This window comes from Pandoraea sp. E26 (assembly GCF_000681415.1).
In the GTDB taxonomy this organism is placed as follows: Bacteria; Pseudomonadota; Gammaproteobacteria; order Burkholderiales; family Burkholderiaceae; genus Pandoraea; species Pandoraea pnomenusa.
In genome coordinates, this window is sequence record NZ_AYXJ01000013.1 from 1 (window position 1) to 57,671 (window position 57,671).

Here is a 57,671-nt window from a genome sequence, read left to right on the forward strand (position 1 = left end):
CGGCGGGCACCGCCAATGCCGCTGCCGGTGGCAAGGCCACCATGGGGCGCGCCACGGCCCGTTGACGCCGGGGCGATCGGCCCGGTCAGGACACGGCGTTAATCTGGATGTGGTAAATGCCCCAGGGACACAAGGCGAACCGCTCCTTGAGCGGCTTGCCCGCGAGCGCCGGAATGTCCGCGGGCTCGTAGACCGCCCAGAGCGGGCCGAGGCCGCCAAGCGCTAGCGGTTTGTCGTCCAGATGCGTCGCCAGCAGGAACCGATACTCGGCCAGTTGCTCCAGCGTGCTCGCCACCACGTAACCATCGATGGCGCGCAAAAGCACCTGCGTCAATGGATGACCGGGCACGCCCACCACTGAGAGCACATCGGTCAGGCGCGGGCCACGCAGCGTGTGCGGCTTCGCGTCGTACTCGAGTGTCGGCCGGATCGTCTGCGCGGGAAGGCGCGCCAGCATCCCGAAGTCGAACGCGAACGCGCCGTCGAACTTCACGAGTTGCTTGTGAAACAGCTGATCCAGCGCGGGATCGACCGGGCCGCGATTGCGGTGGTCGATGGCGCCGCTGATCGTGACGAGGGGTGTCGACGCGGGTGCGCCTGACTGGGCGGATGCCCGGCCCGGCCTGGCCAGCGCGGGCGCCGAGGCGCCGAGCGCCACGGCGCCGGCCAGAAAGTCTCTTTTTTTCATGACGTTGGCGAAAACGGTGGATCATCGTGCGCGCGGCATCGAGCGCCGCGCGCGAAGTCGCACGAGCGTACCACCGATGCCGCGCATCCGGCCAATGTCCAGCGTGTCCGCGATCTTGCGGGGACCTCAGCCAGCCGCCGACTCGAACGTGAAATGCACGCGACCGTCGCGAATGGGCAGGATGTCCGGGCGGTCCTCCCCCACTTCAGCGTCGAGCCGGTCGTTGAGCCGGGCGTTCATCGCCATGAGCAACGCGCCGTTGGCGCGCGAGTCGAGCGCGAGGTTGTTCGACTCTGTCGGATCGGCGTGAAGATCGTAGAGTTCGACGTCATTGTTCGCGAAAAGCGCCTCAAGCGATGTCGGTCGGTTGAACTGCGTCGGAGAGAAGTAGCGCGAGAACCGGTAACGCCCGTCGAACACGCTGCGAATCATGCCCCGATGCCGGAAGTCGGGCTGCCGGGCGATCACGCGACGATGAATTTCCTCGATGGGCATGCCCTTCGTGCGCAAGGTCGCATACTCCTGCGCGACCCACTCGCTGTCATAGAACAGCAGCATGGCGTAGTTGAACAAGGCGTCAGTACGAACGGCATCCACTGCGTGCCGCTCGGGACGCCGCAGCAGGGGCGTGAGATCGTGCCCTCTTACGGCGTCGCCCGCGACGCGCGCAATACCGGCCGCGTCGAGGCCGGTCAGGCCGAGCAGCGTCGGGGTGATGTCCACATGCGAGCTGAGGGCCGCGCATTGCTTGCCGCCCGGATAGGCCGGATGACGAATCACGAGCGGCACGTGGTTCTGCTCACGATATGTCGTCGGCCCCTTGCCGACGAGCTTGTGCGCGCCCACGTGGTCGCCATGGTCCGCGCTCATCACGACGATGGTGTTCTTGTCCAGCCCCAGCTCCCGCAACGTGTCGAGCAGCGTCACCACATGCGTGTCGCAGTCGCGAATGCAGTTGAAGTAATAGTCCTGATACACCTGCAAGCGCGCATCGTCGAGCGGATAGTCGCCGACGAGCACGCCTTCGGACGCGTTGTAGACGCCATGTGCCGCCGGTCGTCCCGGCGCATCGTAGGCCTGCTTGCGGGTGGAGGCGAGCGGCACGTTCCAGTGCGTTTCGTAGAGGCGGTCTTTCGGGGGACGCGCGTTGCCAAGCGTGGGACGGCTGTCGTTCTGCGCATTCACGCCGACCGGATCGGTGTTCAGGAACATGGCGTCGTGCGGATTGACCAGATTGACCGCCATGAACCACGGCTTCGACTCACCGGCGAGCTGAGCGCCACGCCCGCGCAGCCACGATACGGCCGACGACGTCGTCAGCCCATCGTAGGTGTAGCCACCGCGCACGCGTCCGATCAGATCGCCCACGCCAAAGTAATCGTCGAAGCCGTAGGCCTTGATGAGGTCGTGGTATTCCTGCGTCGGCGTGTCGTACGGCGTGTGATTGTGGTGCAGCTTGCCGCTCAGGTGCCATTTGCCAAGATAGGCGGCGTGGTAACCCACGTCGCGCATCATGTGCCCGATCGTGCGGATGTCGGTCGACATGTCCGGTTGCCACGGTATGCCGCAATTGTCGAACACGCGCGTGTGCTGGATGTGCTGCCCCGTGTATACGGTAGAGCGCGAAGGCGAGCAGACACACGCCGCGATCTGATGATTCACGAACGTCACCCCCTCGCGGCGCAGGCGCTCGCGCCCGGGCACCGGGAATGGCCACTTGTCGAAGTGGCGCTCCTGATCCGTGAGAATGAACAGGATGTTGTAGCCCTTGGGCGCCACGGACGGCGCCTCCTGCGCCATGACGTAGCCGTCGTCGTGCGCCCCGCCCGGCGGGCGCGGTCCGTCGGGCGCGGATTTGGCCGCCGCGAGCACTGGCGACGCCAACCCGGCCGAGGCGACGGCCGCACCGGCCTGCTTCAGAAAATGGCGCCGCGATGGGCGACTGCCGGAAAGCGCATCATGGGCCGTCGGCGTGCCTGTTGCCGCACTGGCGGGCGCATCGTCCGACGGATTTCCGGACTCGCCCGGCGTCGATGGGGACTTCCTGAGGGTCATGTGTCTCGCTCCTGAAGGGCGCCCGCGTCGTGTGTCGCGCGGGCTACCGGGATGGGAGTCTCATTATTTGGCTGGACTCGTCACACACCGATGAAAAGTCGCGGTACATTCATTACCAAAATGACATCAATATGTGGCTCGGCCGACCGCCCGCGGCCGCTCCTTACCGCTTCTCGCCAACATGATCGACACCCCCCAAGCGTTGCAGACCGACCGTTCGCACCCTGCCCGCGCAATCCCGGCAGCGCTTCGCAAGCTGCGCATCCGGGATCTGGAAACATTGCGCTGGCTGGGACGAACCCGCAGCTTCGCACGCACCGCCGAAGCCGCCGCCATTACCCAACCCGCGCTCTCCAAATGGCTGCGCGAAATCGAGCAGGCGCTCGGAGTGGCGCTGTTCGAGCGCACCACGCGACGCGTAACCCCGACCGCCTATGGCGATGCACTGCTCGAGCGTGCCGAGCGCATGCTGACAGATCTCGCCGGCGTCGCCCCCGCCCTGGAGGCCTTGCGTGACGGTCTGGCACACCCGGTCAACGTGGGGATTCTGCCGGGCATGGCCAGCGTGCTGATGCCGCAGACGCTCGCCCGGATCGCGCACACTGGCCCGGCCCTGCGCGTCAATCTGTTCGAAGAGACACTCGATCGGCTGCTGCCGCGCGCACGCTGGCACGAAATCGATCTTCTCGTGTGCCGCCTCGACGAGACGGCCATGAACGCGGGTTTCGGCGTCGTTGCGCTCTATGACGACGAAGTCCGTGTCTACGGCGCGAAACACCATCCCCTTGCCGCCAGCACGACACCGAGCTGGGCCGACGCCGCCCGCTACCCGTGGATCGTCCCGCCGCCGGGCACCCCGATGCGGCGCGCCATCGACACCGAATTCGCCCATCAAGGATTGCCGATGCCGAACGTGGTGATGGAATCCGTATCGCTCATGACCAATGCCAGCACCGCGCAAGCCATGCCGTGCCTGTTCCTCGCCTCGACGCTGGGCGTCGCGCGATCACCGCTGCGCGCCGCGCTGCACGACTTCGGACTTCGCTTCGCGCATGTCGCCCCCACAGTAGGCGTGTTGCACGACCCCGCGCCCAATGCGGCGGCACTCACGCTCATCGATCATCTGCGCCATGTCGCCCAAATGCTCTCACCACCAGCATCACGCTCAACATGAATGAAATTGAAGTTAGTTCAAAATAAGAACATTTTCATTCATGAATCGAAGTCTCTATGATCGTCGGCAGGCATTCATTCCAATGGCGACAACGGTCAAGAGAGCACATGGCAAAGACACACAATCTGGGATATCCGCGCATCGGCGCGAAACGCGAACTGAAGTTTGGTCAGGAGGCGTATTGGAAGGGCCAATCGTCACGCGACGAACTCAAGGCGCTTGGCGCGTCGCTGCGCCTGCGCCACTGGCAGGACCAGGCGGCGCTCGATCTGGTGCCGGTCGGCGACTTTGCCTTTTACGACCAGGTGCTCGACATGAGCTTCACGCTGGGCAACCTGCCCGAGCGCGTGCAGGGCTTTCATGGCGATGCACTGGACAATTACTTCCGCGTGGCGCGCGGGCGTTCCGCCCTGGGTACGGATGCGCACGCGCATTGCTGTGGTGGCGTGACCGCCGGCGAAATGACCAAGTGGTTCGATACGAATTATCACTACATCGTGCCGGAATTCACCGCCGCCACGACCTTCGCCCTCGACGCGTCGCGACTCGTCGAGCAAGTTGCTGAAGCTCGCGCCGCCGGCGTGAGGGCGAAGCCCGTGATCATTGGCCCGGTCACGTATCTGTGGCTCGGCAAGGCCAAGGACGACAGCGACAAGCTGGCTTTGCTGCCGCGGCTGCTCCCGGTGTACGCGGCGCTGCTCGAGACATTGGCCGCGCAGGGCGTGGAATGGGTCCAGATCGACGAACCGATTCTCGTCACTGAACTGAGCCCAGAATGGCGCACGGCGTTCGAGACGACGTATGCCGCGCTTGCCGACGCACCGGTCAAGCGCCTGCTGGCCACGTACTTCGGTGAGCTTCAGGACAATCTCCCGCTCGCCTGCCGCCTGCCCGTCGATGGTCTGCACCTGGATGCCGTGAACGCGCGGGGCGAAGTCGACGCTGTTGTCGCCGCCTTGCCCGCACACAGCATCGTGTCGCTGGGCGTGGTCAATGGCCGCAACATCTGGAAGGCGGACCTCGCCGCCACCCTCGACTGGCTCGAGCCGCTCGCGAGCCGATTGGGCGGGCGCCTGTGGATTGCGCCGTCGTGCTCGCTGCTCCATGTGCCCGTCGACCTGGACAGCGAGGAGAAGCTCGACGCGGACATCAAGTCGTGGCTCGCATTCGCCCGGCAGAAGCTGGCCGAAGTCGACGTGCTCGCGCGCGCCATCAATTCAGGGCGCGACGCGGTGGCCGCCGAACTTGCCGCCAACGCCGCAGCCATCGCGAGCCGCCGCGCTTCGCCGCGCGTGCACAACCCCGAGGTGAAGACGGCGGTGGCGAAGATCGAGGCTTCGCTGGGACGCCGCCTGAAGCCGTATGCCGAGCGCGCCCCGAAGCAGGCGGCCAGGCTGAAGCTGCCGCTCTACCCGACCACGACCATCGGTTCGTTCCCGCAAACAGCGGAAATCCGTACCGCCCGCAGCCGCTTCAAGGCGGGCGAGCTGGATCAGGCCGGCTACATCGCGGCGATGCAGGCCGAGATCGCGCGCAGCGTGCGCGAGCAGGAGGCACTGGGGCTGGACGTGCTTGTGCACGGCGAAGCCGAGCGCAACGACATGGTGGAGTACTTCGGCGAGCAACTGGAGGGCTACGCGTTCAGCCAGTTCGGGTGGGTGCAGTCGTACGGTTCGCGCTGTGTGAAACCGCCCATCATGTTCGGTGACATTCGCCGTCCCAAGGCGATGACCGTGGAGTGGATCCGGTACGCCCAGTCGCTCACCGACAAACCGATGAAGGGCATGCTGACCGGCCCCGTCACGATTCTGAACTGGTCCTTCGTGCGCGACGACCAGCCTCGGTCGGTCTCGTGCTTCCAGCTCGCCCTGGCGATTCGCGAGGAGGTGCTCGATCTCGAACGCGCCGGTGTGCGCGTGATCCAGATCGACGAAGCCGCCCTGCGCGAAGGCCTGCCGCTGCGGCGCGCCCAGTGGCAGGCGTATCTGGACTGGGCGGTGGAATCGTTCCGCATCACCGCCAACGGGGTGCGTGACGACACGCAGATCCACACGCACATGTGCTATTCGGAGTTCAACGACATCATCGCGGCAATCGCCGCGATGGACGCCGACGTGATCACCATCGAAACGTCGCGCTCGGACATGGAGTTGCTCGACGCGTTCGACTCGTTCCAGTACCCGAACGAGATCGGGCCGGGCGTGTACGACATCCACTCGCCGAACATCCCGTCCCAGGCGCAAATCGTGGCGCTCATGAAGAAGGCGGCCGAGCGCATTCCCGCCACGCGACTCTGGGTCAATCCGGACTGCGGGCTGAAAACGCGCCAATGGTCAGAAGTGGTCCCGGCGCTGCAAAACATGGTGGCGGCGGCAAGGACGCTGCGCGCGCAATAGGCAACAAACGCGGTGCCCGGCACCCCTCGCGCACCGCGACTTTCTCTGCCCCGGGTCGAAGGGCCGGCCATTGCCGGCCTTTCAACGTTCCAACATCCCCAAGGACAACGCTTTCGAGCCGCCACGGCCAGCCCATGCGCCGCCCACGGACGCCATCGGACCCCGGCCGACCGGATCGCAACGCGATTGTCGCGCCACCGAGGCTGCGCTCCCACATGAAATATCTTTGCTAAGTCATTGTTTAAAGGTGAGTTTTCATGGCATAGTCGCGCGAGTGCACGCAGACGAAAACTAAGTTTCTCCTAAGTTTCGCGCGCTATCGTGCGCCCGTACCGTCGTGTCAGGCGGGCAAGGATTGCGCGTGCGCCGCTGGGGCCACGCGGTGGAGCCTTCGGAAAACATGCGGATATTGCTCGTAGAAGACGACGCCATGATCGGCGAGGCCATGATGCAGGCGCTCAAGGACGCCTCGTACGCGGCCGATTGGTGCCGTGACGGCGATGCCGCCCTCGCTGCGCTCGCCGCGCACACGTACGACCTCATGCTGCTCGACCTGGGTCTGCCGGGGCGTGACGGCTGGGAAGTCCTGCGCGCGCATCGCGGTGCGGGCGGACGCACGCCGATCATCGTGGTGACCGCGCGCGACGGTGCGGAAGACATCATTCAGGGTCTCGATCTCGGCGCCGACGACTTCGTCGTGAAGCCGTTCGAAGTCGGCGAACTGCTCGCGCGCATGCGGGCCGTGATCCGGCGCCAGGCAGGGGTCGCCGTGCCGGTGCTGACCAACGGCGCCCTCGCCCTCGATCCCGCGACGCATCAGGCCACTTACGGCGACATCAGCTGCACGCTCTCGGCAAAGGAATACGCGCTGCTGCACGCGCTCATGCTTCGCCCCGGCACGATTCTCTCTCGCGACGCGCTCGAGCACCGTCTGTACGGCTGGGGCGAGGAGATCGAGAGCAACATGATCGACTTTCTCATTCATTCGATTCGCAAGAAACTGGGATCGGACGTGATCCGCAACATCCGCGGCGCGGGCTGGCTGGTGCCCAAGGCATGATGCGCTCGCTGCAGTCGCGCCTGGTGGTCACGCTCTCGGCCTGCGCGCTGGTGTTGGCGATCGTCGCGGGCTTCGTTTCCTACGCTGCGGCCTTTCGCGAAGCCTATCGCTTCCAGGACGACCAACTGCTGCAACTCGCCGCGCTGGTCGACACCCGCAACCTCGCCGGCGCCGATCACGCCGTGCATGGCCTGCCGATTCAGGACCACGATTACCGCCTGACCGTACAACGGCTCGGGGGCACCTTTCCGGTCACGCTGGCCGACGGTTTCCACACCGTCAACACCGGCGGGCACACGTGGCGCGCGTTCGTGCGTACCGTCGAACCCGACTTGCGCATCGTCGTCGCCCAACCGACCGAGGGCCGCAACGAGATCGCCCGCAACAGCGGCCTGCGCACGGCCTTGCCCTTCATCGTCTTCGTGCCACTGCTGATTCTGGCCATCGTGTGGACGGTGCGCCGTGCATGGCGCCCCGTGCAACGGCTGGCGGCCGAGGTCGACACCCGGCGGGACACGGACCTGCGGGCGCTAGCCACGCAAGGCGCGCCGACCGAAATCGAGCCGTTCATCGTATCCATCAACCGACTGCTGGCACGTCTGGCCAAGGCGCTCGACGAGCAGCGCCGGTTCGTGGCGGACGCCGCGCACGAACTGCGCTCGCCGATCACGGCGCTGGTCATCCAGTCGGAGAACCTCGACCGGGCGCTCGCGCCCACGAGCATCGACGCCGAGACCCGCAACCGCCTGACCAAGCTCAAGAGCGGCTTGCAGCGCACCCGCACCCTGCTCGAGCAGTTGCTGACGCTCGCCCGCGCGCAAAGCGCGCCGACGGCGCCCGCCGCGCCGCTCGCGCTGCTGCCGGCCGTGCACGAGGCGCTGGAAGACGTGTTCGTGCTGGCCGACCGCAAGCAGATCGCCCTGAATCTCGTCGGCCCGACGCTCGGCGTGCCGGGCCGGCCGAACCTGCGCGTCGTAGGCGTCAAACGCGACATCGTGACATTGCTGGGCAATCTCGTCGGCAATGCCGTGCGATATACCCCGGCGGGCGGTACCGTCTCGGTTCGGTTGTCATCCTCCGGCCCTGACGTCGTCATCGACGTCATCGACTCGGGGCCCGGCATCGATGCCGACAAGCGCGAGCGCGTCTTCGACGCCTTTTACCGGGCGACCGACCAGCGCGAATCGCGCGAGCATGGCGGAGAAGGCACGGGCCTGGGTCTGGCCATCGTGCGCGCGATCGTCGACCGCCTCGGCGGTCATATGCAGCTGAAAGACGCGAGCCCGACACCGCCACGCGGGCTTCACGTTCGCGTGAGTCTGCCCAATCCGGATATTTCGCAACCGCCAAGTCGTTGATTGCCGCAAGACACCGTTAAACTGCCGTACCCCATTCATCAAGACCGGAAGCCTCGTATTCATGTCCATACGTTCTCAACGTGACGCCGGGTTGGAACCCTGGCCGATCTCCCCCACCGCCCTGCTCTGGCTGCTTGCCGTGTTCGCGTTGGTCTGGTTCGGTGTGCTGAACCTGCGCCACCTGGTCCCCAGCGACGAAGGCCGATACGCCGAGATGGCTCGCGAAATGCTCGCCACGGGCGACTGGGTCACGCCGCGTTACAACGGCTATCTGTACTTCGAGAAGCCGCCGCTGCAGACCTGGATGAACGCGCTCACGTTCATGATCTTCGGCCTCGGCGACTGGCAGGCCCGCCTGTGGACGGCGCTGACCGGCTTCGGCGGCGTGCTGCTCGTGGGCTACACCGGCCGTCGCATTTTCGGCGCACGCGCGGGATTCTTCGCCGCACTCACGCTCGCCAGCGCCCCGCTGTGGGCGCTGCTCGGCCATTTCAACGTGCTGGACATGGGCCTGTCGTTCATGATGGCGCTCGTGCTGTGCTCGCTGCTGCTTGCCCAGCGGCCCGGCCTGACCGACACGCAAACCCGCAACTGGATGTGGCTGTGCTGGCTCGCCATGGGGCTGTCGATCCTCAGCAAGGGGTTGATCGGCGTGGTGCTGCCCGGGGCGGTGCTGGTGATCTACACGTTGATCTCGCGCGACTGGGCGTTATGGAAGCGGCTGCACATCGCGAGCGGCCTGATCGTGATGCTGGCCGTCACGGTGCCGTGGTTCGCCGCGGTAATGGCACGCAATCCGTCGTTCTTCGACTTCTTCTTCATCAACGAACACTTCAACCGCTTCCTCAAGCCGGATCACCATCGTCCCGGCGCGCTCTGGTATTTCGTACCGGTGCTGATCGTGGGCTTCCTGCCCTGGCTGTCGATGATTCCGCGCACGATCTCCGCTTCCCGTGCGGTACCCCGTCAGGCCAACGGCTTCCGACCGGTGTTGATGATCACCGTGTGGACCGTCTTCATCTTCTGCTTCTTCTCGATCTCGCACTCGAAGCTCATCTCGTATGTGCTGCCGATCGCGCCGTCCATCGCCTTGCTGTTCGGGCTGGGGCTTGCCGGCATGTCGCGCGAATCGCTTCGCAAGCATCTGATCGTGTCCGCCGTGCTGTTCGTGGCAACGATCGTGACTTGCCTCGTTTTCCTGTCCCATCATTCGGACAGCCGCAACCCGGTCGAAGCGTATCGTCAGTTCTCGTATTACCTGTACGCGGCAAGTTTCGTGGGGCTGATCGGTCTGGGCGTCACGCGCTGGCTCAGCTCCCGTAGCGCCAAGCAGGCGTTGATCGCCTTCGCCGGCACGTGGCTGGCGTTCACGATGATCGGGGGAACGGGTCACGAAGCGTTCGGGCGCGGCAGCTCGGGCATCGACCTCGTACCCGCCGTGCGCGCGGAAATGGAGCGACTCGGGCCGGACACGCCGTTCTATTCGGTGGGCACGCTCGACCACACCATGCCGTACTACCTGCGCCACACGATGATCATGGTGGCCGTGCAGGACGAACTCGAATTCGGCATATCTCAGGCGCCGGACAGCTGGATTCCGACGCTCAACAAGTTTGCCGAGGTCTGGATGTCAGCGCCCAAGGCGCTCGCGCTGGTCGATCCGGAGAAGTTCACTGTCCTCGAGACGCTGGGACTGCCGATGAAGGTCATCGCCCGCGACAATCGCCGGGCCATCATCGAGAAGCCGATGCCCGCCGACGCGCCGGCACCGGGTGTTGCACCGGCAGCCAACTGAGCCTCACGAGCCCGATGGCAGGGCCAATGAAAAATGGCCGGGAGCGATCTTCGCCCCGGCCATTTTTCTTTTCCTTTCAATAAGCTAGCGAACTTACTTCGCCTTCTTCTTCACGCCGACCGGCTTGGCCGGACCGACCGACACGCCGGCCTCGGCGGTCAGCATCAGGAACGTGAACGTCTCTTCCAGGTACAGACGAACCGTCGTGGCCGTGTGGTCCAGGTAGCCGATCGACACGTCCTGACCGATGTGCATCTCGTAGTCGCCGCCGCGCGTGGAGACGATGCAGCCGCCATCGATGGCCGGCGCCCAGATGATCTCGCCGCTCACGATATGGCCGATGTGCTCCAGAATCGGGTACCCCTGATCGTTGGCCTCGGCCACGGCCGTGTAGGCATCCGCGCCGAGCAGCACGCTGTACGGGCCGTCCACGCCTTCCAGACGCAGTTGCTCGAGCGCCTTGGCGATCACCGTCGGATAGTCCGCGATATTGTCCGGCAGCGGCAGCACCGGGTTCGACGTGCCTTCGCGCACGCCCGTGATTCGGGCAGCCGGATAGCCGTCGAAAATCGCGCGATCCTCGGCATACGCCAGCTTGATGGCGGCGTCCTTGGCTGGTTGCCAATCCGAGTCGTTCGCGCCGCGCTCGACGTCGTCGATCGCTTCGCGCGAGAGTTCGAACGGCACTCGCAGTGCCACGAGCGGCATCACTTCGCGCTGACGCGCGCCCACGCCGTCGAGCGGCGCGTCGATGGCCGTCTGATGGCCGGTGCCCACGCCGGCGAGCGACAGGCCACCGGGACCCTTGACGTCGACGACACGGCGGCCGGCGACGGTACGCTTGAACGTGCGTGCCACCTCTTCTTCGATCTGCGCCCATGCGGCGCTCGAAATGGGGGCCAGTTCGCGATGCAGGTTATTCATGCCTGAGATACTCCTTTAAGCGATCCGATTTGCAGTGAGCCGTCCGCCGGCGCGGGGCTCGGTGAAATGAGAGACGACACCGTCACATCGACCACGGGTGTGGACGTCGACGGCGTGTCGATGAGGGTGCGGATGGATTCCGGTCCGGCTTCCGCCAGCGGCGCCTCGCGCTCGGCGAGCGCTTCGAGCATCGGCACCGAGGGGACGAAGAACAGACCGCCGGTCACGGCGTTGCTGAAGTCGAGCAATCGGTCGTAGTTACCCGGCGGACGGCCCACGAACATGTTTTCCAGCATCTGTTCGATGGGCCGGGGCGAGCGCGCGTAACCGATGAAATACGTGCCGAACTCAGCGGATCCGGGACGACCGAACGGCATGTTGTCGCGCAGGATCTTGATCTCCTTGCCGTCTTCTTCCAGCGTGGTGAGCGCGCTGTGGGACCAGCTTGGCTTGACCCCGTCGTCGAGCTCCACGTCGCTGAGCTTGGTGCGGCCGATGATGCGTTCCTGCGCCTCGACCGGCAGCGCGTTCCAGCCGGCCATGTCGTGCAAATACTTCTGCACCAGCACGTAGCTGCCGCCCGCGAATTCGGGATCTTCGTCGCCCATCACCGTGAACTCGAGCGCCTCCTGGCCCTCCGGGTTCTCCGTGCCGTCGACGAAGCCAATCATGGCGCGCATGTCGAAATAGCGGAAACCGTGCACCTCGTCGACCACCGTGACGGCATCGCCCAGCTTGTTCAGCAAGAGCGTGGCGAGTTCGAAGCACAGATCCATCTGCTCGGCACGGATGTGCAGCAGCAGGTCGCCGGGCGTGGCCGGCGCGTGGCGTTTGCCGGCGCCGAACTCGCGAAACGGATGGAGCTCGGCAGGACGCGGATCGCCGAACAGGCGCCCCCAGGCGTTGTCGCTGAAGCCGACGACACACGAGAGGTTGCCGGACGGCACGCGCTTGCCGACGGCGCGGACATAGGCGCCCACATCGGCGCACCAGCCGCGCACGTTCGCATGGGCGGCAGGATCGTCGCGCACGGTGGCCACGAGAAAGATTGCGCTACGGGTGACGGTGCCGGAAACCGGCTGTGGTTCCGGAGGGGAAGTCGGACGTTCGGTCATTGCGTTCCTGCGTGGGGCTTGAGTTCGTGACGCCGGTTGCCGCAACCTCGGATCGAACGGCGACCTTAGGCTATCGGTTGGCGACTTTCAGTACGTCAACTTTATCACGCAACAGACCGTAATACGCCACCGCTGTCGATACAACGTGGCGTAAAGCCTTATGCGACAAGGCTTTGCGCCAGTACGCGGCAATTCTGTCAATTTCGCCATTTTCGCGCCATTTTGGCGTTGGGGCGTCGCCCATACCATGGCAGCGTTCCGTTCCGGCACCGGTGCGGCGCCGCATCGCGCGCGCCGGTCGGCCCTTGTCCTTACGCTTGCGACTGCGCCCGAGCGCGATTGAATCATGTGGATTGTCAACGTTGCGCTCAAACGGCCATACACGTTCATCGTGATGGCCATTCTGATTCTGCTCGCCACCCCACTCGCGCTCATGCGCACCCCGGTCGACGTGCTGCCGGAGATCAATATCCCGGTGATCAGTGTCATCTGGACCTATAACGGCCTGTCCGCGCAGGACATCGCCGATCGGATGATCTCCGGCAACGAACGCGGACTCACGACCACCGTCAACAACATCGAGCACATCGAATCGCAGTCGCTGCCCGGCATCGGAATCATCAAGATCTTTCTGCAACCGACCGCCAATTTCCAGACTGCCCTCGCTCAGGTCGTGGCCGTCGAGCAGGCGCAGGTCAAGCAAATGCCCCCCGGCGCGACACCGCCGCTCATCATCAGTTACTCGGCGTCGTCCATCCCGGTGATGCAGCTTGGCCTGTCGAGCCCCAGCCTGTCGGAGCCCGCGCTCAACGACACGGCCCTGAACTTCCTGCGCCCCCAACTGGTGACGATTCCCGGCGCCGCGGTGCCGTACCCCTACGGCGGCAAGACCCGCCTGATCTCGGTCGACATCGACTCGCGGGCCCTGCTCGCCAAGGGTCTGACGGCGCAGGACGTGGTGGCCGCCGTCAATGCGCAGAACCTGATCCTGCCCACCGGCACGGCCAAGATCGGCCCGCGCGAGTACACCGTCGACATGAACGGCTCTCCGCCAACCGTTGAAGGGCTGAACAACATTCCGGTGCGCACGGTCAACGGCGCGACGACCTACCTGCGCGAAGTTGCCCACGTCCGCACCGGTTTCTCGCCGCAGACCAACATCGTTCGCCAGAACGGCCAGCGCGGCGTGCTGATCTCCGTGATGAAGACGGGCGACGCCTCGACGCTCTCGGTGGTCGACTCGCTCAAGGCCCTGTTGCCCGAAGCACGCGCGGCCTTGCCGGAAGATCTGCACATCTCCGCATTGTTCGATCAGTCGGTCTTCGTGAAGGCCGCCGTGCAGGGCGTGATCCACGAAGCGCTGATTGCCGCCGCGCTCACCGCGGCCATGATCCTGCTGTTTCTCGGCAACTGGCGCAGCACGTGCATCATCGCGATCTCGATTCCGCTGTCGATCCTCTCCTCTTTGCTGGCGCTGCATGCCCTCGGGCAGACCATCAACATCATGACGCTGGGCGGGCTGGCGCTGGCCGTCGGGATTCTCGTGGATGACGCGACCGTCACCATCGAGAATATCGAGCGCCACCTGCACATGGGCACGCCGTTGCACGAGGCCATTCTCGAAGGGGCGGGTGAAATCGCCGTGCCGGCGCTCGTCTCGACACTCTGTATCTGCATCGTGTTCGTGCCGATGTTCTTCCTCACGGGTGTGGCCCGATACCTGTTCGTGCCGCTTGCCGAGGCAGTGGTGTTCGCCATGCTCGCGTCGTACATCCTGTCGCGCACGCTGGTGCCCACACTGGCCATGCTGCTCATGGGGCACGCGCATCAGGCCGATCCGAATGCCCGGCCCGGCGCCTTCCGACGCCTGCATCAGCGCTTCGACGCCGCCTTCGAGCGCATGCGCGGGGCCTACATCTCGGTGCTCTCGACCCTGCTCGTGCGCCGCCGGGTGTTCGCCACGAGCTTCCTGGCATTCTGCGTGCTCTCGATGGGGCTGGTGTTCGTGCTCGGATCGGACTTCTTCCCGTCGGTCGATGCCGGCAACATCCGCATGCACATGCGCGCACCGACGGGTACCCGCATCGAGGAAACGGCGCGGCTGGCCGACGAGGTCGAGAAAGTCGTTCGGGAAATCGTTCCGGCCAACGAGCTGGAGACGATTCTGGACAACCTCGGCCTGCCGTACAGCGGGATCAACCTGTCGTACAGCAACGCCGGCACCATCGGCACGCTCGACGGCGAGATCCAGATCGCGCTCAGGCCCGGCCACCAGCCCAGCGCGACCTACATCGACAAGTTGCGCGCGATCCTGCCGCAACGCTTCCCCGGCGTGGAGTTCTTCTTTCAACCCGCCGACGTCGTCACGCAGATTCTCAACTTCGGCCTGCCCGCGGCCATCGACATCCAGATCAGCGGCAACCAGCAACTGGCGAACTTCGGGGTTGCAACGAAGTTGCTCAAGCAGGTCCGTCTGGTACCCGGCACGGTCGACACGCACATCCAGCAACGGATCAACGCGCCGGCGCTGCACCTGGACATGGACCGCACCCGCTTGCAGCAACTTAACCTGAATGCCAATGCCGTGGCCCAGAACGTGCTGATCTCGCTCTCGGGCAGCTCGCAGACGTCGCCGGGCTTCTGGTTCAACCACCAGAACGGCGTGGAGTACAGCCTTTCGGTGCAATCGCCACAGTACCGCATCAGTTCCATCGACGACCTGCTGCGCCTGCCGGTCGCGGGCACGGGCAACAACGGCCAGCCCCAGTTGCTCGCCAACTTCGTTCAAGTCCGGCCGCAAGAGCGATTTGCCGTGGTTAGCCACTACAACATCCGGCCGGTCATCGACATTTTCGTGAGCGTGGAAGGCCGCGATCTCGGGAGCGTGGCGCGCGACATCGACAAGCTGGTGGTCCAGGCGCGCAAGGATCTGCCGCGCGGCAGCCAGATCGTGGTGCGCGGTCAGGTCAGCACCATGCAAAGTTCGTATTTCGGGCTGGGCGTGGGCGTGGCGATGGCCATCGTGCTCGTGTATCTGCTGATCGTGGTGAATTTCCAGTCGTGGGTCGATCCGCTCATCATCGTGAGCGCCCTGCCCGCCGCCCTCGCCGGCATCGTCTGGATGCTCTTTCTCACGGGCACGCGACTCTCCGTGCCCGCGCTCACGGGGGCCATCATGACGATGGGCGTAGCCACGGCCAACAGCATTCTCGTGGTCGCCTTCGCGCGGCAACGGATGGAGGCCGGCATGGCGCCGCTCAAAGCCGCGCTGGAGGCTGGCGCGAGCCGGATCCGACCGGTGCTGATGACGGCGCTGGCCATGATCATCGGCATGGTGCCGATGGCGCTTGGGCTGGGCGAAGGCGCCGAACAGAATGCCCCGCTGGGCCGGGCCGTGATCGGCGGCCTGCTGTTCGCCACGATCTCCACACTGTGCTTCGTGCCGCTGGTCTTTGCGGGCGTGCACACCCGACTCGTTCGGCGCAGGGCGCGGCGAGCGGTACAAGGCCAGCGCACCGAGACCGGCGGTTCGGGCAGGCCCGCGAGAGACGCCGGCGATGGCGACGATGGCGACGATGGCGCCACCTGAGCCCAGATCGCACAACGACCGACACCTCGCCTACCAGATGACAAAGCATTGACGGGTTGAACGACATGACCGAGAAACATCACGCCGAACTGGCCATTCCGGAGCACGACCCCGCCGACGGCAGGCAGATTCCGCCGCGCCAGGGTGAATTCCGCCGCGCGAAAATCGTGCTGATTGTCGTGGCGTTGCTGCTTGCGGCGGGTGCCGCGCGCACCATCGTCGCCAACGTGCTCCAGCGACGGGCCGTGGCCAGCGCCACGCTGGAAAACGCCAGGCAGTACGTGAGCGTTGTCACGCCGCATGCCAGCGCCGCGAGCGAGACCGTGCTGCCCGCCACGCTGCGCGGCGCCGTCGAGTCGCCGATTTACGCCCGGGCGACCGGCTATCTGCTGCACCGCTATGTCGACATTGGCGCGCGCGTGAAGTCGGGGCAGTTGCTGGCCGACCTCGACACACCGGAAATCGACCAGGAGCTCGCTCAGGCCATCGCCCAGCGCAACCAGATCAACGCCAGCCTGGGGCTCGCGAAATCATCGCTCGAGCGGTGGCAGCAACTGCGCCAGCGCGATGCCGTCTCCCAGCAGGAACTCGACGAGCGTCAGAGCGCCTACACGCAAGGAATGGCGAATCTCGCCGCGGCCGACGCCAACGTCAAACGGCTGCAGCAGCTGGAATCGTTCAAGCGGATCGTGGCCCCGTTCGATGGCGTGATCACGCAGCGCAACGTCGACGTCGGCGATCTCATCGATGCCGGCAGCGGCAACAGCCGCGCGCTGTTCTCGCTGGCACAGACGGACCCGCTGCGGGTCTACGTCCAGGTGCCGCAGGCCTATGCGCAAGGCGTGGCGGTCGGCCAGCCTGTGGTGGTCACGCAGGCCGAACTGCCCGGCCGGCATTTCCACGGCACGATCACCCACGTTTCCGGAGCCATCGACGTGGCGACGCGCTCGCTGCAAATCGAAGCGGCGCTGCCCAACCCCGACGGCGAATTGCGCCCGGGCGCCTACGTGCAACTGGCGTTGCCCAATACCACGCAGGCGCATCTGAGCGTGCCCGCCAATGCGTTGCTGTTTCGCGCGGAAGGCCCGCGCGTGGCGGTCGTGGACGATCGGGGCATCGTGCATCTGAACAAGATCGTGATTGCGCGGGACCTCGGACAGACGCTGGAACTCGCCGACGGCGTATCGGCTACTGATCGCGTCATTGTCAACCCGAGCGACTCGATCGACGACGGCGACCACGTGATGGCCAAGGCGCTGGCCGTCAAGGCGCCGACCGGTGGCCGGGCGTCGGGCACGTCTCAGGGAGACAAATCGTGACCCTCGGCACGCACCGCGCCAAGCGGCCGGGACATTCGAGACGATTGGCCTGCCTTCGGTCATGCGCATCGGTGTTCGCCGCCGCGGCGGCGCTCGCGGGGTGTGCGGTCGGTCCCGACTACCATCGGCCCGACGTTGCCGCCCCGCCCGGCTGGAAGACCGACGGATTCTGGCGACTCGCGCAGCCATCGCACGCACCGTTGCAGCCCGACTGGTGGAAGGCGTTCGACGAACCCGCGCTCGACGCGCTCGAGACGCAGGCGCTTTCGCGCAACCAGACGCTCGCCGCCGCCGTGGCGCACTACGACCAGGCGCAGGCCGCGCTGGCGGGTGTCTCCGCCCAGCGTCTCCCCGAGATCGACGCATCTGTCGGACTGGCGCGACAGCGCATTTCGGCAAACCGTCCGCTCACGAGTTATTCGTCGACAAGCATGTCGACGGTGCAGAACAACGTGCAGATCGGCCTTGGCGTGTCATACGATACCGATCTCTTCGGGCGAATCCGCCGTCAGGTCGAGGGCGCGCGGGCGAGCGCCGAACAGGCGGGCGATGATCTCGCCAATGCCAGGTTGGTCCTCACGACGCAACTGGCGAGTGCCTATTTCCAGTTGCGCGGGCTCGATGCCGAGATCCGCGTGCTCGACGAATCGGTGGCGCTACAACAGCGCGCGCTCGATTACGTGGGCGCGCAGCACGATCTGGGGGCGGTCTCGGGACTGGACGTTCTCCAGCAAAAATCGCAGCTCGACGCAACGCGCGTGCAGGCCAGGTTGCTTCATCAGCAGCGCGACCAGTACGAGCACGCGATTGCCGCGCTCGTCGGCGTGCCCGCCCCTGCCTTCTCCGTGCCGGCGGGGGCGCTGCCCGCGTCGCTGCCGCCGATTCCGCTCGGCGTGCCGAGCGACGTGCTGCAGCGGCGCCCGGACGTGGCCTCCGCCGAGCGCAGCATGGCCGCCGCGAACGCGCAGATCGGCGTGGCAAAAGCGGCGTTCTTCCCCAGCCTGACGCTCAATCCGGGCATCGGCTGGCAAAGCACGGAGTTCGCCAACCTCCTCTCGGCGCCAAGTCTGCTCTGGACGCTGGGGACGATGGCCACGCAGGCGATCTTCGATAGCGGACGCCGTCAGGCGGGGGTCGATTACGCCAGCGCGGGCTACCGCGCCGTTGAGGCGAACTACCGCCAGACGGTACTCACCGCCTTCGAGCAAGTGCAGGACGGCGTGAGCGGGCTGTCGGTGCTCGACGCCGCCGCACATGAATCGCGGGCCGCGGTGGTCGACGCCCAGCGGCTGCTGAGTCTGGCCAACGATCGCTATTCGGGCGGCCTCACCGCCTATCTGAGCGTGATCACGGCGCAACAGGCGCTGCTCGCGAGCGAGCGTCAGGACGTCCAGATTCGCGTGCAGCAATGGGTGCTGTCGGTGGCGCTTATCAAGGCGCTGGGCGGCGGATGGCAACCTTCGGACGCATCCTCTGACTCGTATAATGCGCAAAGATGAGGTGACGAAATGAAAGTACTGATCGTTGAAGACGAACACAAGGTCGTGGACTACCTGCGCACGGGGCTGACCGAGCAAGGGTGGGTGGTCGATGTGGCGCTCGATGGCGAGGAAGGCACGCATCTGGCACTCGAGTTCGACTACGACGTGATCGTGCTCGACGTCATGCTCCCCAAGCGCGACGGCTTCGCCGTGCTCGGCTCGCTGCGCGAGCGAAAGTCCACGCCTGTCATCATGCTCACGGCACGCGATCATGTGAACGATCGCGTGCGCGGCCTGCGCGAAGGCGCGGACGACTATCTCACCAAGCCGTTCTCTTTCATCGAACTGGTGGAGCGGCTCCACGCACTGGCACGCCGCACGCGTGTACAGGAGTCGACGCTGATCTCGGTCGGGGACCTCTATGTCGACCTGATCGGCCGGCGCGCCTCGCGCGAGGGCCAGCGGCTCGATCTCACGGCCAAGGAATTCCAGTTGCTTTCGGTCCTGGCACGGCGTCAGGGCGACATCCTGTCGAAGACGGCCATCACGGAACTGGTCTGGGACGTGAACTTCGACAGCCACACGAACGTGGTGGAAACCGCGATCAAGCGCTTGCGCGCCAAGCTCGACGGCCCGTTTCAGACGAAACTGCTGCACACGGTTCGCGGCATGGGCTACGTGCTGGAGGTGCGCGAGGCCTGAGCGCCACGCGCCCGGATACGCCCAACGCATCGCGCCTCATGGTGAAACACTCGATCTCGCGCCGCCTCGCCGCCATGTTCGCCGTGGTCGCGCTGTCGGTGTTCGCGTTGGTGGGCGCCGCCCTCGACGTGATGCTGCGCGTCCAGCTCGAGCGGCACCTGCGCGAGTCGCTCGACGACCGGGCCCAGATCGCCCATATCATCGTCTATCACGGCAGCACGCCCGAGAAGTGGCAGTTGGTACGAGAGAAGCTGAGCGACATGACGCCGCGCGACGGCACCACCACTTATGCCGTGACGAGCGATGACCCGAATTACACCTATGGCACGCCGGTGATCGGGATGTTCGTCAAGCGACTGTCGAACGGCTACGTGCGGCTGCGGCCGGACGAGGGGGACGACGACATGCTGACCACGCGCGAAATTCTGCCGCCGTATGGCACTCGCCCCGCCGTCACACTACAGGTGGCCGCCAGCTATTCGCCCAATGAGCGCACGCTGCGCGCCTTCGGGCTGGGGCTGGCCGCGCTGTCGGCACTCGGCAGCCTGGCGGTGCTGATCCTCAGCTATTCGGTCACGAGACTCGGGCTCGCGCCACTGACCCGGCTCACGCGCGAGGCTTCCGAAATCCGCCCAGACAACCGGTCACAGCGACTCGACACGCGCTCACTGCCGGTGGAGCTCAACGACCTCGCCCACTCGTTCAACGGCGCGCTGGCCCGCCTCGACAGCGCATACGAGCGTCTGGAATCGTTCAACGCCGACGTGGCGCACGAACTGCGCACGCCAGTCACCATCCTGATCGGCCAGACCGAAGTCGCGCTCACGCGCGAGCGGCCGGTCGAGGACCTTCGCGTGCTGCTGCAATCCAACCTGGAAGAGCTCGGGCGCATGCGCACCATCATCAACGACATGCTCTTCCTGTCGCGCGCCGACCAGGGCGAGCGAGCCACGGGCCTCACCGGGCTGTCGCTGGCGAGCGAAGCTGCCCATACGCTGGAGTTTCTCGAAATTCCGCTGGAAGAAGCCCGGGTCACCGCGCGCTTGCACGGCGCGGCGTTTGCCCAGGTCAACAAGGCGCTGTTCGGACGTGCGCTGGCCAATCTGGTCATGAACGCCGTCGAACACTGCGCGCCCGGCGCCAATATCGACGTCCACATCACGCCGCTCGCCGCCGGAACCGAGGATGCCGGTCAGGTGCGCATCGAGGTGGTCAACCCCGGGGCGCCCATCCCCCGCGAGGTGCTTCGACACCTGTTCGATCGCTTCTTCCGGGCGGAGCCGTCGCGCACGAACAGCCGCGAGAACCACGGTCTGGGGTTGGCGATCGTCAAGGCAATCGCGGAGATGCATGGCGGCACCGTCTGGGCGCGCAGCGCCGACGGTCTCAATACCTTCGGGTTTTCGATCGCCACGGGGCGCGGGACGGGAAGGCCCGCCGGCGATCTCCCCCTTTTCTCCCAGGGGCATGAGAGCGCGGGCGTGCCAGCGCCCGTTGCGCGTCAAACGCCGTGAGATCTTCGGCCGCCCACGGTGTCGGCGTGCGATCCGGTGTGCGCTGGGCACCGTAGATCCGGTGCGCGGCGAGCCAGGCATCGGACAGAAACGCGTCGAGAAATGCGGGATTGTCGTGAGGGTGCGCCATGTCCGCATCGCGGGCGGCGGCGAGCAAGGCGGCGTAGGTGCCATCGTCGAACTTCAAGGCAGACCGTGCCATGGCGATCTCCGGGAGGCCAGCTTTACCAGGGGGCGTCGTCTCGCCGGCTCACCTGATTGGCGATGCCGGCGACGCGGCCGTGACAGCAGCGGCACTCGCCCATGCCGTCGGGGGGGCTCGCGGGGAGCGCTCAGGGCTTCGGCGCGGATGCCGGAACCGGCGGCACCCACTTGCGCTTGGCGTCCGGAGCTTGCGTGACGGCCAGGGCAACGGCCTCGGTGTAGTTCACTGTCACGGTATCGCCCACTTTCACCCCTTCCAGCAGCTTGGGATCTTCAACGGCGACATCCACGGTGCGCGAGGGACCGCGCACCGTGATGACGTTCGCGTTGCGGTCGATCTTCTGAACGGTGGCCACGACCGTCAGGTTGCGCGCGGCGTCAGCGCCCGGTCGCTGCCCCGGTGCCGCGCGATCAGCGCCTTCGGTCAGCACGCGGCTGCGAATCCCGTCGTTGCCGGGCGTGACGGAGATGGCCACGGAGCGCCGATACGCCACGACAACCTTGTCGCCCTTGCGCATCTGCTCGAAGTTCTTCACGTCCGGGCCGACGATGAAGGTCACCGGCTTGCCACGGTCGTCCGCGACCTGAATGGTGCGCTTCCTGGTATCGACGCCGAGCAGCGTGGTACGGAACTCGACGATGCCGCCCGCGACGATTGGCGCGGGACGCGCAGGCTCCTGTGCGTGCGCCAACGTTCCCAACGACAACAGACCAGCAAGAATCATGGTTTGCGTGAGCTTCATGGAATGTCCTTTTGTTATCAATGCATGCGATTCCGCATTTCTGATTGCATTTTAATTAATTGTCCAAAATAAAACATCCGTCCGATCGCCCGTCAAAACAATCGCGATGTTTCCATCGGATAGTAACAAAATATTTCAAATCCGCGATGCAATTTTAAGCTGCATGCCAAATGCCAGTATTGCCTGCCGCGCCCGGGTCACCATGAAAATCTCGCCTGCAAATCAGGCAAATTCATGATTTTCAAAACATAAAAATATCATTACTTGATGCAAATCAAACTTCTTCCACTCCAAAAGGGAAATTTTTTCTTGGCCCTTCAGATGCCAGACACAATTTGTTACAGAATCACCTTTGGCATTCAAGAAATCCTTGGCTCTTTCGGATGATTGAAAATTTCCATAAAATTTGTCATCCAAATTACTTTTCATTCCGATACCGCTTGCTCCGCTGCCCCGTCTCGAAGGCCAGGCGGGAATTTTTTCCGGAAAGCGCCGGGGGAGATTCCTGCGATGCCGCTTGTACCGACGACAGCGAGAACGTTATCCTTGCGACATGAACCGTCGCATCCTCATCGCGCCCGAAGATGTTGAACTCACTGCCATGCGCGCCCAGGGCGCGGGTGGCCAGAATGTCAACAAGGTCTCCAGCGCCATTCACCTTCGCTTCGACGTAATGCGCTCGTCCCTGCCCGACGACGTCAAGTCACGTCTGCTTTCCCGACTCGATCAACGCATCACGCAGGAAGGCGTCATCGTCATCAAGGCCCAGCAGCACCGCTCGCAGGAACTGAACCGGGCCGACGCGCTCGCGCGTCTCCAGGCACTGGTCGACGCGGCGGCCGTGCCGCCGCGACGCCGCGTCCCTACCCGCCCCACGCTCGCCAGTCAGGTGCGCCGTCGCGATGCCAAGCAGGTGCGCTCGCGCGTGAAAGCGTCGCGAGGCAAGATTCACGCGAGTCACGACTAAAGATCATCATAGTTAGCTTTTATCGAAAAAAGATAATAACCACTATCTTTTCGATAGCAGCCAGCAAGATTGATGCTAATATAAAGCATCATTTTCTGGATAATGCTAATTATCATGAGCTTTATCGAACCGTTGATTGCGGCCCGAAAGGCGGCTGCGCTCACACAGGCGGAGTTGGCCGATCTGGCGGGACTGTCACGCATGACCGTGCAAAAAGTGGAGTCCGGCGCCCTCGACCCCCGCGTGTCCACCGTTCTGGAGATGGCGCGCGCGCTCGGCCTCGAGCCCATGCTCGTGCCTGCCACCCTGCGGCATGAAGTCGAGGCCTTTCTGCGCTCCGGCGGCAAATATCTCGCCCAACCGAGCGGCGTGTCCGCCCCGCCCTCCATCGTCGAGACGCTCGCCGGCTGACCCGAGGCCCCGCATCGGACTTCCCGCCTATGAACATCAAATATCTGCGCGCCTACCTGTACATGCCCGACGGCACACGTCGCGCGATCGGATATCTGTCGCAATACGGCGACATCCTGCGCATGTCGTTCGATGAGGACTACATTGCCGATGCTCAGCGGCCAGTGCTCTCGCTCGCCTATCGCGGTGCCAATGAAACCGCCACGCGAGAGATTCTGGCGTCACCGCATGATGCCCGTCTCGTGCGTACCGACGGCCGCTGGCCTGTCTACTTCGAGAATTTGTTGCCCGAAGGACACAATCGGGAACGGCTCGCCGCCGAGCGCCGTTGCCCGCCTGATGACGAATTCGAATTGTTGGCGGCCGCCGGCCACGATCTGATGGGGGCGTTCGAAGTCGAGCCGGTCCCGGAACGCGAAGGCGTGCCCGACGTCGTCCATCGGTGGCACACGGCGCTCGGCCTCGAAATGGTGGAACCCGGCTTCGTGGACACGCCGGTGGAAGATGCCGCGTCGCTGCCCGGCGTCGTGACGAAGTTCTCGGCGATTCGCGACGGACGGCGCTATGTCGTGAAGCGCCACGGTCGCGCGGGATCGGTCATTCTCAAGTTGCCGACGACACGCCACCCCGATCTCGTGGAGAACGAATACACGGGCTATCAGCTCTGCGAAGCCCTGGGACTGGACTGCGCCAAGGCCGAGATCGTCTCTCGGCGCGACGCGGAGTTACCGGAGCAAGTGCCGTTCGAACACATCCTCGCCGTGCCGCGTTTCGACCGTCTGGCCGACGGACGGCGCGTGCACATGGAAGAGTTCGCCCAAGTGCTGCAATACCCGCCGCGAAGCAAATACGGGCGTGGCCTGAACGTCGACTACACGACGATGCTGCGGGTGCTGGACCAGTTGTCCGCACAACCCGTTCGCGATGTGCGAGAGTTCCTGCGACGCCTGATCGCCTTCATTCTGATCGGCAACACCGATGCCCACCTCAAGAACTGGGCGTTGACGTATCCCGACGCCCATACACCGCAATTGGCCCCCGTCTACGATCCCGTGTGCGTTGCTGCCTTCTTCCATGACGTGCCCGAGTCGCACTACGGCGTGAACCGGGCCATCGACAAGACCTTGCGGGCATTCGACTGGACCGCGCTCGACGGTCTGCTCAGAGGCGCCGGCCTGCTTCGCGTGAGCCGGCTGACGGCAATCGCGCGCGAAACGGTGCGCGACGCCCAGGAAAGATGGCCGGCACTGCTGGAGAACGCACCTCCAGCCGTACGCGCGACGGTGCTTGAGCGCCTGAATGGCGGCGTCGCCCTGACTGCCTGAGCTGGCCGACGTTTGCCGAGCACAACAGATCCAAAAAATATTACCCGGGTAATATTGAAAATCACTTAACACCCGGGTAATATTCGTCGGTATCGACATTCATGTCATCGTTACCGGAGTCTGCCGTGCCCTCTGCTTCACTCGGATATACCGTCTTTCGCGACTCGCGCCGTATTGCGTCGGGCTCGCTCGCCGATGCCGCCATCGCCTGCCAGCAGGCACTGATCGCCGACCCGCACGCCAGCGTGCTGATTTTCGACGATCGCACCGGCGATACGCGCGATGTCGACGTGCGCGGCACCGCTGCCGACATTCGCGCACGCTACCCGGCGCCGCACGACGCCGCGCCGCCTCCGGAGGACGCGCCCGCCAAGGGACGCGGCCGCCCGAAGCTTGGCGTGGTCGCGCGCGAAGTCACGCTGCTGCCGAGACACTGGGACTGGTTGGCCGAGCAACCGGGCGGCGCCTCGGTCGCGCTGCGCAAACTGGTCGACGAAGCGCGTCGCCAACATGCCGGGCGCGACCTGCGCAGGCGAGCGCAGGCGCGGACCTACAGCTTCATGTCCACAATGGCCGGAGATCTGCCAGCGTTCGAGGAAGCATCACGTGCGCTCTTCGCGCACGATCTCGACGCGTTCGGCATGCGGATCGCGGCATGGCCTGAGGACGTGCGCGGCCATCTGCTACGCCTGGCGTCCACGGACGATCTGGAGGACGACGTCGCGTAGCCTCCGCCATCGCCGAACCGTTTGACGACGTGACCCCGCCGCCCGCGGCCTGATCGCCGGGGCGCCGGTCAACTGCCGTCCCACTTATCTGAACACCCGATGCACCGGGCGGACCGCCGCGCCGGATGGGCCTCGCTTTGCCTGTCGTTTGGCACACGGCCTAGCACCGCAGCGCATCACCCCATCCCCCCACGATCAAGGATCGCCTCATCATGACACCACCGCTTGCTTCCCCACCCCGCCCGCTTTGGCGCACCTGGCTACTGATTGCCCTGCCGATGATGATGACCAACGCGCTACAGTCCCTGGCGGGTACCGTCGACGGCGTCTATCTCGGCCATCTGATCGGCACCGATGCCATCGCCGCGGTCTCGGCATTCTTTCCCGTCTTCTTCTTTTTGCTGGCGATCGTGATCGGTCTGTCGGCCGGCGCCACCGTGATGATCGGGCAGGCCTGGGGGGCGCGCGACGTGGTTCGCGTGCGCAACATCGCGAGTACTGCGCTGATGATGATGTTGGCTGCGGGCGTTGCCGTCAGCGTGCTTGGTGGCCTGCTCGCGACACCCATCATGCACGCCCTGGGCACACCCGCTCGCGTATTCGACGCGGCAACCGATTACGCCCGATGGATGTTCATCGGCATGCCCGTGGTTTTCGCGCTATGGCTCACGACGTCGATGAGTCGCGGTACCGGCGACGCCATTTCGCCGCTCTTCGCCCTGCTCGTCGCCACGCTGCTGTCGCTGATTCTCACGCCGGCGTTCATTTTCGGATGGGGGCCGCTGCCGCCGTTGGGTGCGACCAGCGCCGCCGCCTCAACCTTGCTCGCGTTCGGGATTTCGCTGCTCTGGATGGCCGCTTACTGGCGTCGCAAAAACCACCCGCTGGCGCTCGCGGCCAAATTCTGGCGCCACGTGAAATGGCATCCCGCGCTGGCGCGGGGCATTCTGCGCATCGGCGTGCCAACGGCCATGCAAATGCTGACGATGGCCGTCGCCGAGATGCTGTTGCTCGGCATGATCAACCGCCACGGCGCTGACGCGACCGCCGCGTATGGCGCCGTCACCCAGGTGCTTGGCTGGCTGCAGTTGCCGGTCATGACGCTGGGCATCACGGCATCGATTCTTGGCGCGCATGCAATCGGCGCAGGCCGAGGCGATCGCGTCGACGCGATCGTTCGCACGGGCATGCTGTGCAATCTGGGACTCACGGGCAGCCTGGTCGCCCTGGTCTACCTGGCGGCACCGACAATCATGGGTGGCTTCCTGACCGATCCGGCGGTGCTCGCTCTCGCCACGCGCCTGCTCCATACAGTGGCCTGGAGCGTGCTGGTCATGGGGATGACGGCCGTCCTGACGGGGGCGATGCGCGCCAGCGGCAAGGTTTGGGTGCCGATGTTGCTCGGCGCCCTCGGGCTGCTGGGCGTCGAGGTGCCGGCCGCCGTGATGTTCGAGCGGATCGCCGGGTTACCGGGCATCTGGTGGGCGTATCCGCTGGCGTTCATTGCAACGCTGGTAATGCAAAGTCTTTGCTACCGCAACTTCCGGCGCGCATCATGGCGCGCCCAGAGGAACATGAGCATGCCGGCACAGGACAGCAAGGCACCGACCCAGCCCGTCGACGTCCAGCCGTAGCCCGCCGAAATCGCCACGCCGCCGAGCCATGCGCCGGCGGCGTTGGCCATGTTGAACGCCGAATGGTTGAGCGCCGCCGCGAGCGTCTGGGCCTCCCCTGCAACATCCATCAGCCGAATCTGTAACGCCGGCCCGATGATGATGATCGTGCCGATCGCGAGCACGTTGACGCCGGCCAGCCATGGGCTCGCCGACGTGAAGGTGAACGCCGCGAGCAGCAACGCGGACCAGATGAGCGTGCCGCCGATGGCACGCATGAGCGACGCCGCGGCGACCAGCCGCGGGCCGATGACCGTACCGGCGACCATGCCGACACCGAACAGGGCCAGATAAAACGGCACCCAAGGTTCGGGTACCCCCGCCACCTGCATGAGCGTGGGCTTGATATAGCTGAACACCGCGAACATGCCGCCGAACCCGATCGCGCCAATCCCCAGCGTAAGCCAGACTTGCGAGCTTCGCAGTGCGCTCAGCTCGCGCAGCGGACTGGCGCCGTGCGGCGCCGGAGCGTCCGGTACCCACCGCCAGACCATCACAGCCGTCAATGCGCCAATCACACCTACCAGCACGAACGCCGCGCGCCAGCCAAGCCATTGGCCCAGACCGGCAGCGAGCGGCACACCAAAAAGCGTTGCCAATGTGAGCCCGAGCATGACCTGCCCCACCGCATGAACACGCCGGTGCGGCGGCACGAGCGACGCGCCCACCAGGGCCGCCACACCGAAATAGGTGCCATGCGGCAAGCCGCTCAGGAAGCGCAACACAATGAGCGCCACGTAGTTCGGCGCCAGTGCACTGGCGAAATTACCGACGGCAAACATCGCCATGAGTGCGATCAGGAAGGCCCGGCGCGGCAATCGCACCCCCAATACCGCGAGCAACGGTGCGCCGATCACCACCCCGAGCGCATAGGTACTGATGGCATGTCCCGCCTGCGGTATGGAAATATCGAGCCCACGGGCAACGTCGGGCAACAAGCCCATGATCACGAACTCACCCGTGCCGATGCCGAAGCCGCCCATGGCGAGTGCGACGAATGACAACCAGACAGGAATGGACGACGGCGGCAAGGCCTCATCCGCGTCAGCGGGAAGAACTTGGGGGGTGCTCATTGCGATTCGGTGATGGCCGCTGGCGCGGCGCCGGTCAGACGGTCGATGACGGCAGGAAAAACGGCATCGGGGCGACGCAATGCCGCCACCCCGTTCGAGGGTGCCGATTTTACGTCAACACTTCGCCACCTGCAGGAAACGCTGTGCAACGCAGCATTACCAAAACCTCACAAATCCGGAGACTTTCTCCATTGCTGCGCGCCACATTACCGCGTCGCAGCATTCACCCATAAAAAAACCGGCCCAGTGGGTGGGCCGGCAAGGTACGGTTGCGCTCCGGTTGCGGGAACCGGATGCAATCGTATTGGGGGTCTGCGAAGCCTACGAATCGCGGCGCGCGCACGTCGGCGTCGCACCGCGCGCTGGCCCGAGCGTCAGTGGTGATGTTGCTTCGCGTGCCACTGACCGGACTTGTCGTCCTTCTCGTACGTCTTTTTCACAGCAGTCCACGCTACTTTGTGAGCCGTTTCTTCGCGCGATTCATGATCCCGCCTCTCACCGGGATCCTTGTATTCGTCCCAGGCGGAATTGAAGGCCTTCAAGTAGATTTCCTGCGCATGAGACGGCAAATGGTCCTTGACGCTCGCGGGCAGTTCGTGAGTCTGTCGATAAGGCATGACGATCCTCCTTGCATATGCGATTCACGTGCAACTCAAGCGCGATCCAAACGCGCCAATCGCTTTACGCACACTTTGCGTACGCCGTTCGTACGGCTTCGATGTCAGGCACCGCACGTTCCGGCCCCGCCGCATTCGCTCATATGTGCCCCATCAGCACCAGCAACACGACGATCAGCACGATCAGCCCAATACCGCCCGATGGGTAGTAGCCCCATCCGCGGCTATACGGCCAGGCGGGTACCGCACCGATCAACGCAAGAATCAAAACAATCAACAGGATGGTGCCAAGCATGACTTTCCTCCCTTGCCGATCCGACCTCAGTGAAGCAAACGCGCCACCACGCCAGCCCATCGAGCGCGCCTGCCCTCGGAAACATATTTTCCGGGAGGCCGCGTGGGCGGCTCCTCGACGGGCGGATCCAGCGGTCTGTCGGGCGGGGGCATCGGCGTCGGTTCGTCGTCATCGGGCGGCGATTTCGGCGGCGGTGTCCCCGGCGGCTTACCCGGGTCATGGGGCTCGGGCAGGTGGGCGTACAGGCGGAGGGCCTGCGTCAACCGGCAAAATTCGAATTGACCCGGCATGCGCAATGTCTCGCCGCGCTCAATGCCAGTAAGGGTCGACGGTGTAATACGTATGCACCTGTTCGGCCCATTGCATGTCAGCCATGCTCGGCCAGTGATCCTTGTCGAACCCGGGCGCCTTCTTGAGCGCCTCCTTGTCGAGATTGAGAATGAAGCGCTTGTGCTCGACGTCGAGCTGGAGCGCATGCCAGGGAATGGCGAAGAGCTTGTCTCCCATGCCAAGAAAGCCGCCGAACGACAGCACGGCGTAGGCAACCGTGCCGCGCTGCACATCGAGCATGATGTGCTTGACCTTGCCGAGGCTCTCCCCGGCGGGATTCACCACATCTTCGGCATCGAGCGAGTCGGCGGCCATCACCGACGGGCCCGGACCGTCGGGCAACTCGTGCGAAGTTCCAACGATGCGGGCGCCTGATTGGGGCGTTTGTCCCCGTTCGGATTGCATGGTCATCATTTCCTCCTTCGTCCAGTGAATTGGGGACGCGCGAGCGCTTGCGGATCGCGAGACCTCGCGCGCCTTCGACGTGGCGAGAATGCGATTACTTGCCCGACACCTTGATGTCGTCCTTGACGTCGACAACCCCGTCAACGCCCTTGACCGTATCCACGACCAGCGTCCTCTGCGCCGACTGCGGCACCGACCCGGTCAGGTGCACCACGCCATGGCGCGTCGTGACGTGGACCTTGGTCGACGGCACGTCCTTCTTGGCGAGCAGCTCGGCCTTCACCTTCGCGGTCAGCGCGGCGTCGTCGATCTTGCGCCCGGTATCGCCCATGGCACCGCTTGCCGTCGCGTTGTCGGCGATCTTGATGATCCCGCCCTGGTCCAGGGCATGCGCGGCAATGCCGGTCGTTGCGAGCGCACCGGCCATAACGAGCTTGAGCAGATTGGCGTGTTTCATTGTTGACCTCCCGAAGTTGAGTGAAAAAAGCAAATGCGGTGTTACCCGCGTCAGATCTTGTGGCCCTCCTGACTCTCGCCGGGCCGGCTCATGGCCTTGCCGCGGCGTTCGTGCAACTGGTTGTCCACGCCTCGCACGCCAGGGACTTTCGAGACCACGGTCTGCACGACGTGCTGCATCCATCGTTCGGGCACATGGCCCGTGAGCAGGGTCATTCCCGAGGTCACCGTCACGTCGACGTGCGAGACGTCCAGATCGTGCGCGTCGCGCAAGGCCGCGCGTACCTGCTCCCGCACGGCGACATCGGTGGGCGACGGGCCACGCGAGCGGGCCTGAACCGATGCATGAGCCGTCTGCTGCGGCGCTCCCGACGCACCGGACACCTTTGCTGCCGTCCCACTCACGCGCCCTTGCCCACCGCTACGGCCCCGACTCCCTGTTGCCTGTCCGTCCTGTCCCGCCGATCGAGGTTCGGCCTTCGCATGCTGTTGCGCCGTGTCGGCGCCGACCGTTCCCTCGGGCCATTCGACCCGGCGGGCCTGCGAGGGGCTGCTGCCCGGCGGTACCTGGCCCGCGGTATCCCGCCCCGTGCCCGCGTAATCGTCGTGCGGTCCATATGCGCTTTGCCGCCCGAATCGCGGGTGGTCGCCCGGTGCGGCATCCGCGGGCCCGTAGCCGCTCTCCTCGCCATGAGCGATCTCCGGGGCATACCCGTGACCGCCCGCCAAATCCTTTGCGACGCGCTTCGCCTTGCCCGCCTTGGGGGACGACGCCCCCAACCAGGCGGGATCCGATTGCGCCTGCGCATGGGCGATTTGCGCGTCGCGGGCGACCGACTGGCGCGCCTCATGCGATTGCCCTTCGCTTTCGTTGTCGAATGCCGACGCCTGCGCACCGTGCGTCTCGGCATCTCCATCTTCATGCGTGAGGGCATGCTGCTGGTGCTGCATCCCCTCGTCCTCGTCGGGCAACGACGGCACCGCACGCGTACGCTTCGCCATGACAACCTCCTCGACTGCCGCTCGGGTCCCGGCAATGGCTTCTGCATTCGGATCCGAACTGTTGAAATCGATTGTAGATAGCCAGGTTTCCCAAGCGAATCGGCGGAATCTGAAAGATGTGTAGGTGGACGCTGGCACGCTTCGATGCGTAGAAACGCCATCGAAACGCCCCCATCTCAACGGTAGACAAAGCGCTTGAAAATCAAAGGACTGCAAGACCTACTAAAAGTCTTGCTCGAGCATGGGTGCGGGGCCGGGTATGGACGAATCGCGCCCTTCGGATCGTGCAACATCGGAGAATTCCTACAGGCAGCCGCAGGCGCCGCATTGCGTGGCGCCTCCCTCGCCTTCGGCGCGCCGGTTCAGTCCGCGTCCGAAGATGTCGGTGTTGCGTCCGACGGTGCCGCGACAACGCAATTCCGTCCTGCTGCCTTGGCCCGATAGAGGGCCTCGTCGGCCGCCTTGACGAGCGCGTCGACGGTTTCGTTGCCTCGCGGCCGGCGGCATGCCACGCCGACACTTACCGTCACGTGCCCGAAGTCGCTCGAGGGATGCGCCAGATTCAGTTGCTCCACCGAACGCCGGATCGCTTCGGCAACTCGCGTTGCGCCTGCGGCGTCGGTATCCGGCAGCACGGCGATGAACTCTTCTCCGCCGTAGCGGCCCGCCGCGTCGGACGGACGATTGAGCGCCGCCCCAATGGCGCCGGCCACCGCGGCGAGGGCCACGTCGCCCGCCTGGTGGCCCTGCGTATCGTTGTAGCGCTTGAACCAGTCGATATCCACGAATGCCACCGCCATCGAGCGCTTCGCGCGGCGCATTCGCCGCCATTCGCTGGCAAGAATCCTGTCGAGCGAGCGCCGGTTCGACAGGCCGGTCAGCCCGTCGGTCCGCGCCAGCAGACGCAACTCCCGCTCGGCGCGCAAGCGCCGCCGCAACTGGGCGGCCAGCAAGATCGACGTCAAGATGAAACCCACGTTGAGCACCACGAAGAGCGCGCCGAATTCGACGGCGCGTCTGTGCCACGGCGCCAGCGCTTCGTTGCTCGACGTGACCACGATCAGCGTGAGCGGCGCATTGCCGAGCATGCGGCGCGACAGCAGGCTCTCGCGACCGAGGAAACGGATGGGATAGATTCGCTGGTCGTCGTTGCCTGATGGGAGCGCTTCGTAGCGACCGGTCTGCGCCATCGTCAGGCCCAGCACGCTGGCGTCGTAAGGCTTGCGCATCAGAATCGCGCCGTCCTTGCCGAGCAACAGGATCACGCCTTCCTTGCCGACCTCGACATGATCGAAGAGTTGCCGAAAGTAGTCGATGTCGACGGCCAGCGAGACCACACCGCCGAACGAACCGTCCGGCCGGCTGATCCGGCGGCTGAGCACCATCGTCGGCCGCCCCTCGCGTAAGCGTGAGCGGATGAACCCGCTGATGTACACGCCCTCATTGGGGTCGTCGCGGGGCACGGTAAAGTAATCGCGGTCGGCGAAGTTGTACGGCCGCGGCACTTCGCTCTCCGCATCGATCACGATGTTACCCTGGGGATCGAGCACCACCAGCGAGCCAATATAGCGCGAGGCGCGCGAGCGCTCGAAGATCAGTTCGCGACGCAGGGCGGGCGACAGCGCGTCGACGTCGCGGCGCGCGAGCAGATTCACCACCGCGTCGAGCGAAGCCTCGTAGAGCTGGAAGTTCAGTTCCAGATCGCGTTCGAGCACAGCGGCGATACTGCGCTGGTTATCAGCCGCGCGCGCGAGCACGAGCAACCGGCCCTCGTAGAGCAGCGCCACGGCAACCGCCGTCACCAGCGCGGAGATGCCCACGCCACTCCAGACGATCAGTGTGGGCGTGCGCGAGACCCACCGCACCGCCGACTTCACCTGCAGCACGATACGCGTCCGCCATCGTTGCATCGACATCCTTCCATCGTCTCCTGTAGTCTCGCCCGGCGATGATCATTGCATCGGGCTGCCCACGCGGCACGCCGACGGCCGCGGGTGAGCGCAGGCGGCACTGGCCCGCCGACGCTCAGGCGGTGAAGTCGGCCGCCATGTCGGCATCCGTGCGCGCCTCGAGCCGGCCGTCACGGCAAGCCTTGCGAAAGATGTCGTAATCGCGCTCGACCTGGTCCGCATACCCCGTCGAATAATGGACCAGCGCCGCACCCAGGCGAGCGCCCTTGCCGACGTATCCCACCAGCTCCGCCGCGCACCCGCCCGCCTTGGCATGCGCGCGCGCCAGCACCCAGCCACACAGGCGGGCGTACTCCCGAAAGCCGTCGGCGCGAAAAAGTTCGAATTGCGCGGATATCTTCATATCGCGCAACTGACGTCCGTAGATGGATCGCCCGAACGGACCGCTGCCCCATCCGAGAAATGCGTCGGATGCCGCCTGCATGAGGCGTTGCCCCTCCACCACGCGCCGCCCGTCATGCCTTGACGCCGTGCCTTTGAAGAAGCGCGAGACTACCGATTTCGATGCCTCCTTGAACTGGAGAAAGAGCGGCTGCTCGTGGGTATCCATCAACAGCAGCACCAGGCATCTCGTGCCCACGCTGCCCACCCCCACGACCTTGAAGGCGAGGTCCTCCCGGGTATAGGCCGAGAGCATGCTCGCGCGATCCGGCGGCAACGAATTCAAATAGCTCTGGTAGACGGGGGAAAACAGCGTACGCCAGTCGCCCAGCCCCAGCCAATCGTCCTCGGGGCCGAACAGGGTCGTGGCGCCGTGCACGTGAAACACCGTTGGCGGCGTATCGCGGATCAGCCATTGGTCGCCGATCTGCTGCGCGAACTTGGGCAGTACGTTCTCGTGCGTACGACCAGACGCCCGGGCAATCCCGCGTTTGACGCCCTCGCGCACCCGCTCGGTCTGTGCGAGATTGAGCATGCGCTCGAAAGTGACCTGCTCGTGCCACAGCGCGATGGTCGGCATGTGCGCGTATTCGTCCAAACGCTTCGCATAGCTGTCAACGGCCGCGCGCACCATCTCCACGCCCAGCGTGTCGCCGAAGCCGAACTGGCGGGCGGCGAGCACCAGACTGACGCATAACCGCTTGAGATCCCACTCCCACGGCCCGGGAGCGGTTTCGTCGAAATCGTTCAGATCGAAGATCAGTGTGCGCTCGGGCGTGGCGAACCCGCCGAAATTGGCCAGATGGCAGTCCCCGCAAATCTGCAGGGTCAGCCCGCTGTTCGGCGTGCCGGCCAGATCGTGCGCCTGCACGATGGCGCTTCCCCGAAAGAAGGCGAATGGCGACGCCAGCATGCGGCCATAACGCAGCGGGACCAGGGCGGCGACGCGTCCTTCGCTGCTGATGCGCAACAACTCGACGGCGTCGCGATCAGTCCTGCCCAGATGCGAGTGGCTGCGTCGAGGCGTCGTCTCACGAAGCTTGCGCCCCGCGGCAACACGCGCCTCGAAAGGCACCGCGGGGGGTGTCGCCGTGCCGGAATCCGCGAGCGCAGACGAGGTATTCGACTGCATCGACCTCGCGGCCGGTTTGAGTTTCAACGCGGCAAGACCGGCCGCCGGCGCCGACGGCGCAGGCAATGGATTAGCGGGCATGTCCGACTCCTTCTTCCAATGGGACCGCCGCAGACTGCGCTGGCGCGGGGTACCACTGGGCCGGTCGAAGCGTCAATGGCGAGTCCGGTTGTGCCTGGAAATGCGGCGACATGATCTGCACGCCGTATTGGTTGAAAACGTCCTGGATGTTCTCATGCAGTGCCGAGATGGCCGCGAACCGGGTGGAGGGATCCCGCAAGGTCGCAAAGACCTCATACTCCACGTAGAAGTCGGACAACGCTCGTTGCAGCACGAACGGCGCCGGTTCAGAGACGACCTGTGGCGTCTTCCCGGCCGCCTCGATCAGCATGGCGTGGACCTGGCGCCAGGGCGTGTCATAGCCGATCGTGAGGGAGGTGCTGATCGCCGCGCCACGCTCGCGCCCCTGCGCCGAAAAATTGCGCACGGTCGACGCCACGACAACCGCGTTGGGAATCGTCAATTCCTCTTTCGCCAGATTCACGATCTTCACCGACAAGGCATCCACCCCCACCACCACACCGGTGGCGTCACCGATCGAGACGAGATCCCCTTTCCTGAGCGCGCGGCTGTATATCACGACCATGCCGCTCATCAGTTGATTCACGATGCCGCTCGAGCCCAGTGTCACCATGAGACCCAGAAGGACCGAAAGGCCCTTGAAGACGTCGCTCTGGGCCCCCGGCATGTATGGGTAGGCGAAGGTCAGCGCCAGTCCCCAGACGACGACCGACACCAGGCGACGCGTCGCACCGGCCGTCTCGGGGTGCATGCCGGGAATGGTCAGACGCCCGCTTTGGACGGCATCGAACACATTGTTGATCAGACTTTGCAACGCCCGCGTGAGCAGGAAGATGACGATGACGGTCACGATCCCCGGAATTGCACCGGCCACGCCAAGGCCGAACCGATCGACCAGCGTCCAGAGAAAGTCGGACAGGCGCCCGGCCAGCGGCTGGCTTGCCGGGAACTGCATCAGCACGAAGATCAGATAGAGATAGGCGAACGCCAATGCCAGGCAGACCGCACCGATCTGCACGACCTGATGGACCAGATGAACGGCCGAGCCCGTCCAGTCGAAGCTGCGGGTGGTTCGCTGAAGGACACGCTTCTCGAAAGCCGTCTGCAAGCGCGTCTCGAGCCGTGTACGCATGCGGCCCACGCCGATCACGAGCAGCGCCAGCACAGCCGCGCCGAGCGCGCTGAGCGCCACGCCGCGCAGGATGGTCGGCCAGTGCAGTTGTTCGCGCCGGGCAGCGAAGGCCACCTGCAGGCGCCCACGGATCTCGTCCGCGACGACGTCCAGCGCGCGTGGATCGCCCGGCGCCAGGTCTTCGGTCGTCAGCGCGAAAAGAATGCGGTCCTGAACCCGGAATGCGACGCCCGACATCCCGCCGAGCGAGGCGTGCAGCACGTCGACCGGAGCGTCGAGCGCCCGCGGCGGCAGGCGCTCGAGGACTGACCGCGCCCGGGCCGCACGCACCGCCGGGGTGGCGCCGCCGAGCGTGCCGCGAAAGGTCGCCACGGGTCGATCCATGAAGCGCAATTCGACCCCGTCCTGAGTGTCGGCGCTCGCGGCCGCGCCTGTCGGTCCGCCAGCAGCAACCTGGCCGGGCGCCTCGGCCGCATCCCCATGGGTGTTCGGCGCAGCCCCGGCTGTTGCCGCCATTGCCGGGACGGATCCCAGCCCCGGCGCGACGCTCATTGCACACACCACCAGCACTTGCAACAGCCTCATGCGAAGGCGCATATCACGGCTCCTGCGGGCAAGTTGGCCACCAAGAATTGACGCAGTGCGAGGAAATCCGACGGAAATCAGGCAAAATCGAGGGCTGCCGTATTCTGCCCCCGGCCGTTCCCGGATCGTTGTCCCCGAATTCCGAAAATTCCGAATTCGCGGTCTCGACGGTTACCGGTTGCCGCAGGCCCGGCGCATGGGCGATGCACGCTGGATTCAGCCCGGTACGTACATCGCAGGCCACGCCCGGTCGGAGCGGGGTATGGACGGATTATTCACTATGGCATCGGCACTGTCGAGCATCGGCGCAGCACGCGCGCATGCCAGCCGATTCCGTTGTGCCCGCGCCCCGGGAATGTCGGAAAAATTCCGACATGGAATCCTCAACTATGGGCGATATCTGCCGATAAACAGATTGGCGGGACCTTTCAGTCGGTTTTCATATGTCCAGTTCGTACAGTGGTTGGCTCGTAGCGTTATCGCTTGCAGTTGCGGTACTGGCGTCATTCACGGCGCTCGACCTCTCGGGTCGCATCTATCTCATGACGCGCCGTGGCATGCGCCACGCCTGGCTCGCCGTGGGCGCGACAGCCATGGGTATCGGCATCTGGTCGATGCACTTCATCGGCATGCTCGCCTTGTCGCTCTCGCCGTCCTGGTCGCCATTCGCGTCGCACACCGCGATCCCGCTCGGCTACGATCCGTTGCTGACCGCCGCGTCGCTTGCCATCGCCATCGTCATTGCGTGGGCCGCCCTGTGGATGATCGCCAGCGAGCACTTCACCCGCCGGCGCGTCGCGGCCGCCGGTATCACGCTGGGCATCGGCATTGCCGCCATGCACTACAGCGGCATGGCGGCAATGAAGATGAACCCGGCGATCGAATACGATCCGCTGCTCTTCTCGGCATCGATCCTCATCGCGATCCTGGCCGCCACCGCAGCACTCTGGATCGCGCGCACCCTGCGCGACGGCAGCCTGCGCTACGTGATGTCGAAACGGGTCGGCGCGGCCGTGGTCATGGGGCTGGCGATCACGGCAATGCATTACACCGGCATGGCGGCCGCGAACTTCGCGCCGGGCGCCGTCTGCGGCGCCGCGACCGGCGTGAGCTCTCAATGGCTGGTCACCACGGTAAGTCTGTTCACGTTCCTGATTCTCGCGACCACGCTGCTCGTCTCCCGGCTGGACGCACGCACCAGTTTCCTGGCCAATTCCGTCATGCAGCTCAATTCGCAGATCGCGCGCATGGCGACGTACGACTCCCTGACCGACCTGCCCAACCGCCGGGCGCTGCATGACGCAGCGGCGCGCATGCTCATCAACTCGCGTCGCGACCAGCGTCGCTTCGCGGTGCTGTTCATGGATCTGGACGGCTTCAAGACGATCAATGACTCGCTCGGGCACAACGTGGGCGACGACGTCCTGCGCGCCTTCGCCAAGCGTCTGCGCAAGAACGTGAACGGCGACGATGTGGTCGCCCGGCTGGGCGGCGACGAATTCGTCGTGCTGCTGGGCTCGCTGTCGTCGCCCGAGGTCGCGGGCCGCGTCGCCCAGCGCCTGCTCGATGACATGCGCGACGGCCTGCGCGTGGGCGATCAGTCGCTGCACGTCATGCCGAGCATCGGCGTGGCCCTGTTCCCGGACGATGGCGACAGCATCGATCTGCTGCTCAAGCACGCCGATACGGCCATGTACGAGGCCAAGCGCGCCGGGCGCGGCATCTTCCGCTACTTCGAGCCGCGCATGAACGCCGCCGCGCAGCGCACCTGGGAAATCCAGCAGGCGTTGCACGACGCGCAAGCGGAACAGTATTTCTCGCTTCACTTCCAGCCGAAGTACCGAGGCGACACGGAGGCGCTCGCTGGCGCGGAAGCCTTGCTGCGCCTCACGCACCCGACCTTCGGCGAGCTGCAGCCGGTCGATTTCATCCCGGTGGCCGAACGCACGGGGCAGATCGTGCAGATCGGCTATTGGGTCGTGCGCGCCACCTGCGAGCACATCAAGCAGTGGGACGCGGCCGGACTGCCGCCAGTGAAGGTCGCCATCAACCTCTCACCCCGGCAGTTGGCACAGTCGCAACTGGTCGAGAATATTCTGGAGATCGTGCACACCGCAGGCGTGTCGTGCGACCGGCTGATGTTCGAGATCACCGAGACGGTGGCAATGTTCGACGCCCAGCACACGATCGACGTGATCCGCGCATTTCAGGAGCACGGCTTCGAAGTCGCCATCGACGACTTCGGAACGGGATACTCCAGTCTGGCGTACCTGCAACGCTTTCGCGTCAAGCAACTGAAGATGGACCGCTTCTTCACGAACGGTCTCGATACCTGTGGGCGCGAAGGCAGCGCCGTCGTATCGGCCATCATCGCACTGGCCCACTCGCTGGATATGGACGTCGTGGCCGAAGGCGTGGAGACGGCGTCGCAGCGCGAAGCACTCAAGACACTCGATTGCGACGAGTTGCAGGGCTTCCTGCTGGGCAAGCCGCTTACCGGTGAAGCGTTCGCGCGGCTGCTCGCCTCGCGGCCTGGAATGCCGGGCACTCCGGCGATGGCCTGAGCGGCTGCCGCGCCCATTCGGCATCGCGCTGACGCACACGACCCGCGGGCAATGGCGGCAATCCGCCAGGCAGGCCCTGCCCGGCGGTTGCCGTCGCCAGACCCGGCCACTCAGCGCCCGGCGACTTCCGCTGCCACCGCCGTACCGCTGTCGTCGACCGGTTCTCCGCTGGCAAACGCCGCCGCGCGGGCGAGCCGCGCCTTCATGCTCTCGCTCGCCGCCGGGCCCGCGGCCGGCACATGACGCGCCGGGTCCAGCCGCACCCCCGTCACCGCATCCACGACGACCGGTTCCACCACCTGGCCCGTCTGCCGGTCAATCAACTGCGCCGAGATGCCCTCCGGCGCGAAGTGACGATTTCCCCAGGCGAGCAACGCCCACAGCACCGGCCGGAAGTCACGCCCGGCATCCGTGAGCACGTATTCGAAGCGTGGCGGCCGGTCGGAATACTGTCGGCGCGCCAGCAAGCCTTCCTCCACCAAGGCGTTCAGGCGGCGGGTCAACATGTTGGGCGCGATCTCCAGACGGCGCTGAAAGTCATCGAAACGGGTCGTCCCGTAGCCGGCTTCGCGCAGGATGAGAATGCTCCACCATTCGCCCACCCGTTCCAGGCTTCGGGCGATCGGGCACTGCATGTCCCGGAAGGTCTTTCGTTGCATACGGACTCCTTGCGTGCGGAAGCGACGAACGCTGCCTATTACCATGCAAGTGAGCATAAGCGCGTCGCCTCCCGGGAGCAAGCCGGTCGACCGCGCTTGGCGTCGCTCATCGGCAAATCACGTCGCCACCTAAAAATATACTCTATATAAATCAATTGGTTACGATATATTCCTGAAGTCGGTTCTTTGAAGTGAATTCTTCTGCCGACACCATCAATGCGCGTCGGCACTTGGCGTCGCGGGAGGCGCAACCCGCCGCAGGAGCGGCACCATCAGCGTCACGCAAACGAAGATCACGCCAAGTCCCGTGTAGACGTCACCGAACGTCATCGTCTGGGCCTCGCGCAGCGTCAGCGTCCAGAGCTGGCGCAGCGCCGCCGTGTGCGCGTCGACGGCGTCCAGCCCGGCCACCGACATTCGCGCCCCCACACCGGCAAGCCACTCCCCGACCGCCGGGCTGCCCTCGCCCATGCGCTCCGCGAGGCGGAAGAAATGCAGATTGGTTCGATCGTTGAGTACCGTCGTGCACACGGCAATCCCGATGGCGCCGCCGAGATTGCGCATCAGGTTGAACAGGCCGGACGCCAGACGAAGCCTTGCCGGTGGCAGACTGCCCAGCGTCAGCGTGACGATCGGGGCGACGGCAAATTGCTGCGCCGCGCCGCGAAGCGCCTGCGGGAGCATCAATTGCCACGCACCCCAGTCGTGCGTGATTGGCGCGAACTGCCACATCGACAAAGCAAAGGCGCCCAACCCCACCATCATGAGCCACCGCAAATCGATCCGATTGGCGAGCATGGCGTACAGGGGGATCGACATGAGCTGGAACACGCCCGTCGAGAACACCGCCATCCCTATCTCGAACGCGGAAAAGCCGCGCACCCGGCCAAGGAACAACGGCGTGAGATAGATCGTGGCAAAAATGCCGATCCCCGTGGCAAACGAGAAGAAGCAGCCCAGCGCGAAGTTGCGCTGCCGCAAGGCACGCAGGTCCACGATCGGTTGCGCGTAAGTCAGGCTGCGCCAGACGAACGCCACGCCACAGATAGCGGCCAGCCATGCGGTCGTACGAATGGTGTCGTCGCCAAACCAATCCCAGCGAGGCCCTTCTTCCAGCGTGTACTCCAGGCACCCCAGACTCACCGCCATCAGCGCCATGCCCAGGTAATCGGCGCCGCGCAACAACGACCAGTCGGCCCGGTCGATGCGCACCAGCAGCGGCACGGTAACCGTGACGAAAATGCCGGGCACCAGGTTGACGAAGAACAGCCAATGCCACGAGTAGTTGTCGGTGATCCATCCGCCGATGGTCGGCCCGAGCGTGGGCGCCAATGACGAGAGCCCACCGACCACCGCTGCCGCCAGCACGCGTTGCGGCCCGCTGAAAAACGCGAACGCTGTGGTAAACACCAACGGAATCATCGACCCGCCGAGAAACCCCTGCAGCGCGCGAAACGCGATCATGCTCTGGATATTCCACGCCGCGCCGCACAGCAAGCTCGCCACCGTGAACCCGGCCGCCGAAGCCGCGAAGATCCAACGCGTGGACATCACGCGCGAGAGCCACCCCGAGAGCGGGATCACAATGATCTCCGCGATCAGGTAGCTGGTCTGCACCCATGCCGTTTCGTCCGCGCCGGCCGACAGGCCGCCACCGATGTCGCGCAAGGAGGCCGATACGATCTGGATGTCGAGCAAGGCGATGAACATGCCCACCACCATGGTGGCAAAGGCGATCACCTTGGCGCGCGTGGACATGGCACCGGCCGAGTAGCCACCGCCCGGTGCCGGCGCCACGGCCCGCTCACGGCCATCGTTGGCGGACCGGTCCGGGCGCGGCGCGGGAGCCGGATTGCCGACCGGCACCGGCTGCGGCAGCAACCCGCCTGTTTGCGTGGCGCTCATCGTGCGGCGACCTTGGCCGAACCGGCGTCTCGACGTTCGGTTGCTCCGGTGCCGTCATCGCCTCGCGCATCGACCACGGCCGTCACCGACAGCCCGGGACGCAAGGTGCCAAGACGACCGTCGGCATCATCCAGCCTCACCCGAACGGGCACACGCTGGACGATCTTGGTGAAGTTGCCTGTCGCATTTTCCGGCGGCAGGACACTGAACTGCGCGCCCGTGGCCGGCGCCAGGCTTGCCACGCGACCATGGAAGACGCGGCCCGGCAGCACGTCGGCCTCGATCTTCACCGGCATGCCGGGTCGCAGGTGAGCGACCTGTCCTTCCTTGAAATTCGCGTCCACCCAAAGTCCGTGGGCGGGAACGATGGCGAGCAGTTGACTGCCCACCTGCGCGTACGCGCCAGCGCGGGCACGCCGGTTGCCGACGGTGCCGTCCACGGGCGCGCGAAGCACCGTGTCATCGAGATTGAGTTTCGCGATATCGCGCTCGGCCACCGCCTGGGCCAACGCCGCCTGCGCCTGCTGCTTTTGCGTGCCGATGACGTCGAGTTGTCGTTCGGCGGCCGTCACACCGGCGTCGGCCCGCTCGCGATTGGCCACGAGCTGCTGGTAGTCCGCCTCCGCTCTCTGCGCACTTTGCACCGACACCGCCGACTTGGCGACGAGATCCCGGTATCGCGCCTGATCTTCGCGAGCACGACGCACGTCCGCGGCAATGGCCGCCACACCGGCGCGCGCCTGCGCGATCACCGCCGTCTGCAGCCTTGCCGTGGCGTCCAGATTGGCGAGCAACGCGCGCTGCGCGGCGACAGCGCCTTCTGCCTTGGCGAGCGCGGCACGGTAGTCGCGGTCGTCGAGCCGCACAAGGACATCCCCGGCATGGACAGCCTGGTTGTCCGTGACCAATACCTGCGCGATGTAGCCCGGCACCTTCGGGCCGAGCGCGGTGACGTCCCCCCCGACATAGGCATCGTCCGTCGATTCGAGATGCCGAGCCGTCGTCCACCAATACGCGCCGTACCCCAATACCGCCAGGACGGCCACGACCGCCGCGCCGCGCATCACAAGCTGAGACCCGACGCTTGACTTGCGAATCCGGCCGATGGGTTCTCCTGTATCAGGGGTAGGCGTGCTGGGGGATGTCATGGGTCCTTCCTTCTTGCTCTTAAGTGTGTGATGAAGTGCGCAACTCGGTGTTGCTTTCATAATGGAAGTGAGTATAGAGTTGTGACTATCATATTGCAAGTAACTGCGCGAACTCCCCTCCTTCGATCATGAATTCACACGCCTCGACGTCATTCGGCATTCCCCCTTCCGTCCTTCGCGCCGCCTGCCTTGCCGTGTGCGTCGGCTCCCTGGCCGGTTGCGCGGTCGGCCCGGATTACGTGCCACCCGGCAACGCGCTGCCTGACCACTTCGCCGGAGTCGTCCGGCTCGCCCAGCGAGACGCCTTTCGCACCGGGGTATCGGACGCACCGGGCAGTGCGCCGCCGAGCCGCGCTCACGAAACGCTCGATACCTGGTGGACGCGTTTTCACGACCCGGCGCTTACGTCCATCATCGAACAGGCGCTTGCACAGAATCTCGATTTGCAGGCAGCCATGGCCCGTGTCGTCCGGGCACGCGCGCAGGCCAGCGCAGCGGGTGCACGGCAACTGCCGTCACTGCGTCTGGATGGCAACATCAGTCGGGAACATCAATCGCTCGACAGCCCGCTGGGCGTCGTCGCGAGCACGCTGCCGGGATACAACCGCAACATGACCGTGTACGACATTGGCTTGGGCGCAAGCTGGGAGCTGGACCTGTTTGGGGGATTGCGGCGCTCGGCGCAAACGGCAAGCGCGCTGGCGCAAGTCGCGCAGGCGCAGCGCGACGGCGTGCGCGTGAGCCTCGTCGCGGAAGCCGCCGATGCGTATTTTCGCGTGCGTGCGGCACAGCGCCGTCTGGCCATCGCACAAGATCAGATCGCCACGGACGAACGCCTGCTGGGCATCGTGCGCCTGCGCTTTGGAGACGGCCTGGCCACCGAACGCGAGGTGGCACAGTCCGAAGCACTGCTGGCCCAGGCGCGAACGACGCTGCCGCCGCTTCGCATCGAGCGCGAAAGCCAGCTCAACCGTCTGGACGTACTGATGGGCGTGGCGCCGGGCACCTACGCGCACAAGATCGACGCGACAACGCCGGCGGACGACCGGCACGTACGGCCAATTGCGATCCCGCCGATTGGCGATATCGGCAAGCCGGCCGATCTGTTGCGCCGACGCCCCGACGTGATTGCCGCGGAACGTCGGTTGGCCGCGTCGAACGCCCAAATCGGGGCTGCGCTGGCCGAGTATTACCCCAAGCTCTCGCTCTCGGGGGTGCTGGGATTCGAAACGCTCGCCGGCGGGCGAGTGCCGGGCGCCGATACGTTCCAGCCGCTCGCGGCACTGGGCCTGCGCTGGAGACTGTTCGACTTTGGCCGGATCGACGCCGAAGTCGCGCAGGCACGCGGCGCCAATGCCGAGGCCCTGGCCGAGTACCGGTTGGCCATGCTGCACGCCACCGAGGATGTGGAAAACGCCATCGTCACCCTCGTGGAGATCGAGCAACAGCGCAAGGATCTGGCCAAGGCGGTGGACGCGCAGACGCGCGCACGCGACAGCGCGCAAGCGGCCTACACGGGGGGAGCGGTCAGCCTGTATGAAGTGCTCGACGCCGACCGACAACTACTGACCGTGCGCGATGCCGACGCGCGGGCACAGGCTGACAATGCCCGTGCCGCGGTGGCGACATTCCGGGCGCTGGGCGGCGGCTGGCAGGCCGATGCGCCTGCGCTGGCGCTGACCTCACCGCGCGCATCATCCCCTTCGCGCCCGTCGCAAGACTGACGTCGCCGCCGCGCTCGCGGCGCCTGACCGGCGCCTGCGCCCCGGCGTCGGGCCGCGCGCAATGCCGACGCCCGTCGACGCCGACGCCGACAGCATCGACTGGTACGCGGCGGCGAGCGCTTCCTGCGTCGTCACCTGCTCGCGCAAACGCGCGATCACCGCATCCTGCAATGCCTTGGCCGACCGCATCTCGTGTTGCGCCTCCGTCATGGCGGCAAGACTGGCCTGCGCCTCCTGCAACTCTCGCTGCACCTGACGGCGCTCCTGCTGAAGCGACTTGACAGACGCTCTCGCCGCATCGAGCTCCAGCATGAGCCGTCGCTCGTTGGCCTCGGCGCGCTCGGTGAGCCGGACACGCTCGGCGTCCCAACCTGCGCGCTGACCCGCGTGCACTTCCTGCAATGCCTGCATCGCGTCGCGCGCCGCGGAGAGTGCTTGCCGGGAGGCCACCGCATCGGCCTGCGAATCGATGAGCTGCGCCTCGGCGCGACGTGCCTGCGCTTGCGCTTCGTCTCGCGCCTGACGGGCATCGGCCGCCGCCGTCTCCGCCGCCGCGATGCGCTCGTGCAGGACGGCGCGCGCCTGCACCAACGCTTCACGCTCAGAAGCCAGTTCCGCCTCACGGGCATCGAGCGCCGCCCGGCGCTCGGCCGCCTCTTGCGCCAGTACAGCCCGGCTCTCCTCCAGCGCGAGCGTCCACAAATCAATCGCCGCGCGAGCCACCGTATCGGGCATCGAAACGCCCTCCGGCAGTCTGGACATGGCCGCGCCACCGCCCTGCAAACGTGTGCCGAGCCCCGCGAACCAGGCATCGAGATATGGGCTCACGGTATTCGGCGATCCCCGTCCCAACTGTAGACGAATGCGCTCGATGGTGGGGCGCTGCCCTTGCATCAGCAACGCATCGGCTGCGGCCCACACATCCTGCTCGGAGATACCGCGCCCACCCGCTCGGGACGACGGTGCGATCGCGGCGGATTTCAAGCCTTGAGACGTAGTCATGACGCAGCACTCCTTGATTTCGTTGGCATTGCCAAATAACCCTCGATAATGGAAGATTATCGTGACTTATTTGCTTTGTGCGTTATATTAATTACATGTTACATATGAAATCATATGTTCGGTAGAAAAATCATTGATTCCGGCCCGTCGGCTTCCCCATCCGCATCCGACGCGGTTGCAAGCGTCACATCCGGCGAGAAACTGCCCGAGGTCCTCGATCCGGGCAAGCTGAACGACGATGCCCGCAAAGCCGCTCAGGCGCTCGCCCGGGAAGGCGACTCCGCGAATACGCGACTCAGTTATCAATCAGCCATGCGCTATTGGCTGGGCTGGTATCGACTACGTTACGGGGAAGCCTTGCCGACGCCGTTGCCGCCCGCCGTCATCATCCAGTTCGTCGTGGATCACGCCGTGCATCAGAGCAAACAGGGTTTGCGCACGGCGATGCCCGAAGCGCTCGATGTGGCACTTGTCTCGCAGGGCCTCAAGGCGCGGGCGGGTCCCCCGGCGCTCGCCACCCTCCTTCACCGTCTGAGCGTCATGGCCAAACTGCACACGTCGCGCGATCTGCCGAACCCGTGTGCCGAACCCGTCGTGCGGGAATTGCTCGCGAAAACGCGGCGCGCCTACGCCAGGCGCGGCGCGCGGCCAGCCAAAAAGGACGCCTTGACCCGGGAGCCACTGCGCGCGCTGCTTGACACGTGCGACGACTCGCTGCGCGGCAAACGCGACCGAGCCTTGCTGCTGTTCGCCTGGGCGAGCGGCGGACGGCGCCGCTCCGAAGTCGTTCGTGCCACCTGCGAGAACGTCCGCCGCGTGGCGCCGGACCGCTATGTCTATACGCTCGGGTGGTCGAAAACCAATCAGCAAGGTGCCGATCTCCCGGAAAACGAAAAGCCCGTGACCGGTGCCGCCGCGGCCGCGCTTACCGATTGGCTTGCCGCCGCGGGGATCGTCGAAGGTCCGATCTTCCGCCGGGTGCGCCGGGGCGGGCACCTCGGCGACGCGCTGTCAGAGGCGGCGGTGCGCGACATCGTCCGCGAGCGGTGCACGCTCGCCGGCCTGAACGGCAACTTCTCCGCGCATTCGCTCAGGGCGGGTTTCGTCACCGAAGCGGCGCTCCAACAGGTCCCGTTGGCCGAAACCATGACGATGACGGGGCATACGAGCGTCGCGACCGTCGTCGGCTACTTTCGTCGGGCCGACATGCTGCGTTCGCGCGCGGCCGATTTGATGGGCGGTCCGCCCGCCGACGAAGACATCGACACCCCGAATGCGCCGGAGAACAGCGGCATGTGACGATCGGCAGCAACGTCGACGCGCTGCGCAGCGCCAGCGATCGGCCCTGCAAATTCCTGGGGGCGTCGACATAAAGATGCATTTAAGTGGTATCTTTTACCGCGTCGGGCGTATGCCATAGTGGACATACCGCCTGCTGTCACTGCCGCTGTCCCCCCCATTGAACACTCAAAGGTGCAGATCGTCATGCCTAGCTCCACCGCTTCCCGCTCGCGCAATCGCGCGCTCATCGAACGACTCGGCCTGCTCGCGCCGATCATCCAGGCGCCGATGGCCGGCACCAGCACCCCCGCGCTGGCGGCCGCCGTCTCCAATGCTGGCGGGCTCGGCTCGCTGGGCGTGGCTTCGGTCAACGCCGATGCTGCACGCAAGTCCATTCATGACACTCGCGCCCTGACCCGTAAGCCGTTCAACGTCAACGTGTTCTGCCATGCGCCGGCCACGCTCGACGCGTCGCGCGACGCCGCTTGGCTGGCCTATCTCGCCCCGGAATTCGCGCACTTCGGCGCCACCGCGCCGGCGGCACTGAGCGAGATTTACAAAAGCTTCGTGGCCGACGATGCCATGTTCGCCATGCTGCTCGAGGAACGTCCGGCGGTTGTGAGCTTCCATTTCGGGCTGCCGTCGCAGGAGAAGATCGACGCCCTGCATGCGGCCGGCATCCTGCTGTTCGCCACGGCCACGAACCTCGCCGAGGCCCGGGAGATCGAGGCGGCGGGTATCGACGCCATCGTCGCGCAAGGATACGAGGCCGGCGGTCACCGCGGCCGCTTCGAGGATCTCGGCGATCGCGTGCCGACCGACGACGAGCAACTGGGGACGCTGGCGCTTGTGCGGCTGGTCGTCACGCACACCTCGGTGCCCGTGATCGCCGCGGGCGGCATCATGGACGGCGCGGGCATCGCCGCGGTGCTGGCGCTCGGCGCACAGGCCGCGCAACTCGGCACTGCCTTCGTTGCCTGTCCGGAATCGTCGGCAGATGCCGCGTATCGCGAACGCCTTTGCGTCGGACAGCCACCGCGCACGGCACTGATTCGCGCCATCTCCGGACGTCCGGCGCGTGGTTTCGTCAATCGGCTATATGCACTCGAGCAAAAGGCCGAGCGCCCTGATCTCCCGGCCTATCCGGTGGCCTACGATGCCGGAAAGGCGATCAACGCGGCGGCAAAGGCCAAGGGCAATCACGACTATGCCGCGCAGTGGGCCGGACAAGCCGCGCCGCTTGCCCGCGCCATGCCGGCAGCAGAGCTCGTCGGCGTGCTGCGCGCCGAGCTCCACGAGACGTTCGACGCGCTGCGCGAACTGGCATCGACCTTCTGAGCGAGACCGTCCATGTCCCCAACGCTACGCATCACCCGGCGGCCCGGCCTGTCGACGCCAATCATTCAGGCGCCGATGGCCTTGGGATCGACGCCGGCGCTCGGGGCCGCCGCGTTCAACGCAGGCAGTCTCGGCTCGCTCGCGGTCGGCGACATGGACGCGACCGCCTGAAGCGATTCGCCCCCCAACCGCGCGCACTCGCCGCGCTTCGGAGACACATGACATGTTCAATGCGGTTCTGCTGACCCAATCCGACGGCAAGACGCACGCGGCCGTGGCGGCATTGGATGACGATGCGCTGCCCGCCGATGGCGACGTCCTGGTCGCGATCGACTACTCCACCGTCAACTACAAGGACGGACTCGCGATTACCGGCAAGGCGCCGGTCGTGCGGTCATGGCCCATGGTGGCCGGCATCGACGGGGCCGGGACGGTGCTCGCCTCGAAGCACGCCGCGTGGCGTCCGGGCGAGCGCGTGGTGCTCAACGGCTACGGCGTTGGCGAAACTCACTGGGGATGCCTCGCGCAAAAGGCCCGGCTGCGAGGCGACTGGCTGGTGAAATTGCCCGAGCGTTTCTCGTCGCGCGACGCCATGATCATCGGCACGGCCGGCTACACCGCCATGCTCTCGGTCATGGCGCTGGAGCGCAGCGGTGTCGTGCCGCATCACGGCGACGTGCTCGTGACCGGCGCCTCGGGCGGCGTCGGCTCGGTGGCCGTCGCGCTGCTGAGTTCGCTCGGCTATCGCGTGGTGGCCTCGACCGGCAAGCTCCACGAGGCGGAGTATCTTCAGGCGCTCGGCGCGGCCGAAGTCATCGACCGGCGCCTGTTGTCCGAGCCGGGCAAGCCGCTGCAAAAGGAACGCTGGGCGGCCGTGGTCGACTCGGTCGGCTCACACACGCTCGTCAACGCAATCGCGCAATTGCGCTACGGCGGCGTCGCCACCGCATGCGGACTTGCGCAGGGCATGGATTTTCCGGCGAACATGGCGCCATTCATTCTGCGCGGCGTCACGCTGCACGGCATCGACAGCGTGATGGCGCCGCGCGAATTGCGCGAGGAAGCCTGGCAGCGCCTCGCGCACGACCTCGAACCGCAAAAGCTAGGCGGGATGTCGCATGACGTCGGCCTGGCCGACGCCATTGTCGTCGCGCAACGCATCGTCCGAGGCGAAATCCACGGCCGCGTGGTGGTCGACGTCAACCGCTGAGCGGCTCAGTGACTGCCGCCGAGGTAGGCGGCACGCACCTTGTCGTCGTTGCGCAGGCTCTCGGCCGGACCATGCACGGAGATGCTGCCGTTCTCCAGCACGTAGCCGTAATCGGCCACCGCCAGCGCCGCGGCGGCGAACTGCTCCACGAGCAGCATCGTCACGCCCTCCGCCTTCAGGTTGCCGATGATGCGAAAGACTTCATCGACCAGAATCGGCGCCAGCCCCATCGACGGCTCGTCGAGCAGCACGATATCCGGGCGCAACATGACCGCGCGCGCCATCGCGAGCATTTGCTGCTCGCCGCCCGAGAGTGTGCCGGCCAACTGATTGCGCCGCTCCTTCAACCGCGGGAACAGGTCCATCGCACGCTCCAGATCGGCGGCGACATCGCCGCGCGGGCGACTGCCTGTCAGGCGCGGGAAGGCGCCCAGACGCAGGTTGTCGGTCACCGACATGGTCGCGAACACGCGACGCCCTTCCGGCGAGTGCGCCAGCCCGAGCTTTGCGATGCGATGCGAATCGAGTCCGTCGATACGCTTGTCGCCCAGCGTGATTTCGCCCGACGTGGGTTTGATCATCCCGGACACGGCGCGCATGGTGGTCGTCTTGCCGGCGCCGTTCGAGCCGATGAGCGTGACGACCTGGCCGCTCGGCACATCGATGTCGATGCCGTGCAGCACCTGCACTTTGCCGTAGCCCGCCTGCAGATTACGAATGGAAAGCATAGGGGTTCCGTTGATGTCGTCAGTGCGTCGTCGATGCGCCGCCCAGATACGCTTCGATCACTTTCTCGTCGGCCTGGATCTGTGCCGGGAGCCCTTCGGCGATCTTCTGCCCGAAGTCCAGGACCGACACGGTCTGGCAGGTGCTCATCACCACGTCCATGTGGTGCTCGATGAGAATGACCGTGATGCCGTGGTCGCGAATCTTGCGAATGATCGCCAGCAACTCGCGAATGTCCGGCGCGGTCAGGCCGGCCGCCGGTTCGTCGAGCAGCAACAGGCGCGGATCGAGCGCCAACGCACGCGCGATCTCCAGAAGACGCTGCTTGCCGTACGGCAGGTTGCGCGCTTCCTCGTCGGCCAGCGAAGCCAGCCCCACGAACTCCAGCAATCGCATCGCCCGCGCCCGGGCCCCGGTTTCCTCGCGCTTGTAGCGCGGCAATCGCAGCGACACGTCGACCAGCGTGGAAGCGAACGTATGGTGCAGCCCGACGAGCACGTTCTCGAGCGCCGTCATTTCTCCGAACAACTGCACGTTCTGGAACGTGCGCGCCACGCCCGAGAGCGCGATGTCCGACGACGTGCGGCCCGCGAGCGACTGTCCCGCAAACTCGATGCTGCCGGCGGTCGGCACGTAAATGCCCGTGAGCACGTTCATCATGGTGCTCTTGCCCGATCCATTCGGGCCGATCAGCCCATGGATCGTGCCGCGCCTGACGGTGAGATCCACCTGGTTGAGTGCCTTGAGGCCGTCGAACTGCATGAGCAATTGGCGCACCTTGAGCAGTTCGTCCGGACCGCTTGCCGCCGCCATGAGCACCGGATCGGTGTCGCCGCCGGCCGATTCGTCGACTTGCGTGGCCAAGACCGAAAGCGTGCGGCGGCGATGCAGAATACGCGAGCGCAGGAAGCCCACGATGCCGTCGGGCAGGTAGTACACGACAAACAGAATCATCAGACCGAAGATCGTCAGACGCCAGTCCGTGATGCTGTCGAGCCACCATGTCACCGCGGCCAGCCCCACGGTGCCGACGACCGGCACGGCGGCCTTGGCCAGCGTGGTGCGCGCCTTGGCAATCGCCGTCACGGCGACCACCGTCGTCAACGCCGCGATGACCGTGGCAACGATACGGAAGATGCCGATGTCGTCAAGCAGTTGCGGCAGCAGCACAATGATCGCCGCACCCAGCAGCGAACCGGAGCGGGTCTTGCGCCCGCCCATGATCACGGCCAGCAGGAACAGGATCGTGAGTTCGAAGTTGTACGTATTCGGCGAGATGTACTGCTCCGAATAGGCGTAGAGACTTCCCGCCAGCCCCGCGAAACCGGCGCTGATCACGAACGCGTAGACCTTGTAGCGGTACACCGACACGCCCATGCAGTCCGACGCCACCGGCGAGTCGCGCAACGCTTCGAAGGCGCGGCCGAGGTGCGACTTCAGAATCCGGTGCGCCACGAGAATACTGACGAGCAGCAGCACCGCGACGAGCCAGTAGTACTCGACTTCGTCGATCGGATGCCCGCCGATGACCGGCTTCGTGAGCGTGATGCCCATCGGCCCCGACGTCAGGAAGTCCATCTCGTTGATGAGAATCTGGATGATGGTGCCGAAGGCGAGCGTCACCATGGCAAGATACGGGCCGATCACGCGTAATGCCGGCAACGCGAGAATCGCCCCGAACGCCGCCGTAATCAGAATGGCCGCCGGCAGCGCGAACCAGAACGACAGCCCGAGCTTGGCGAAGAAAACCCCCGCCACGTATGCGCCGATACCGAACAACCCGGCATGGCCCAGCGATACCTGCCCCGTATAACCCACGACGATATCCAGCCCGAAGAGCAGGATCGCATAGATCATGATCGTTTCGATCATGTGGATGTAGTACGGATTGCTGACGGCAACGGGGAAGCCGAACAGCGCGACGATACCCACGATCGCCGCGAGCTTCGTGGTCACGCGCAGGCTGCCGGTGTCGGCGGCCCCGCGTGCATGGGAGGACTGTGCGGTCATGGTTACACCTTCTTGATGGCGGTCTTGCCGAACAGGCCCGCCGGCTTCACGGCCAGCACAAGCAGCAGCAGTACGAGACCCGGCACGTCTTTGTAGCCGGTCGAAATGTAGAACGCGGTGGTCGTCTCCGCCACGCCGAGGATCAGGCCGCCCACGAGCACGCCCATGCCGCTCGACAGACCGCCGATGATCGCCACGGCGAATGCCTTCAGGCCGAGCACGGCCCCCATGGTGGCGCCGGTCAGCGTGAGTGGCGCCACGAGCACGCCGGCAAATGCGGCGGCCATCGACGACAGCGCGTACGAGAACGTGATCACGAGACTCGTGTTGATGCCCATGAGTCCGGCCGCGTCGCGGTCGTTGGCCGTGGCCACGACCGCCTTGCCGTAGATGGAGCGACGATTGAAGAGCTCGACGGCCGCCATCATGAGCAGCGCGCCGACCACGACAAGCAGTTCCATCGGCAGGACGTTCGCGCCCATGAGCTTGATCGGCGACTCCGGCAGCGGCGACGGGAACTTCAGGTCGTCGCGGCCCCAGAGATTTTCGGCGACGTTGCGAAAGATGATGCCCAGCGCAATGGTGGACATGATCCAGCCGAACTCCGATTTGATGCGCAAGGCCGGCTTCACGCCGATGCGCTCGACGAAGGCGCCTTGCACCAGGCCGAACAGGCAGACGATGGGGATCATGAGCCAATAGTTCAGTCCGAGCGTTTCCACCAGGGTCAGGCCGACCAGTGCGCCGAGCATGAGCGCCTCGCCCTGGCCGAAGTTCAGGGTGCCGGACGTCGCGAACGTCAGTTGGTAACCGAAGGCGATCACGGCGTAGATCATCCCCAGCGCGATACCGCTGTAGATGAGTTGAATCAGGATGGTCATGCGGTCCTCTCTCGCGAGTGCGAGCCTACGAGCGATGCACGGGAGGCATTCAATGCATGTGCCGCGCGCCGGTCCCGCGTGCCGGCGTCTGGCGCGGGTGCAAAGACGGCGCGCGTGCCGCTCCCGGACGCCCCGTTGCCAGGGGCCCGGGTCACGAGCGGCGCGCGCCGTCGTTCACCCGTCATGGCTGCAAGGTGCAGCGTCGGGACGACGCCCGGTTACTTCGAGGCCTTCTCGCGAACCTTGCTGCCGGCCTTCAGATCGGTGTCGTACGCGTACACGACTCGGCCACCCTTCACCTCGCCCATCACCGGGATATTGGCGGTAATGGCATCGTGATCGTCATGCGTGAACGGATGATCGTAGGTCGTGACCACGCCCTCGACCGGCGTCTTCAGATCTTCGAGCGCCGCGCGCACCTTCGGGCCATCGGTCGTGCCGGCCTGCTTGATGGCCGCGGCCAGCAGATAGACCGAGTCGTAGCCCTGCGCGGCCGAGACCGCCGAATCGATGCGATTGTTCTTCGGCTTGAACATGGCCAGGTAGGCGTCGATGAAGGCCTTGCGCTTGGGCGTGTTCGGCTCCTGGATGAACGTCTGCGGCATGCGCGCACCTTCGCCGTTCGCACCCGAGTTGTCGATGTAGTTCGCCATCGCCAGCGTCCAGCTGCCCACGAGCGGCAGCTTCCAGCCGAGTTTGCCCATGCCGTTCGCGATCTGCGCGAGCTCAGGTCCGATGCCGTACGTGAGAATCACGTCGGCGCCGGCCTGCTTGGCCTTGAGCAACTGGGCCGTCATGTCGACGTCCTTGATGTTGAACTTCTCGACGGCCACCGGCGTGATGCCCTTGGCCTTGAGCGCCTTTTCGAGATCCTCGCGACCCAGTTGCCCATAGTTCGTCGAGTCCGCCAGAATCGCCGGCTTCTTGAAGCCGCGACGCGTGATCGCCTCTTCCACGATCATCGGCGCCTGGATGCTGTCCTTGGCCGAATTGCGGAAGACATAGTTATCCGGATACTTGGGCGGCTTGAACTGCTCGGTGATGACCGTGCCCGTGGCCACGTTGTTGAACACCGGAATCTTGGCGTCCTGATAGAAGCGCTGCGACGCCAGTGCCACGCCGGTATTGATGAAGCCGACGGTGGCGACCACCTTCTCCTTGTTGATCAGCTCCTGCGCCACTTGTACGCCACGCTCGTTTTTGGCTTCTTCGTCGCGCTCGACCAGCACGATCTGACGACCGAGCACGCCGCCCGACTTGTTGATCTCCGCAGCGGCCAGACGTACGCCATCGCGCATGGAAACGCCCATCGACGACGAGCCGCCGGTGAACGGGCCGGACACGCCGATCTTGATCGGATCGGCCGCGATGGCCATCGAGGCGGACAGGGCGAACGCCACAGCGCCGGCCATGAGCTTGAATCGGAATTGCATAAGGGTCTCCTTCGGTGCGATGCGTTTCGGTATGACGCTTTTCTCTTGCGATTTCCTGATGTCGCAGGCCCTGCCGAGGAATGCATGCGCACGGGATCTCACAGCCCCGCTGCACCGCCCCGGTGTTGTATTTCGTGTCAGGGCGATACCCGTAACGCACGCTTCGAACGACCAACCTAGCGCGCCGATTATGTGTTCGCTGAGTTTCGCGCGCAAAGGCGGGAATACCCCTACCGGGACGCGGGTTTACGCGTTGCTATCGCCATTTGGCGCGGGTTTCCGGAGGGTTTTGTGGCACGCGCCTTGTACGGCGCGTGTCTGGACATCGGCACGGAGTGCCAAAGAGTTCGACTCGGGCGGCGGGTCGTAAGGTAGATGTAAGCGACGCGGATTAGTCGCCGGAGACGATCACTTCGCGCGCCCCGTTTCGCCCCATCGGACTGACGAGCCCGGCGGTCTCCATCTGCTCGATCAAGCGCGCCGCACGGTTGTAGCCGATGCGCAACTGGCGCTGCACGGCGGAAATCGATGCGCGGCGGGAATTGAGCACGAATGCGGCAGCCTCGTCGTACAGCGGATCGGCCTCGGCGTCGCCCGACGTCTCGCCGAAGAGATCGGCCGACGCCGCATCGCCCGGATCGCCCGCGAGAATCGCCTCGTCGTAGTCCGGCTCGCCGTACTGTTGCCAGTGCTGCACGACCCGGTGCACTTCGTCGTCCGCCACGAACGCCCCGTGCACGCGCTGTGGATACCCGGTACCGGGCGGCAGGAACAGCATGTCGCCCTGACCGAGCAGCGACTCCGCGCCCATCTGATCGAGGATCGTGCGCGAATCGATCTTCGACGAGACCTGGAACGCAACACGCGTCGGAATGTTCGCCTTGATGAGCCCCGTGATGACGTCGACCGACGGTCGCTGCGTGGCGAGAATCAGGTGAATGCCCGCCGCGCGCGCCTTTTGCGCCAGTCGCGCGATCAGTTCTTCGATCTTCTTGCCCGCCACCATCATGAGATCGGCAAGCTCGTCGATGACCACCACGATGAACGGCAGACGGTCAAGCGGCTCGGGGGCGTCGGGGGTGAGCGAGAACGGATTGCTCACCTTCTCGCCCGCCGCGCGTGCCGCGTCGATCTTCTCGTTGTAGCCCGCCAGGTTGCGCACGCCGAGCGCCGACATCAGGCGATAGCGCTTTTCCATTTCTCCCACGCACCAGTTCAGGGCATGCGCGGCCTGCTTCATGTCGGTGACGACCGGCGCCAGCAAGTGGGGGATGCCGCCGTAGACCGAGAGCTCGAGCATCTTCGGGTCGATCATGATGAGCCGAACGTCGTCCGGCGTCGCCTTGTAGAGCAACGAGAGGATCATCGCGTTGACGGCGACCGACTTGCCCGAGCCGGTCGTGCCGGCCACCAGCAAGTGGGGCGCGCGCGCCAGATCCGCCACGACCGGCTCCCCGGTGATGTCCTTGCCCATCGCCAACGCGAGACGCGAACGATGTGCGTCAAACGCCGAGGCCCTCAAAATCTCCGACAGGCGGATCATCTGGCGCTGCGCATTCGGCAGTTCGAGCCCCATGCAGGTCTTGCCCGGAATGGTCTCGACCACGCGGATCGACGTGACGCCCAGGGCCCGCGCCAGATCCTTCATCAGACCGACGACCTGGGCGCCGCGCACGCCCACCGCCGGTTCCACCTCGAAACGAGTAATGACCGGGCCGGCCGACGCGCCCACCACCGTGACCGGCACCTTGAATTCGGCCAGGCGCTGTTCGATCAGTTGGCTCACCGCAGCCAGGGATTCGTCGGACACGACGCTCGCCACGTCCTGCGACGTGGCCGGCGCAAGGAGGTCGAGCGGCGGCAGGTCGTAATCGACGGGCACACGCGGAGACGGCAATTCGTAGGGCGTGTCCGATGAAAAACTGGCGCTCGGCGGCTCAGCCGCGCTCGCGGCGGCGAACGACGGGATGGCGGGAACTGCCGGGGACGACAAGATCGGCGGCGCCGCGTCGGGCGTGGCGACTACCGGCGAGACCTGAACCGCCGGCGAAGTCGTGTGCAGCGACACCGGTGTCTCGTCGGCGCGCGCCCAGGTGCCGTCCGCGCGCAGGACATAATGCGGCTTCGATGCGCCGCCCTCCCCCTCGTCGTGCGGATCTGTCACCGGCTTCGCCTCGGCGGCGTCAGCGGGAATTGCGTCGGATAGCGCTACGGGCAGCGCGTCGGACAGCGCATCGGGGAGCTCGCCGGGGGCTGCGCCCGGCACCAGTGCTGGCAATGCCTGGGACAAGTCCCTCACGTCCGAAGCGACATACGACGGGCTCGGCGTGGGCACGGCAGCGCGTTGACGCGCATCGACAGGTTCCACGCTCGCCGGCACATCGGCAAAAACGAAGGGGCGCGGCAGTTCGACAGGTATTTCCGTCGACGGCGCGTCGGGCGCATCGACGACCGGCGTTCCCGCGGTCACGGACGAGACGTCAGGCACGTCGAGCGCGCGGCTCGCGGCATCCGCGTGTGGCGGTACGTCGGCCGACGTCCACTCGCGCAAGTCGCGAAGCAAGGCCTGCGCCTCATCCCGCAACGCAGCCATCGCCCTGGCGTGCGCCAACGCTGCCAGTTCAGCCTCACGCGCGGCCAGGCGCTCGGCTTCGCGCGCCGCTTCCTGCTGCGCCAGCATTTCGGGTGTCGGTGCCGGCGGCAGCACGTTGGCGCCGGTCCCGGCATCCCCGCTCGACAGTTCAACGGGTGAGAACGCCGCGAATTCGGAAGACAGTGGTGTCGCCGCATCCGTGGCCGACCACCGAGCGGCCCCACGAATCACAGGGGCGGCCGGCGGCGGCGCCGGCCGTGCGTCGACGGCAGGTGCTCCGGACGTCGCCACCGCATCATCTGCCGGCATGGTCTGCGCAGACGTCGGCGGCGCGGCCGCCTCGCGGGCGCGCAACGCCATGGGGGCCGCGCCGCGCGGCGGCACGTCTTCGAGCCCCAGCTGAGGCTTGCGGAACGGACTGTGGACGATCGTGCCTCGCAAATGCGCGGGCGCCATGCCAACCGGACGGCGATATCCGCTCACACCGGGAATCGACGTGGAATGCAGCGGATCGGCA

Annotated in this window: 44 protein-coding genes (1 of these 44 running past the window's edge); 21 read left to right on the plus strand and 23 right to left on the minus strand. The window is 65.5% G+C overall.

Annotated features, from left to right (window positions below):
• Positions 1–85 precede the first annotated feature (85 nt).
• Together W930_RS0109475 and W930_RS26795 are read right to left on the minus strand one after the other, a co-directional pair.
• On the minus strand, positions 86–688 hold the full coding sequence (locus tag W930_RS0109475) for a molybdopterin-dependent oxidoreductase (protein ID WP_023596079.1): 603 nt from the start codon (positions 686–688) through the stop codon (positions 86–88).
• Between the two features lie 126 nt (positions 689–814).
• Positions 815–2,743, minus strand: coding sequence for a sulfatase-like hydrolase/transferase (locus W930_RS26795; protein ID WP_023874261.1), 1,929 nt, complete (start codon positions 2,741–2,743; stop codon positions 815–817).
• 181 nt (positions 2,744–2,924) lie between these two features.
• On the opposite strand from W930_RS26795, the gene W930_RS26805 reads away from it, so the two are divergent.
• From W930_RS26805 to W930_RS0109505, 5 genes are all read left to right on the plus strand, one after another.
• The gene (locus W930_RS26805) at positions 2,925–3,917 is read left to right on the plus strand and encodes a LysR substrate-binding domain-containing protein (RefSeq protein ID WP_023874259.1); all 993 of its coding nucleotides are present in this window, start codon (positions 2,925–2,927) and stop codon (positions 3,915–3,917) included.
• Positions 3,918–4,024: 107 nt separating this feature from the next.
• Positions 4,025–6,313, plus strand: coding sequence for a 5-methyltetrahydropteroyltriglutamate--homocysteine S-methyltransferase (gene metE, locus W930_RS0109490; RefSeq protein ID WP_023596082.1), 2,289 nt, complete (start codon positions 4,025–4,027; stop codon positions 6,311–6,313).
• Between the two features lie 400 nt (positions 6,314–6,713).
• Positions 6,714–7,373, plus strand: coding sequence for a response regulator transcription factor (locus tag W930_RS0109495; RefSeq protein ID WP_023596083.1), 660 nt, complete (start codon positions 6,714–6,716; stop codon positions 7,371–7,373).
• The gene (locus W930_RS0109500; protein WP_048806339.1) at positions 7,370–8,731 is read left to right on the plus strand and encodes a HAMP domain-containing sensor histidine kinase; all 1,362 of its coding nucleotides are present in this window, start codon (positions 7,370–7,372) and stop codon (positions 8,729–8,731) included. Before W930_RS0109495 ends, W930_RS0109500 begins: the two co-directional genes overlap by 4 nt.
• Positions 8,732–8,792: 61 nt before the next feature.
• Entirely contained in the window at positions 8,793–10,526 is a 1,734-nt protein-coding gene (locus W930_RS0109505) for a glycosyltransferase family 39 protein (RefSeq protein WP_051610639.1), read from the plus strand.
• Between the two features lie 93 nt (positions 10,527–10,619).
• On the opposite strand, the gene W930_RS0109510 is transcribed toward W930_RS0109505, so the two are convergent.
• Positions 10,620–11,450 carry a family 1 encapsulin nanocompartment shell protein gene (locus tag W930_RS0109510; RefSeq protein ID WP_023596086.1) on the minus strand — a complete coding sequence of 277 codons (831 nt, stop codon included), beginning with the start codon at positions 11,448–11,450 and terminating at the stop codon, positions 10,620–10,622.
• Positions 11,447–12,565 carry a Dyp-type peroxidase gene (locus W930_RS0109515; protein ID WP_023874253.1) on the minus strand — a complete coding sequence of 373 codons (1,119 nt, stop codon included), beginning with the start codon at positions 12,563–12,565 and terminating at the stop codon, positions 11,447–11,449. The genes W930_RS0109510 and W930_RS0109515 overlap by 4 nt, the downstream gene beginning before the upstream one ends.
• A 346-nt stretch (positions 12,566–12,911) precedes the next feature.
• On the opposite strand from W930_RS0109515, the gene W930_RS26810 reads away from it, so the two are divergent.
• The 5 genes from W930_RS26810 (at position 12,912) to W930_RS0109540 (ending at position 21,170) form a co-directional block, all read left to right on the plus strand.
• Positions 12,912–16,154 (plus strand): efflux RND transporter permease subunit, encoded by a 3,243-nt coding sequence (locus W930_RS26810; protein ID WP_023874252.1) that lies wholly within the window; start codon positions 12,912–12,914, stop codon positions 16,152–16,154.
• 65 nt (positions 16,155–16,219) lie between these two features.
• Positions 16,220–17,473 (plus strand): efflux RND transporter periplasmic adaptor subunit, encoded by a 1,254-nt coding sequence (locus W930_RS0109525; protein ID WP_023874251.1) that lies wholly within the window; start codon positions 16,220–16,222, stop codon positions 17,471–17,473.
• Positions 17,474–17,517: 44 nt separating this feature from the next.
• Positions 17,518–18,972, plus strand: a complete 1,455-nt coding sequence (locus tag W930_RS0109530; RefSeq protein ID WP_028730942.1) for an efflux transporter outer membrane subunit — start codon at positions 17,518–17,520, stop codon at positions 18,970–18,972.
• Between the two features lie 9 nt (positions 18,973–18,981).
• On the plus strand, positions 18,982–19,656 hold the full coding sequence (locus W930_RS0109535; protein ID WP_023596091.1) for a heavy metal response regulator transcription factor: 675 nt from the start codon (positions 18,982–18,984) through the stop codon (positions 19,654–19,656).
• Between the two features lie 41 nt (positions 19,657–19,697).
• Positions 19,698–21,170: a heavy metal sensor histidine kinase gene (locus W930_RS0109540; protein ID WP_115344524.1), complete on the plus strand. Its 1,473-nt coding sequence runs from the start codon at positions 19,698–19,700 to the stop codon at positions 21,168–21,170.
• A gap of 332 nt (positions 21,171–21,502) precedes the next feature.
• Here W930_RS0109540 and W930_RS26815 read toward each other — a convergent pair whose 3' ends face one another.
• Entirely contained in the window at positions 21,503–22,117 is a 615-nt protein-coding gene (locus W930_RS26815; RefSeq protein WP_023874249.1) for a hypothetical protein, read from the minus strand.
• A 553-nt stretch (positions 22,118–22,670) separates the two neighbouring features.
• On the opposite strand from W930_RS26815, the gene arfB reads away from it, so the two are divergent.
• The 5 genes from arfB to W930_RS26820 all read left to right on the plus strand — a co-directional run bounded on the left by arfB (position 22,671) and on the right by W930_RS26820 (position 27,182).
• Positions 22,671–23,084: an alternative ribosome rescue aminoacyl-tRNA hydrolase ArfB gene (gene arfB, locus W930_RS0109550; RefSeq protein ID WP_023596094.1), complete on the plus strand. Its 414-nt coding sequence runs from the start codon at positions 22,671–22,673 to the stop codon at positions 23,082–23,084.
• 114 nt (positions 23,085–23,198) lie between these two features.
• Positions 23,199–23,495, plus strand: coding sequence for a helix-turn-helix transcriptional regulator (locus W930_RS0109555; protein ID WP_023596095.1), 297 nt, complete (start codon positions 23,199–23,201; stop codon positions 23,493–23,495).
• 29 nt (positions 23,496–23,524) lie between these two features.
• Entirely contained in the window at positions 23,525–24,820 is a 1,296-nt protein-coding gene (locus W930_RS0109560; protein WP_024788694.1) for a type II toxin-antitoxin system HipA family toxin, read from the plus strand.
• Positions 24,821–24,945: 125 nt separating this feature from the next.
• Entirely contained in the window at positions 24,946–25,548 is a 603-nt protein-coding gene (locus W930_RS0109565) for a DUF2239 family protein (RefSeq protein ID WP_023874245.1), read from the plus strand.
• A gap of 212 nt (positions 25,549–25,760) precedes the next feature.
• Positions 25,761–27,182: an MATE family efflux transporter gene (locus tag W930_RS26820; RefSeq protein WP_023596098.1), complete on the plus strand. Its 1,422-nt coding sequence runs from the start codon at positions 25,761–25,763 to the stop codon at positions 27,180–27,182.
• Here the strand turns inward: W930_RS26820 and W930_RS0109575 are convergent.
• The 9 genes from W930_RS0109575 to W930_RS26825 form a co-directional block, all read right to left on the minus strand.
• The gene (locus W930_RS0109575; RefSeq protein WP_023596099.1) at positions 27,080–28,294 is read right to left on the minus strand and encodes an MFS transporter; all 1,215 of its coding nucleotides are present in this window, start codon (positions 28,292–28,294) and stop codon (positions 27,080–27,082) included. The two genes, W930_RS26820 and W930_RS0109575, sit on opposite strands and share 103 nt — an antisense overlap.
• A gap of 374 nt (positions 28,295–28,668) precedes the next feature.
• Entirely contained in the window at positions 28,669–28,911 is a 243-nt protein-coding gene (locus W930_RS0109580) for a ChaB family protein (protein ID WP_023874243.1), read from the minus strand.
• Positions 28,912–29,050: 139 nt separating this feature from the next.
• Positions 29,051–29,206, minus strand: a complete 156-nt coding sequence (locus W930_RS29570; protein WP_023596102.1) for a DUF3309 family protein — start codon at positions 29,204–29,206, stop codon at positions 29,051–29,053.
• A gap of 309 nt (positions 29,207–29,515) precedes the next feature.
• Positions 29,516–29,941, minus strand: a complete 426-nt coding sequence (locus tag W930_RS0109590) for a PRC-barrel domain-containing protein (RefSeq protein ID WP_369798647.1) — start codon at positions 29,939–29,941, stop codon at positions 29,516–29,518.
• A gap of 94 nt (positions 29,942–30,035) precedes the next feature.
• Positions 30,036–30,398: a BON domain-containing protein gene (locus tag W930_RS0109595; RefSeq protein WP_023596103.1), complete on the minus strand. Its 363-nt coding sequence runs from the start codon at positions 30,396–30,398 to the stop codon at positions 30,036–30,038.
• 50 nt (positions 30,399–30,448) lie between these two features.
• Entirely contained in the window at positions 30,449–31,399 is a 951-nt protein-coding gene (locus W930_RS0109600) for a BON domain-containing protein (protein WP_023874241.1), read from the minus strand.
• A gap of 362 nt (positions 31,400–31,761) precedes the next feature.
• On the minus strand, positions 31,762–33,315 hold the full coding sequence (locus W930_RS0109605) for a sensor domain-containing diguanylate cyclase (RefSeq protein WP_051399262.1): 1,554 nt from the start codon (positions 33,313–33,315) through the stop codon (positions 31,762–31,764).
• Between the two features lie 109 nt (positions 33,316–33,424).
• The gene (locus tag W930_RS0109610; protein WP_025249213.1) at positions 33,425–34,963 is read right to left on the minus strand and encodes a DUF2252 domain-containing protein; all 1,539 of its coding nucleotides are present in this window, start codon (positions 34,961–34,963) and stop codon (positions 33,425–33,427) included.
• Positions 34,953–36,680, minus strand: coding sequence for a mechanosensitive ion channel family protein (locus W930_RS26825; protein WP_144347341.1), 1,728 nt, complete (start codon positions 36,678–36,680; stop codon positions 34,953–34,955). The genes W930_RS0109610 and W930_RS26825 overlap by 11 nt, the downstream gene beginning before the upstream one ends.
• Positions 36,681–37,123: 443 nt before the next feature.
• On the opposite strand from W930_RS26825, the gene W930_RS0109620 reads away from it, so the two are divergent.
• Positions 37,124–39,244, plus strand: a complete 2,121-nt coding sequence (locus W930_RS0109620; protein ID WP_023596108.1) for a bifunctional diguanylate cyclase/phosphodiesterase — start codon at positions 37,124–37,126, stop codon at positions 39,242–39,244.
• A gap of 110 nt (positions 39,245–39,354) precedes the next feature.
• On the opposite strand, the gene W930_RS26830 is transcribed toward W930_RS0109620, so the two are convergent.
• The 3 genes from W930_RS26830 to W930_RS26835 form a co-directional block, all read right to left on the minus strand.
• Positions 39,355–39,903: a helix-turn-helix domain-containing protein gene (locus W930_RS26830; protein ID WP_023596109.1), complete on the minus strand. Its 549-nt coding sequence runs from the start codon at positions 39,901–39,903 to the stop codon at positions 39,355–39,357.
• A gap of 213 nt (positions 39,904–40,116) precedes the next feature.
• Complete coding sequence (locus W930_RS0109630; RefSeq protein ID WP_051399357.1) at positions 40,117–41,661, minus strand: DHA2 family efflux MFS transporter permease subunit; 1,545 nt, start codon at positions 41,659–41,661, stop codon at positions 40,117–40,119.
• 143 nt (positions 41,662–41,804) lie between these two features.
• On the minus strand, positions 41,805–42,956 hold the full coding sequence (locus tag W930_RS26835; protein ID WP_023874234.1) for an HlyD family secretion protein: 1,152 nt from the start codon (positions 42,954–42,956) through the stop codon (positions 41,805–41,807).
• A 128-nt stretch (positions 42,957–43,084) separates the two neighbouring features.
• On the opposite strand from W930_RS26835, the gene W930_RS26840 reads away from it, so the two are divergent.
• Positions 43,085–44,680: an efflux transporter outer membrane subunit gene (locus W930_RS26840; protein ID WP_080685212.1), complete on the plus strand. Its 1,596-nt coding sequence runs from the start codon at positions 43,085–43,087 to the stop codon at positions 44,678–44,680.
• Here the strand turns inward: W930_RS26840 and W930_RS26845 are convergent.
• Complete coding sequence (locus tag W930_RS26845; RefSeq protein WP_080685211.1) at positions 44,651–45,682, minus strand: DNA-binding protein; 1,032 nt, start codon at positions 45,680–45,682, stop codon at positions 44,651–44,653. The genes W930_RS26840 and W930_RS26845 overlap by 30 nt on opposite strands.
• Positions 45,683–45,994: 312 nt before the next feature.
• On the opposite strand from W930_RS26845, the gene W930_RS26850 reads away from it, so the two are divergent.
• The 4 genes from W930_RS26850 (at position 45,995) to W930_RS0109665 (ending at position 49,511) form a co-directional block, all read left to right on the plus strand.
• The gene (locus W930_RS26850; RefSeq protein ID WP_224785258.1) at positions 45,995–46,981 is read left to right on the plus strand and encodes a site-specific integrase; all 987 of its coding nucleotides are present in this window, start codon (positions 45,995–45,997) and stop codon (positions 46,979–46,981) included.
• A 186-nt stretch (positions 46,982–47,167) separates the two neighbouring features.
• A complete protein-coding gene (locus W930_RS0109655) occupies positions 47,168–48,301 on the plus strand; it encodes a nitronate monooxygenase family protein (protein WP_023874231.1) in 1,134 nt (377 codons plus the stop codon).
• Positions 48,302–48,313: 12 nt separating this feature from the next.
• Positions 48,314–48,472, plus strand: coding sequence for a hypothetical protein (locus W930_RS30435; protein ID WP_023874230.1), 159 nt, complete (start codon positions 48,314–48,316; stop codon positions 48,470–48,472).
• Positions 48,473–48,524: 52 nt separating this feature from the next.
• Complete coding sequence (locus W930_RS0109665; RefSeq protein WP_023874229.1) at positions 48,525–49,511, plus strand: MDR family oxidoreductase; 987 nt, start codon at positions 48,525–48,527, stop codon at positions 49,509–49,511.
• A 5-nt stretch (positions 49,512–49,516) separates the two neighbouring features.
• Here the strand turns inward: W930_RS0109665 and W930_RS0109670 are convergent, their stop codons facing one another.
• The 5 genes from W930_RS0109670 to W930_RS30810 all read right to left on the minus strand — a co-directional run.
• Complete coding sequence (locus tag W930_RS0109670; RefSeq protein ID WP_023596118.1) at positions 49,517–50,239, minus strand: ABC transporter ATP-binding protein; 723 nt, start codon at positions 50,237–50,239, stop codon at positions 49,517–49,519.
• Positions 50,240–50,258: 19 nt separating this feature from the next.
• Positions 50,259–52,247 carry an ATP-binding cassette domain-containing protein gene (locus tag W930_RS0109675; RefSeq protein WP_024788691.1) on the minus strand — a complete coding sequence of 663 codons (1,989 nt, stop codon included), beginning with the start codon at positions 52,245–52,247 and terminating at the stop codon, positions 50,259–50,261.
• A gap of 2 nt (positions 52,248–52,249) precedes the next feature.
• Complete coding sequence (locus W930_RS0109680; protein WP_023596120.1) at positions 52,250–53,128, minus strand: branched-chain amino acid ABC transporter permease; 879 nt, start codon at positions 53,126–53,128, stop codon at positions 52,250–52,252.
• Positions 53,129–53,346: 218 nt separating this feature from the next.
• Entirely contained in the window at positions 53,347–54,561 is a 1,215-nt protein-coding gene (locus W930_RS0109685) for an ABC transporter substrate-binding protein (protein ID WP_023596121.1), read from the minus strand.
• A 391-nt stretch (positions 54,562–54,952) separates the two neighbouring features.
• Positions 54,953–57,671, minus strand: partial view of a DNA translocase FtsK gene (locus tag W930_RS30810; RefSeq protein WP_023874226.1) — the 3' portion only. The gene runs 878 nt beyond the window's last position; only the last 2,719 of its 3,597 coding nucleotides appear in the window; its start codon lies off the right edge, out of view; its stop codon occupies positions 54,953–54,955.

What these genes read in the sequence shown, in the direction of transcription:
- W930_RS0109475 (WP_023596079.1), bottom strand. Translation starts at nt 688, where the DNA reads ATGAAAAAAAGAGACTTTCTGGCCGGCGCCGTGGCGCTCGGCGCCTCG.
- W930_RS26795 (WP_023874261.1), bottom strand. Translation starts at nt 2,743, where the DNA reads ATGACCCTCAGGAAGTCCCCATCGACGCCGGGCGAGTCCGGAAATCCG.
- W930_RS26805 (WP_023874259.1), top strand. Translation starts at nt 2,925, where the DNA reads ATGATCGACACCCCCCAAGCGTTGCAGACCGACCGTTCGCACCCTGCC.
- metE (WP_023596082.1), top strand. Translation starts at nt 4,025, where the DNA reads ATGGCAAAGACACACAATCTGGGATATCCGCGCATCGGCGCGAAACGC.
- W930_RS0109495 (WP_023596083.1), top strand. Translation starts at nt 6,714, where the DNA reads ATGCGGATATTGCTCGTAGAAGACGACGCCATGATCGGCGAGGCCATG.
- W930_RS0109500 (WP_048806339.1), top strand. Translation starts at nt 7,370, where the DNA reads ATGATGCGCTCGCTGCAGTCGCGCCTGGTGGTCACGCTCTCGGCCTGC.
- W930_RS0109505 (WP_051610639.1), top strand. Translation starts at nt 8,793, where the DNA reads ATGTCCATACGTTCTCAACGTGACGCCGGGTTGGAACCCTGGCCGATC.
- W930_RS0109510 (WP_023596086.1), bottom strand. Translation starts at nt 11,450, where the DNA reads ATGAATAACCTGCATCGCGAACTGGCCCCCATTTCGAGCGCCGCATGG.
- W930_RS0109515 (WP_023874253.1), bottom strand. Translation starts at nt 12,565, where the DNA reads ATGACCGAACGTCCGACTTCCCCTCCGGAACCACAGCCGGTTTCCGGC.
- W930_RS26810 (WP_023874252.1), top strand. Translation starts at nt 12,912, where the DNA reads ATGTGGATTGTCAACGTTGCGCTCAAACGGCCATACACGTTCATCGTG.
- W930_RS0109525 (WP_023874251.1), top strand. Translation starts at nt 16,220, where the DNA reads ATGACCGAGAAACATCACGCCGAACTGGCCATTCCGGAGCACGACCCC.
- W930_RS0109535 (WP_023596091.1), top strand. Translation starts at nt 18,982, where the DNA reads ATGAAAGTACTGATCGTTGAAGACGAACACAAGGTCGTGGACTACCTG.
- W930_RS26815 (WP_023874249.1), bottom strand. Translation starts at nt 22,117, where the DNA reads ATGAAGCTCACGCAAACCATGATTCTTGCTGGTCTGTTGTCGTTGGGA.
- arfB (WP_023596094.1), top strand. Translation starts at nt 22,671, where the DNA reads ATGAACCGTCGCATCCTCATCGCGCCCGAAGATGTTGAACTCACTGCC.
- W930_RS0109555 (WP_023596095.1), top strand. Translation starts at nt 23,199, where the DNA reads ATGAGCTTTATCGAACCGTTGATTGCGGCCCGAAAGGCGGCTGCGCTC.
- W930_RS0109560 (WP_024788694.1), top strand. Translation starts at nt 23,525, where the DNA reads ATGAACATCAAATATCTGCGCGCCTACCTGTACATGCCCGACGGCACA.
- W930_RS26820 (WP_023596098.1), top strand. Translation starts at nt 25,761, where the DNA reads ATGACACCACCGCTTGCTTCCCCACCCCGCCCGCTTTGGCGCACCTGG.
- W930_RS0109575 (WP_023596099.1), bottom strand. Translation starts at nt 28,294, where the DNA reads ATGAGCACCCCCCAAGTTCTTCCCGCTGACGCGGATGAGGCCTTGCCG.
- W930_RS0109580 (WP_023874243.1), bottom strand. Translation starts at nt 28,911, where the DNA reads ATGCCTTATCGACAGACTCACGAACTGCCCGCGAGCGTCAAGGACCAT.
- W930_RS29570 (WP_023596102.1), bottom strand. Translation starts at nt 29,206, where the DNA reads ATGCTTGGCACCATCCTGTTGATTGTTTTGATTCTTGCGTTGATCGGT.
- W930_RS0109590 (WP_369798647.1), bottom strand. Translation starts at nt 29,941, where the DNA reads ATGCAATCCGAACGGGGACAAACGCCCCAATCAGGCGCCCGCATCGTT.
- W930_RS0109595 (WP_023596103.1), bottom strand. Translation starts at nt 30,398, where the DNA reads ATGAAACACGCCAATCTGCTCAAGCTCGTTATGGCCGGTGCGCTCGCA.
- W930_RS0109600 (WP_023874241.1), bottom strand. Translation starts at nt 31,399, where the DNA reads ATGGCGAAGCGTACGCGTGCGGTGCCGTCGTTGCCCGACGAGGACGAG.
- W930_RS0109605 (WP_051399262.1), bottom strand. Translation starts at nt 33,315, where the DNA reads ATGTCGATGCAACGATGGCGGACGCGTATCGTGCTGCAGGTGAAGTCG.
- W930_RS0109610 (WP_025249213.1), bottom strand. Translation starts at nt 34,963, where the DNA reads ATGCCCGCTAATCCATTGCCTGCGCCGTCGGCGCCGGCGGCCGGTCTT.
- W930_RS26825 (WP_144347341.1), bottom strand. Translation starts at nt 36,680, where the DNA reads ATGAGGCTGTTGCAAGTGCTGGTGGTGTGTGCAATGAGCGTCGCGCCG.
- W930_RS0109620 (WP_023596108.1), top strand. Translation starts at nt 37,124, where the DNA reads ATGTCCAGTTCGTACAGTGGTTGGCTCGTAGCGTTATCGCTTGCAGTT.
- W930_RS26830 (WP_023596109.1), bottom strand. Translation starts at nt 39,903, where the DNA reads ATGCAACGAAAGACCTTCCGGGACATGCAGTGCCCGATCGCCCGAAGC.
- W930_RS0109630 (WP_051399357.1), bottom strand. Translation starts at nt 41,661, where the DNA reads ATGTCCACGCGCGCCAAGGTGATCGCCTTTGCCACCATGGTGGTGGGC.
- W930_RS26835 (WP_023874234.1), bottom strand. Translation starts at nt 42,956, where the DNA reads ATGACATCCCCCAGCACGCCTACCCCTGATACAGGAGAACCCATCGGC.
- W930_RS26840 (WP_080685212.1), top strand. Translation starts at nt 43,085, where the DNA reads ATGAATTCACACGCCTCGACGTCATTCGGCATTCCCCCTTCCGTCCTT.
- W930_RS26845 (WP_080685211.1), bottom strand. Translation starts at nt 45,682, where the DNA reads ATGACTACGTCTCAAGGCTTGAAATCCGCCGCGATCGCACCGTCGTCC.
- W930_RS26850 (WP_224785258.1), top strand. Translation starts at nt 45,995, where the DNA reads ATGCGCTATTGGCTGGGCTGGTATCGACTACGTTACGGGGAAGCCTTG.
- W930_RS0109655 (WP_023874231.1), top strand. Translation starts at nt 47,168, where the DNA reads ATGCCTAGCTCCACCGCTTCCCGCTCGCGCAATCGCGCGCTCATCGAA.
- W930_RS30435 (WP_023874230.1), top strand. Translation starts at nt 48,314, where the DNA reads ATGTCCCCAACGCTACGCATCACCCGGCGGCCCGGCCTGTCGACGCCA.
- W930_RS0109665 (WP_023874229.1), top strand. Translation starts at nt 48,525, where the DNA reads ATGTTCAATGCGGTTCTGCTGACCCAATCCGACGGCAAGACGCACGCG.
- W930_RS0109670 (WP_023596118.1), bottom strand. Translation starts at nt 50,239, where the DNA reads ATGCTTTCCATTCGTAATCTGCAGGCGGGCTACGGCAAAGTGCAGGTG.
- W930_RS0109675 (WP_024788691.1), bottom strand. Translation starts at nt 52,247, where the DNA reads ATGACCGCACAGTCCTCCCATGCACGCGGGGCCGCCGACACCGGCAGC.
- W930_RS0109680 (WP_023596120.1), bottom strand. Translation starts at nt 53,128, where the DNA reads ATGACCATCCTGATTCAACTCATCTACAGCGGTATCGCGCTGGGGATG.
- W930_RS0109685 (WP_023596121.1), bottom strand. Translation starts at nt 54,561, where the DNA reads ATGCAATTCCGATTCAAGCTCATGGCCGGCGCTGTGGCGTTCGCCCTG.